This window comes from Microbacterium sp. MDV22-iso44 (assembly GCF_058629135.1).
Genome location: NZ_JBZVWS010000002.1, coordinates 223,793 through 279,895, shown reverse-complemented (window position 1 = coordinate 279,895; position 56,103 = coordinate 223,793). Strand labels below are relative to the sequence as shown.

Here is a 56,103-nt window from a genome sequence, read left to right as displayed (position 1 = left end):
CCGGAATCGCATCGGCGGCTCCTTCTCACCAGCGCTCGTCGGCGGGCGCTCTAGGTGCTCGGTGGGTGACCAGTCAACCTCGCCATTGTCTCGGCGGTGTTACGTCGGCATCACCGGGGCAAGAAGCCCGGCTCGAGGCCCCCGGCGGCGCCCTAAGAGAGTGATCTGCCGTCGGGCCGTGACCCGGCGACCAGGGCGTGCAGGAGGTGCGCGAGGTTCTCGATGTCCTCGACGCGCCAGTCACTGAGGGCCTCGAGCAGCGCGCCCTCCTGCGGGCCGCGGGCATCCGCGAGACGCTGGTGCCCGTGCGCCGTGGCGGACAGGAGGCTCGAGCGACCGTCGGTCGGGTCGGGGGTGCGCTCGATGAGGTCCAGATCGGCCAGCTCCCGGACGGTGCGACTCAGCTGGCCCTTGTCGACGGCGAGCATCTCGGCGAGAGCGGACTGCGTCACCGGCTCGTGCCGCGCGATCGTCGTGAAGACCTTGTACGCACCCGGCAGCATGCCGGGGCTCACCCGGTTCGCGTTCTCGGTGATCCGGCGGCGGAACAAGGCGATCAGATCACTGAACTCGCCCTCGAGGGCGCGCACCGCCAGGGTGCGCGCCTCTCGATCGGACTGCGTAGACATCTCGGCCATATTATCGGCGGGGCGTCGCCTCGGCCTCGGAGCGAGCATCGGTGTCGACCTCGGAACCGGTGACGGGCACGGTGCCGGTGGCGGTGATGCTGTCCATCGCGGCGGGGACCGAGACGGTCGCGAGGTCCGCCTCCGAGGCGTTGCGACGCTCCGAAGTGGTCATCGTGCTGAGCGACCGGTTCGGCAGGAAGATCACCGCGAGGATGCTCAGGATGCCGAAGGGCACCGCGATCAGGAATGCGGACGAGATCCCCTGGGCGTAGATGTCCTCGACGATGACGCGGAGCTGGTCAGGCATCTCCGAGACACGGGGGAGCGTTCCCGAGCTGAGCTGCTTTCCCCACGTCGCGCCGGCCGGGCCGATCGCGGTGAGCGCCGCGACGACACGCTCGTGAGAGCCCGCGAACAGGTCGGCGACCCGCGAGGCGAGCGCGGCGCCCATGAGCGAGACGCCGATCGTGCCGCCGAGGCTGCGGAAGAAGGTGACTCCCGAGCTCGCGACGCCGATCTCGCTCGGCTTCGCGCTGTTCTGGACGGCCAGGACGAGGTTCTGCATCGTCATGCCGACACCGGCACCGAGAAGGAACATGTACACCGACACGAGGAAGAAGTCCGTGTCGTAGTGGATGGTCGACAGGAGGGCGGCGCCCGCGGTCAGCAGGATGCTGCCCACCACGAGGTACGGCTTCCAGTGTCCGTAGCGGGTGATGAGGGCTCCGACGCCGATGGAGGAGAGCAGCAGCCCTGCGATCATCGGGATCGTCATGAGGCCCGCCTCGGTCGGGGTCGCGCCGCGGGCCATCTGCATGTACTGGCCGAGGAAGACCGATGCGCCGAACATCGCGATGCCGGTGGCGATCGAGGCGACCACAGCGAGGGTGAACGTGCGGTCGCGGAACAGGGTCAGCGGGACGAGGGGCTCCGAGCTGCGGAGCTCGACGATGACGAACAGGATTGCGGCCAGGACGGCGCCGCCGACCATGAGGACCGTCTCCGTGCTCCACCAGTCGTAGCTGCGGCCCGCGTTGGTGACCCAGATGAGAAGGAGCGAGACGGCGGTCGAGAGGAGGACGATGCCGATGTAGTCGATCTTCGGTCGGCGCGTCGACGGGGCGGAGGCGGGGATCGTGCGCTGCACCAAGAGGAGAGCGGCGACGGCGACGGGGAGCGAGACGAAGAAGTTCCAGCGCCAGCCGAAACCATCGGTGATGACACCGCCCAGGAGCGGACCGCCGACCGTGGCGACGGCCATGACGGCTCCGAACAGGCCCATGTAGCGTCCGCGCTCGCGCGGGCTGATGATGTCGGCCATCAGCACCTGGCTGAGGGCGGCGAGGCCACCGGCGCCGACGCCCTGCGCGGCGCGGAAGGCGATGAGCGTGCCGGGGTCCTGCGCGAATCCGGCGGCGGCGGTCGCCAGCACGAAGATCACGAGGGCGATCTGGTAGAGCGTCTTGCGGCCCATGAGGTCGGCGAGCTTGCCCCAGATCGGGGTCGAGATCGCGGTGGTGAGGAGGGTGGCGGTGACGACCCAGGTGTAGGCGCCCTGGTCGCCGTTCAGGTCGTGGATGATCACCGGAAGGGAGGTCGATACGACGGTCGAGGCGATCATCGAGACGAACATGCCGAGAAGAAGGCCCGACAGCGGGACGAGCACCCGACGCCGGGTCGGAGTGGTGGTGGTCATGTACAGCTCCAGATGGTTGACTCACATCAAAGATTGAGAGAAGTCAACTATATGTTGATGCTTGATCCGTGTCAACTATCTGCAGACGGCTAGCGCGCGGGCGCGCCGGGATCACGGGCCGCAGCCCGGATGTGATGCGGCCGTCAGTCCGCGAGGGCGAGCGCGCGGAAGATGTCGCGCTCGCGCAACTGCTCACGACGACTGACCGATGCAGGCTGCTCGCGTCGCGGCGGGGTGTTGCCGGTGGTGCGGCGGTAGAGCTCATCGATGAGCGACGTCGCCAAATGCACGAGCGCGCCGATCTCGGCCTCATCCCGGTCGATCCATGCGCAGCGCGGCTCGTCTCGGAGTGGCACGAAGTCCTGGTGCTCCTCCCACACGACGAGCGTCCGCTCGGCGCCGAGGACGTGCTGCTGCCACCACACCTGACGCATGTAGGTGCGGGGGATCGACTTCCAGGTCTTGTTGGTCGTCTTGATCTCCGCGAGAACGACGCGGCCCCCGGCATCCACCATGATCCCGTCAGGAGTCGCGAGGTGACGCTTCTCGACCTCGGCGTGGAACAGGGCGGACGAGGGCAGGATGCCGTGGGTCGCCGCCACCCACGCGGCGATCTCGGGCTCGCGGCGTCGGCCGTGGTCGGTGTAGGCGTTGCCGCTGAATCCCGACCCGTTGAGCTTGGCCTCGGCCGCCCGGGCGATGGCGCGCTCGCTCGTGAGCGACGCGACGTCCGTGGCGGTGATCCCGCGGGAGCGAGCCCGCATCCACGCGACCCGGTCGCGGGAGTCCGCGACGATCCGGGCAGCGAGTTCGGGAGTCACCCGTCGATCCTAAGTCGCCCCTCCCGCACGCTCGCCCCGACCCGCCGGATGCCGACGGCGAGGATGCTCACGCCCTCAGTGACGTCGAGGCGAGGACGTCGTGCGAGAGCGCGTGCTCGATCGCCAGCATCCCCGCGCCCAGAACGCCGGCGTCGGCGCCCGTAGCGGACTGGACGATCGACAGATGCGCCGTCGCCAGCGGGGCGGATCGGGAGTACACGACCTCGCGGATGCCGGCGATCAGGTGCTCTCCGACGCGGGCCATCGACCCGCCGACGGCGATCACCGAGGGGTTGACCAGGCTGACGCAGGTGGTGAGGACCTCGCCGATGTCACGACCCGCCTGCCGGACGGCCTGGATGGCTTCCACGTTTCCCCGCTTGACGAGTTCGACGACGTCGTTCGAGGTGCGCGCGTCGACGCCGATCGCGCGCAGCCCGCGCGCGATCGCCGGTCCCGAGGCGAGTGCCTCGAGGCAGCCCCGGTTGCCGCAGGTGCACGGCACATCGCCGCCGCGAGCCACATGAACGTGGCCGATGTCGCCGGCTGCGCCCTGGGCGCCTCGCCTGAGCTGCCCATCTGAGATGAGTCCTGCGCCGATCCCCGTCGCGATCTTGACGAAGAGCAGATCCTCGACTGCGGGCCATGCCGCGGCGCGTTCGCCGAGGGCCATCGTGTTGACGTCGTTGTCGACGAGGACGGGTACCGGGAGGTGTTCCTGGAGGCGGCCGGGGATGTCGAACCGGTCCCAGCCGGGCATGATCGGAGGGTTGGACGGCCGGCCGCTCGAGTGCTCCACGGGTCCGGGCACGCCGATGCCGATCGCCGCCACCGAGGCATCGTCGCGACCGACCTGCGCAAGGAGCCGTCGCGCGACGTCGAGCAGCCAGGCGAGCACCGAGTCCGGGCCGTCGGCGATGTCGATGGGCTCCGACGACTGCGCGAGGACCACTCCGGCCAGGTCGCTGACAGCGACCGTCGCGTGGGAGGCCCCCAGATCCGCGGCGATGACGACCTTGGCGGCCGGGTTGAGGGCGAACTGGGACGGAGGGCGACCGCCCGTCGAGACCTTGTCCGCCACCGCCGTCACCAGACCCATCCGCATGAGCTCCTCGACGCGCGCCGCGATCGTGGACCGTGCGAGACCCGTCGACTTGGCGAGTTCGGCACGGGTGCGGGGTGCCCCGTCGCGGAGCAGCTGGAAAAGCTCGCTGGCTCCGGGAGCCAGGGCGGGGGAGTCGGTCATCGGATCATCTCTTCCGGGTCCTGCGATCGGGCGCACGCCTCGACATCCGTCGATTCTCCACCGCCGCGCTATGTCTGACGTGCATGTGACCTCGTCGGCCTGCGGCGCGTGTGGCGTCAGGAGGTCCGGCCGGCCGGTCGCGCGAACCGCTGCTGCAGGAGCACGGCGATGACGATGATGACGCCCTTCGCCACGGCCTGCACCGACGACGACATGTTGTTCTGAACGAAGACGTTGGTCAGGGTGGCGAAGATCAGGACGCCGAAGACGGTCCCCGTCACGGTGCCCCGGCCGCCGATGAGGAGCGTTCCGCCCACCACGACCGCCGCGATCGCATCGAGCTCGAGGAGTTGCCCGTTGACCGACGCTCCCGCGGTCGTGCGTCCGAGGATCATGACGCCGGCGATTCCGGCGCACAGGCCCGAGATCGCGTAGAGGTACATGACGTGGCGCTTGACGTTGATGCCGGCCAGGCGTGCCGCTTCGCGGTTGCCTCCGATGGCGACGGTGCGGCGACCGAAGGTGGTCCGGTTCAGCAGCACCCAGCCGAGGACCGACACGACCAGGAAGATCCAGATGAGCATGTCGACTCCGAGGATGTCGAGGTTCATGAACGTGATGAACTCGCGCTGTCCGCCGACCTGCAGCGTCCTGCGGTTGGCGAGGATCTCGGCGAACCCGCGCGCCCCGACGAGCATGGCCAGAGTGGCCATGAAGGCGACGACGTTGCCGTAGGCGATCACGATCCCGTTCAGGAACCCCGCGAAGACGCCGACCGCGAGGGCGACGATGACCATCACGATCCAGTGGGTCTGGTCGGCGAGGTCCTGGACGGCAGCCAGCGCTCCGACGACCGACGCGAGGCCCAGGACGGACCCGACCGAGAGATCGATTCCGCCGGCGATGATGACGAGCGTCATGCCGATGCTGATCACGCCCACGATCGACGCCTGGCGCAGGATCACCATGATGTTCGACAGGCCGAGGAAGGTGTCGGGGGCGGATGCCGCGCCCACGATCACGAGGACGAGGAGAGCGAGGACCAGGCCCATGTTGCGTCCGACCGACCCCGAGAGGATGCGGCGCCAGAGGGGTGCGTCCTCGACCGTGACGGTCGACGTGGTCGGAGGTGCGTCGGTCGAGGTCAGCGGGGTGTCCGCCCCGGCGGTGGTCTGCTCGCTCACGCGGCGGTTCCTTTCATGACGAGGTCGAGCACGCCGTGCTCGTCGATCTCGGAGGACGGAAGGGTGGAGAGGATGCGGCCCTCCGCGACGACGAGCACGGTGTCGGCGAGGCCGATCACCTCCTCGATCTCGCTGGAGACCACGACGACCGCGTTGCCCTCGGCTGCCAGTCGGCGGATGAGGGCGTAGATCTCGGCGCGCGCGCCGACGTCGACGCCGCGGGTCGGCTCGTCGAGGAGGAGGACCCGCGTTCCGTGCACGAGCCAACGGGCGAGCAGGATCTTCTGCTGGTTGCCGCCCGACAGCGTGCGTGCGGGCCGGTCGGGGTCGGCGGGTCGGAGCTCGAGCGCCTCGATCTGTTCGCGAGCCGCGGCGCGCTCGCCGCGGAAGTCCAGAAAGCCACCGCGCGAGAACCTCGACATCGACGGCAGGGTCACGTTCATCGCGATGGGTTCGTCCAGGACGAGGCCTTGGCTCTTGCGCTCCTCGGGGGAGAGCCCCACCCCCGCCGCGACGGCGTCGACGACCGAGCCCCGGCGCAGGGGCCGGTCCGCGACGGTGACGGTGCCGGAGGTCGCGCGTCGGGCGCCGTAGACGGTCTCGAGGATCTCGGACCGTCCCGATCCGACGAGGCCGGCGAGACCGACGACCTCGCCGGCGCGCACCTGGAAGGACACGTCCTCGAACACGTCGCGCAGCGACAGGTCTCGGACGTCGAGGACCACCGGGGCGTCGGCGGCGGGCGGGGAGGACGGCGGGAAGACGTTCGCGACGTCGCGCCCGGTCATCAGGCGGATCAGATCGGGCGTCGGCGTGTCGGCGACGGGGAGTCCCGTCGCCGTCGTCCGGCCGTCCTTGAGGACCGTGATGCGGTCGCCGATCTGGCGGATCTCCTCGAGGCGGTGGGTGATGTAGACGACGGCGATCCCCGCCGCCGTCAGCTCGCGCACGACACCGAACAGGTTCTGCACCTCGTGGCTGTCGAGGACGGCGGAAGGCTCGTCCATGATGATCAGCTTGACCTCGTGGGAGAGTGCTCGCGCCATCGCGACGATCTGCTTGTTGGCCGCGCTCAGCTGCCCGACCTCGGCGTGGGGCGAGAGGGAACCGTGACCGAGTCGTCGCAGCAGCTCGCGGGTCCGCCGCGCCGCCTCGCCCCGTCGGGTGAATCCGCCCCGGGAGAGTTCGTGGCCGAGGAAGATGTTCTCGGCCACCGTCAGCCCGTCGACGACGTCGAGCTCCTGGTACATCGTCGCGATGCCGAGGGCGAGACCGGCATCCGGGTCGGGGATGTCGACGATCGCGCCGTCCCACCGGATCTCTCCCGCGTCGGGTCTGTGCACGCCGGCGAGGGTCTTGATCAGGGTGGACTTGCCGGCACCGTTCTGTCCGAGGATGCAGTGCACTTCGGCGGGGCGGACGTCGAGGTCCACTCCGCGCAGGGCGCGGACACCGGCGAAGGACTTCGTCACTCCTCGCACCTCGAGTAATGACGGTTCATGGTCATCTTTGATCACGTCGCGAACATAACATGCGCGTCAAGCCTTTGGCGAGGGGCACAGCGCCGAGGTATCAGCAGTCTCTCCGAAGCATCTCGCCCGAGATTCCGCCATTTACGTTCAGGATTCTGGCGCCGGTACTTCTGACGATAGAAAAACAAAAGTTGACGGACACGACATCCGTTCTGTTATGTTCATCCCGTCAGCGCTGACCCTCCTCGTGTGCGTTCTCGAGGCCGAGAGGTGCGCTGGTCGCTTCACACCAGAGCTGCATCACATTCAAGGAGGAAGACATGCGCTCACGCATGACGGCGCGCACGCGCCTCATCCTGACCGGCGTCGCCGCCGCCGCTTCGGTCGGCCTGCTGGTCGGCTGTACGGGGACCGGAGCCGACGAGAACGGTGCCGAGAGGCAGGGCACCACCACGGAGGAGAACGCGGAGAGCGGAGACACCGTCACGATCGGGTTCTCCGGTCCCGCAGCCGACCACGGCTGGCTCGGCGCCATCAACTCCGGTGCCGCAGACGCCGCCGCGAGCTTCGACGACGTCGAGCTGAAGACGGCGGAAGGAACCAACGACCCCATCGCCCAGATCGCCGCCGTCGAGACGTTCGTCAACGACAAGGTGGACGCCATCGTCCTCCTGCCCACCGACGGCGCGGCCCTGACCGAGGCCGCGATCGCCGCCATGAACGCGGGCATCCCCGTCATCAACGTCGACCGTGAGTTCTCGAGCCCCTTCGCGGCCCGGGCCACCGTCCTCGGCGACAACTACGGCATGGGAGTGTCTGCGGGCACGTACATCTGCGAACAGCTCGACGGGAAGACCGACGCCGTCGTGGCCGAGATCGCCGGCATCGATTCGCTTCCCCTCACACAGGACCGGTCGCAGGGCTTCGCCGACGCGCTGAAGGACTGCGGACTCGACGTCTCCGCCCGCGTCGCCGCCGACTTCACCGTCGCCGGCGGCGAGTCCGCGGCATCCCAGCTGCTCTCGGCCAACCCGAAGATCGACGCCATCTGGAACCATGACGACGACCAGGGAATCGGCGTCCTCGCCGCCATCGCCTCCGCGGGCCGCGACGAGTTCTTCATGATGGGCGGCGCGGGCAGCAAGGCGGCCATGGAGGCCATCGAAGCGGACGACAGCGTCCTGAAGGCGACCGTCATCTACCCGTCCACGCAGGCTGCGGACGGCGTGGCGTTGGCCCGTCTCATCGCGCAGAGCAAGACCCTCGGGGACATCGTGACCCCCGGCATCCCGAACCGGATCGTCCTCGACGCGCCGGTCGTCACGAAGGAGAACGTCGACCAGTACATCGACCTCGCCTTCGAGTGATCACCACGGGGGCGCCCGGTGCGTGGGCGCCCCCACCTTCTTCGAGAGGACACCGTCATGACGACAAGGCTCCGGGTCGCGATGATCGGCCACGGCTTCATGGGTGCCGCCCATTCACAGGGCTGGCGGGTCGCGCCGAGGTTCTTCGACCTGCCGCTCGACCCGGTCCTGCACGTCGTGACCGGCCGCGACGCCGGGTCGACGGCGGCGGCGGCGGCCAAATGGGGCTGGGCGGAGTCCTCCACCGACTGGCGCGCGACGATCGCCCGGGACGATGTCGACGTGGTCGACATCGTCACCCCCGGCGACACCCACGCCGAGATCGCGATCGCCGCACTCGCGGCGGGCAAGCACGTGCTCTGCGAGAAGCCGCTGGCCAACTCCGTCGCCGAGGCCGAGGCGATGACGCAGGCCGCGGCTCGCGCCGAGGCGCGCGGCATCCGTTCGATGGTGGGCTTCACCTACCGGCGGGTGCCGGCGGCGACGTTCGCCCGCGACCTGGTCGCCGCGGGTCGACTGGGCGACATCCGCCAGGTGCGCGCCGAGTATCTGCAGGACTGGCTGATGGATGCCGAGGCGCCGATGTCCTGGCGACTCGACAAGCAGAAGGCCGGCTCGGGCTCGCTCGGCGACATCGGCGCGCACGCCGTAGACCTGGCCGAGTTCATCACGGGACAGACGGTCGACAGCGTGTCCGGCATCGTCGAGACGCTCGTCCACGAACGGCCGCTCCTGGGTGAGGGCATCGGGCTGTCGGGGACCGCGAGCGCCGAGCGCGGACGGGTGACCGTCGACGACGTCGCGCTGTTCACCGGCCGGCTCAGCTCCGGCGCCCTCGCCTCTTTCGAGGCGACCCGGTACCGGACCGGGCGCAAGAACGCCCTCCGGGTCGAGGTGTCCGGCACCCGCGGCGCATTGGCCTTCGACCTCGAGCGGCTGAACGAGCTCGAGTTCTACGACGCGACCGCCGCCGAGACCGAGCTCGGCTTCCGCCGCATCCTCGTCACCGAACACGGTCATCCCTACCTCGAGCCGTGGTGGCCAACGGGGCACATCCTCGGATACGAACACGGGTTCTCGCATCAGGTGCGGGACTTCACCACGGCGATCGCCGAGGGGGTCGCGCCTCGACCCTCGTTCGCGGACGGTCTCCATGTGCAGCGCGTCCTCGACGCGGTGGAACGCAGTTCGGCGGCGGGCAGTCGCTGGGTGCCGACGAACGACTGACCCGCGGGGCGACCCGCATCCACGAAAGGATCTGCAATGGCGCGACCGATCACCCTGTTCACCGGCCAGTGGGCCGACCTGCCGTTCGATGAGGTCGCGCGCCTCGCCGGGGAGTGGGGGTACGACGGACTCGAGATCGCCTGCTGGGGTGACCACCTCGACGTCTCCCGCTGGGACGACGCGGAGTACGTCCGGAGTCGTCGGGACATCCTCGAACGCAACGGCCTGCAGGCGCATGCGATCGCGAACCACTTGGGCGGGCAGGCGGTCTGCGACGATCCGATCGACCAGCGGCACCGCGACATCCTCTCCGACCGGGTGTGGGGTGATGGCGAGGCCGAGGGGGTGCGGCAGCGTGCGGCCGAGGGGATGAAGGACACCGCCCGGATGGCGGCGAAGCTCGGCGTGAAGATCGTGACCGGGTTCACGGGGTCGTCGATCTGGAAGTACGTCGCGATGTTCCCGCCGGCATCCCAGGACATGGTGGATGCGGGCTACGAGGACTTCGCCGCGCGTTGGAACCCGATCCTCGACGTCTTCGACGAGGTCGGCGTGAGGTTCGCCCACGAGGTGCACCCATCCGAGATCGCCTACGACTACTGGACGACTCACCGCGCGCTCGAGGCCATCGGGCACCGCGAGGCGTTCGGACTCAACTGGGACCCGAGCCACATGGTGTGGCAGGACCTCGACCCCGTGTCGTTCCTGTGGGACTTCCGCGACCGCATCATCCACGTCCACTGCAAGGACACGAAGAAGCGACTCGGCAACGGTCGGAACGGTCGGCTGTCGTCCCACCTCGCCTGGGCTGATCCGCGGCGCGGGTGGGATTTCATCTCCACGGGCCACGGCGACGTGCCGTGGGAGGACGCCTTCCGCATGCTGAACGCGATCGGGTACACCGGTCCGCTCTCCGTCGAGTGGGAGGACGCGGGCATGGACCGCCTGGTCGGCGCCCCCGAGGCTCTCGCCTTCGTTCGGCGGCTGTCGACCTACGAGCCGTCCGCCGCCGCCTTCGACGCCGCGTTCAGCACGCGCTGAGCGCTCGCGAGCGGGCGCAGCGCCGGGGCCCGAGAGCGCGCGGTCCTGTCGAGCGCGTCGGCTGTGGCGCGGCATCCGCCCTCGCTTTCGGTACGGGGACGCGCTTTCGTGCCTCCTCCACACGGGCGAGGCGACCGGGGCTGTCCGGAAGGGCGACGTGCGCGTGTCGTCCGGGCGGACCGGGCGGCACGCTCGGGGGATGCGAGAACTGGACCTGGCTGCCGCCGCGTCGGCGCTGCGGCGTCGAGACGACCTCGTCCTCGATGGGTGGAGCAGACGGGACATCGACGACGCGCTCCGGGGCGGCGACCTCGTGCGGGTGCGCAGGGGGTGGTACTGCGACGGCGGGACCTGGCGGGACCTGTGGCCCGAATCGCAGCACCGCCTCCACATCGCCGCGGTGTCATCGGATGCCGGGGCACCGCCGGTGTTCTCGTTCACCTCGGCCGCGGTCCTCCACGGATTGCCTCTCTACCGGCTGTTCGTCCAGCGCGTGCACGCGGTCGACGCCGGGGTGGGTCGGCACAGCGGACCCACGGTCGGACGACATCGTGACGCGGTCGACGATGTGGACATCGTCACGGTGGACGGACTCCCGTGCACGAGTCTCGAGCGGACGGTCAGCGATCTACTGCGCGGCGCGAGCCTCGAAGTGGCCGTGGCGGCGGCCGACGCGGCGATGCAACGTGTGGCCGGCCCGCCGCGGCGCTATGACGTGGCGGGCGGAGATGCTTTTCGAGAGCGGTTGCGGGAGCGGCTGCGGCGCAGCTCCGGAAAGCGGGGAGTGCGGGCGGCGCGCGACGTTGTCGAGGTGCTCGACGGCAGATCGGAGCTGCCGCTCGAGTCGGTGACGAAGTTGCAGGTGCGGCGGCTGGGCTTCATGCAGCCCGGCCTCCAGGTGAAGGTGCCCGCCGGCACCGGCACATACTGGATGGACCTTGAACTCGTCGAGGCGGACGCGTTCCTCGAGTGCGACGGCGACGGCAAGTACACGGACCCCGCGCTCACCGCCGGGCGCCCGCTCAGCGGCATCCTTCTGGCGGAGAAGGAACGCGAGGACTGGGTGCGTGGCGTCACGGGCCGACGGGTGTTGCGTTGCGCCAGCCGCGACGTCGTCACCCCCGATGCGCTCGCTGACCGCCTGCGGGCCTTCCGCATCACCCTCCCAACCTCGCGAGAGCGTCTCTTCTTGCCGAGAAGGCCCCTTCTTGCCGGGCAATAGCAGGCGCACTCGGCACGAAGCGGCGCTCTCGCGTCCCGGGCGCGCGGCGCACACACGGGCGCGGGCGCCGGGATTTGGCGCGCCGGGCGGCGGCACGTACACTGGGGGACAAGCCAAAGACCGTCGGTCATCGTCGTGCGTCCGCGCATGCGATCGAAGCTCTGCATCGCAGGGGCCCACGCAGGTGTACGACAGACTTCCGGGAAACCGGGCCCAAAGCTCCGTGCGCTTGCGCCGGAGCTTTTCTCATGCAGCCCGACCGTCGAGGTCGATGTCCCGCTGCCGCGGGACGTCTCGTACACATCAAGGAGTGACCATGGCGCAGAAGGATGCATCGGTCGCCGAGCTCACGAAGAACTTCGAGAACTCGAACGCCGTCTTGCTGACCGAGTACCGCGGTCTGACGGTTGCCCAGCTCAAGGAGCTGCGCAACAACATCCGTCAGGACGCGCAGTACGCCGTGGTGAAGAACACGCTGACCAAGATCGCCGCGAACAGCGCGGGGATCACGGCTCTGGACGAGGACCTCAAGGGCCCCTCGGCCGTCGCTTTCGTGCACGGTGACTTCGTCGCCACTGCCAAGGCTCTGCGTGACTTCGCCAAGGCCAACCCGCTTCTGGTGATCAAGGGCGGCATCTTCGAGGGCAACGCCCTCACTGCCGACGAGGTCAACAAGTACGCCTCGCTCGAGAGCCGTGAGGTTCTGCTGGCGAAGGCTGCGGGCATGATGAAGGCGACGATGGGCAAGGCTGCCGCCACCATCGACGCGCTTCGCGAAAAGCTGGAGACCGCTGACGCCGCGTAAGCGACGAGCGAGCTCTTTTACACAAACCCCATCTATCTAGGAGATACATCATGGCGAAGCTTTCCACCGAGGAGCTGCTCGAGCAGTTCGCCGGCCTCACCCTCGTCGAGCTCAGCGAGTTCGTGAAGGCGTTCGAGGAGAAGTTCGACGTCACCGCTGCTGCCCCCGTCGCCGTTGCCGGTGCCGGCGGTGGCGCTGCTGCTGAAGAGGTTGAGGAGAAGGACTCCTTCGACGTCATCCTCGAGGCTGCCGGCGACAAGAAGATCCAGGTCATCAAGGTCGTCCGCGAGCTCACCTCGCTCGGCCTCGGCGAGGCCAAGGCCGTCGTCGACGGTGCTCCCAAGGCCGTGCTCGAGGGCGCGAACAAGGAAGCTGCCGACAAGGCCAAGGAGGCCCTCGAGGCCGCCGGCGCGACGGTTTCCGTCAAGTAAGGCGAATCCCTTCACTGGAAGGCTCCGGATGCCGCGGCATCCGGAGCCTTCCGGCGTTAACCGGCCCGGCGGTGAACCGTCAGGACTCGGCGATGCGGGAGAGCCCTGAGTCGCGGACCGCAGCGGCGGTCGCGCCCGAGCGCGGCGCCGTCGAGTTGCGGACGACGAGGCGCGGCCGGATCATCACGGTGACGGGGTCGAGCGTCGCGTCCTCGATGTGGCGCATGAGCAGTTCCACCGCCGTCGCCCCCTGTTCGCGGGGCACCTGGCGAAGGGTGGTGAGGGCGAACATCTCGGCGTTGACGTGGTCGTCGATGCCGATGACGCTGAGCTCGGACGGGACGAGGATGCCGAGACGTCGCGCCGCGATGATGGCCCCGATCGCCACTTCGTCGCAGGCCCCCACGATGGCTGTCGGGCGCTCCGACGGATCGCTGAGGAGGTCGACGGCTGCTTCGTAGCCGGCCGGCATCGACAGTTCCGCCGGTGTGCGGGTGACCTGCGCGCCGAGATCGGAGTCGTGCATCTCCCGCGCATATCCATCGAAGCGGGCGGACTCGACGTGAGGCCAGTGGCTCGAGGACGTGCCGCCCAGGAAGGCGATGCGCCGGTGTCCCAGCGAGATGAGATGGGATGTCGCGAGGGCGGCGGCGAGCCGATCGTCGAGCGTGACGAGGCTCGTGGTCTGCTCGGTGCCGATCACGCTGACGACGGGTCGGTCGAGGGCCAGCAGCGCCTCGGTCTCGCTCGCGGCGGGTTCGAGGCCGACGGCGATGAGGCCGTCGAACCTCTTGCGGGAGAGGAAGTCGTCGAAGACGCGCCGACGGCCGGCGCTGCCGGGCGTCGCGTCGTAGAGGGTCAGGTCGAGCCCGCGTTCCAACAGGGATGCCTGGATGCCCTCGAGGACCTCGGCGAAGAACCACCGGTTCACGTGGGGGAGCACGACGCCGATGTTGCGGGTTCGCCCCGTGGCGAGGCTGACGGCGCTGGTCGAGGGGACGTAACCGAGGCGCTGTGCGGCCTCGTGGACCCGCTGTCGTGTGGCCGGGGACACCTGTGCGCTGCCGGTCAGGGCGCGACTGGCCGTCGCCTTGGAGACGCCGGCTTCGCGTGCAACGTCGGCGATGGTGCTCATCGGTCCTCCTCGACCCCGTCATGACCTGTCCCCGTGGTCGAGGACTCAGCGTAGTCGGTGGCGGCCGCGAAGGGAACCGGTTCCATCCTCAGTTCATGGGAGCGATCCCATGCGGATCATAACCGAAAGCACAATGGTTGCAGAACCTTGATATTTCGCAGTTGTGCGGAGAGTGTTCGGCCAAGTAGGTTGTCCTGGAATCGGTTCCCCAAGGATGCGGCCAAGGCTCCTCTGGGCGGACGATGATCCCGAAAGAGGAGAAGTACATGGCATTGTCACAGCGATACCGTCTTCTTGCCCCCGTCGCCCTTCTCGGCGCGGCAGCGTTGATGCTGGCAGGGTGTGCGGAAGGTGGCAGCGGAAACGGCGGCGGCGAGGCGAAGAAGACCGTCCGCATCTCCGGCGGCATCACGGGCGGCGAGGCAGACGCCCTCAACAAGTCCTTCGACCAGTTCACCAAGGACACCGGCATCACCGTCGAGTACGTCGGCGACAAGTCGTTCGAGGGCAACATCGTCACCAAGGTGACCGGTGGCGACGCCCCCGACATCGCGGTCGTCCCGCAGCCGGGTCTGTTGAAGACCCTGGTCGACACCGGGAAGGTGCTCAAGGCTCCCGAAGCGGTCGAGAAGGCCGTCGACGAGAACTGGTCGCCCGACTGGAAGAAGTACGGCACCTTCGACGACACCTTCTACGCGGCACCGATGCTCGCGAACCTGAAGGGGTACGTCTGGTACTCGCCGAAGCAGTTCGCGGAGTGGGGTGTCGAGGTCCCCAAGACGTGGGACGACATGATCGCCCTCTCCGACAAGATCGTCGAGACCACCGGCAAGCCCGCGTGGTGCGCCGGCTTCTCGTCCGAGGCGGCGTCCGGATGGCCGGGCACCGACTGGGTCGAGGACCTCGTCCTGCGCCAGTCCGGTGCCGACGTCTACGACCAGTGGGTCGCCGGTGACGTGAAGTTCACCGACCCGCAGATCAAGAAGGCGTTCGACGCGGTCGGCGAGATCCTCCTCAACCCCGACTACGTCAACGCCGGCTACGGCGACGTGAAGAGCATCAACTCGACGGCGTTCGGCGATGTCGCGGCGGCCGTGGCGAGCGGCGACTGCGCCCTCACCCACCAGGCCTCGTTCCTGTCGGCGAACTTCCTCGACGTGAAGACCGCGGACGGCAAGACCCCCGAGGTCGCGCCCGACGGTGACGTCTACGCGTTCATCATGCCCGGCTACACCGAGGGTGAGCTCCAGATCGAGGGCGGCGGCGAGTTCGTCGCCGGCTTCTCGGACGACGAGTCGACGCAGAAGGTCCTGGAATTCATGGCATCGCCCGAGTTCGCTGACGCTCGCGTCGAGCTCGGTGGCGTCATCTCGGCCAACAAGAAGGCCGACCCCAGCCTCGCCTCGAGCGAGTTCCTCAAGGAAGCGATGACGACGCTGCAGGACGACTCCACGGTCCTCCGCTTCGACGCATCCGACCTGATGCCCGCCACGGTGGGTCAGGGCTCGTTCTGGAAGGGCATGGTCGACTGGATCGACGGCAAGGACACCGACACGGTGCTCTCCGACATCCAGGCCGGTTACGAGAACTGATCGTCGCCTGACGATCGGCTGAGCCGAGCGGGGTCGGGCTTCCAAAGCCCGGCCCCGCTTCTCCCGTCCGTACCGCACGGGTACGCCGCTGTACCCAGAAGGGAACCCGCATGTCGCAGACGACCGTCGACAGGCCCGTCGACACCGAACCTGCCGTCACCACCCACGCTCAAGACCCGAGGGGTCGATCGATCACGAAGATCGTCGTCGCCGCAGGCTTCATCCTCATCGCTCTGGTCGCTTTCCTGCTCGCCTTCACCGGTTCGACCGAGGAATCGGCGCGCATCACGATCGGCTTCTCGCTCAACAGCTTCTTCCTGTGGCTCGGCGCGCTGAACCCGCTCATCCAGATCCCCGTCATCCTGCTGGTCTTCGGCCTCGTGGTGGCGATCATCCTGGTGCTCATCGAGTTCGCGCCGCGCCCCGGGCGCGGCTACTTCATCATGCGGCTGGTCGCCTGTCTCGTGATCCCGGTGCTCGCCTTCCTGCTGCTGCGTCCGTACGCCAACGCCGTCGTCTACGTGGTGGCCATCGCGCTCCTCGTCGGGGCGCTGCTCTTCTTCGCGGACTTCCGCTCCCGTCAGGGCGCGGGATACCTGTTCCAGCTCATCCTCTTCATGGCCCCGGCGAGCATCATGCTGATCCTCGGCCTCGTCTACCCGGCGATCGCGACGATCTTCAAATCGTTCTTCGACAAGACGGGCGATGAGTTCGTGGGCCTCGAGAACTACATCTGGGTCTTCACGAACCCCACCGGCACGGCCTCGATCGTCAACACGATCCTGTGGGCGCTGCTGGCGCCGACGATCTCGGTCGTCATCGGTCTCGCCTACGCGGTCTTCATCGACCGGGCCCGGGGCGAGAAGCTGCTGAAGGTCCTCGTGTTCATGCCCGTCGCGATCTCGTTCGTCGGCGCCGGCATCATCTGGAAGTTCATGTACGACGCCCGCCAGGGCGACCAGATCGGCCTCCTCAACGCGATCGTCACCGCTTTCGGCGGCGATCCGGTGCAGTGGCTCGCCATCAAGCCGGTCATCAACACGCTCATGCTGCTGGTCGTCTTCATCTGGACGCAGACCGGTTTCGCGATGGTGATCCTCTCGGCCGCGATCAAGGCTGTCCCGGTCGAGCAGATGGAGGCCGCCGAGCTCGACGGCACCAACGCGTGGCAGCGCTTCCGCAACGTCACGGTGCCCGGCATCCGCTCGTCGCTGATCGTCGTGCTGACCACCGTGACGATCGCCTCGCTGAAGGTCTACGACATCGTCGCCGTCATGACCGGTGGTCGCGACGACACGACCGTCCTCGGGTTCGAGATGGTCAACCAGCAGCAGCGGTTCCAGAGCTTCGGACACTCGTCCGCGCTGGCCGTTGTGCTGTTCCTGTTCGTCTTGCCGCTGATCGTCTACAACGCCCGATCGATGGCCAAGCAGAAGGAAATCCGCTGATGACCGTGGCAGCCCCGACCACGCCGGTCGACAACCGCACCGCGCGCCAGGTCGCGCGCGACACCCGCCGCAACGAGGCGATCGCCCACAAGAAGCTCACGTCGAAGGGCGCCACGATCGCGGCGGCCATCATCGCGATCTTCTGGACGATCCCGACCTTCGGTCTGTTCGTCACCTCGTTCCGCCCCGGAAGCGACACGCAGACGAGCGGATGGTGGACGGCGTTCACCGATCCGAAGTTCACGCTCGACAACTACATGCAGGCGCTGAACTCGGGCGGGACGTCCACGACGCTCGCCTCGGCCTTCGTGAACTCGCTCGCGATCACGATCCCCGCGACGGTGTTCCCGATCGTCATGGCGGCCCTCGCGGCCTACGCGTTCGCGTGGATCGACTTCAAGGGGCGCAGCGCGCTGTTCGTGTTCGTCTTCGCGCTCCAGATCGTGCCGCTGCAGATGGCCCTCGTGCCCCTGCTCAGCCTGTTCTCGGACGGCCTGAGCATCAATGACGTGCCGATCTTCCCCGGCTTCGGTCTGAACGAGGTCGATTACAGCTTCGCCCGCGTGTGGATCGCGCACGCGATCTTCGCGCTGCCGCTGGCGACGTTCATGCTGCACAACTTCATCGCCGAGATCCCGGGCGAGATCATCGAAGCCGCGCGCGTCGACGGTGCCGGACATGGCCAGGTGTTCTTCCGGATCATCCTGCCGCTGGCTGCTCCCGCGATCGCGTCGTTCGGCATCTTCCAGTTCCTCTGGGTCTGGAACGACCTGCTCGTCGCGACGATCTTCGCCTCGCCGGGTGCGCTGCCGATCACGCAGGCCCTCAACTCGCTGTCGGGGACCTGGGGCAACAAGTGGTTCCTGCAGTCGGCGGGTACGTTCATCTCGATCCTCATCCCGCTGATCGTGTTCTTCGCGCTGCAGCGCTTCTTCGTCCGCGGCCTCCTGGCCGGGGCGACGAAGGGCTGATCGCCGAAACGACAGAAGAGGGGGATGCCGGTGGCCACCGGCATCCCCCTCTTCTCGTTCGTGACTGTCAGCTGCAGCCGAGGCGCTGCTGCATCGAGGTCATGGCCTCGATCTCGAAGGTCTGACCCTTCTTCATGTTCTCGGCGACCGTCTTCACGCGCGCGTCGGTGCCGAGCTCGAGGACGGCCTCGGCCATCGGGATCGCGCCCTCGTGGTGGCGGATCATGAGCGAGAGGAACATGCAGTCCGCGGTCTTGCCCGTCGCGCTGTGCAGGGCGGCCAGCTCGTCGTCCGAGGCCATGCCCATCGCCTCGCGGACCTGCTCGTCGGTCTGCGGCGCGTCCGAGGCCGTTCCATGGGCGTGACCGGAACCGGATGCCGACATCCACGCCATCGGTGCGTCACCGTACTGCGGGAGCCCCCACTGGACGAGCCAGTCGAGCATCTCGCCGCGCTGGGACGACTGTCCCGTCGCGATGTCGTACGAGAGGGCCCGGAGCTCCTCGTCGTCCGTCTCCGCGTAGATCGTCATCGCCATGTCGACCGCCTGCGCGTGGTGCACCTGCATGTCACGGGCGAAGCCGGCGTCCGCGGAGCCTTCGGCGGGCGTGGATCCGGCGATGCCGAAGGTCGAGAAGCGGCCGATCGAGAACGCGACCGCGGCGACGGCGAGTCCGACCAGCAGCACCACCCACCACGGCGGGAGGGTGCGCGGGGTGCCCGGCTCGTCGCCGACGGTCTCGGTCGTCACTGCTTGCCGGGGGCGTCCAGGGCACCCGTGCACGCCGCGCCGGGCTCGGGACCGTTGGTGTTGCGCCAGTAGGCCTTGACGAACTCGCCGATGCGCTCGTCGTCGGGGGAGTCGACTTTCAGCTGCGCGTTCCACGCGCTGACGGCGATCGGGGTGTCCATGCCCTCGTAGGGGGAGAGGACCGTGTAGTCCTTGGGCAGCTGCGCATCGAGCGCCGCGACGCCCGCCTCGTCGACCCGGGCCGGGTCGTAGGTGACCCAGATGGCGCCGTGCTCGAGGGCGTGGACCGCGTTCTCGTTCGGCACCGGCTGCGTGTACACGCCGCAGTTGAGCCAGACGGCGTTGTGGTCGCCGCCGGCCGGCGGGGTCTGCTCGTAATCGACGGCGCCCTCGACGTGGGTGGCCGTGTGGTCGAAGGTCTGCACGCCGCGGATGCCGCTGCCGTCCCCGTCTCCACGGGCGATCGACACGGGGCGCGGCGTCAGGAGGAACGAGGCCACGACGAGACCCACCACGAGGACCGCGGCGGTGGACCCGACGATCCACAAGGTGGCCTTGGTGCGGCGGCGCTTGGCGAGCTGACGCTGGTACTCGGCGAGCTTCTGCTGCTTCTGCTGCTCGCGCTGCTGCTTGACGGTCAGGTTCAGCTGGGCCTGCGTCGCGGGGTTGCCGCTCGTCCGCTTTCCGGCAGGGTCGTTCGGGGTCATGGGAGTGGCCTCGTCGGTCGGGATGGGAGGGCGCGGGCGCGCCGGTTCGAGTTTATTCGTCTGCATCTGCGGGGGCCCTGGATGGGCGTCGTTCATAGGTTCCCGTGACCCTGCGACATTCCACGGCCGCGAGCGCAAGGGGCAGGTTCGTCGGCGGGATGTCGGCCAGGATGAGCGCATGACGAGAGTGCCCACGCATGAACACGAGATCGGCATCGGCCTGCGCCTGGCCGTCATCGGCGCGATCCTCCTCGTGGTCGCCGTCGCGACCGGCATCGCGGTCGAATCAACCGATTCGGAGCTGATCGACCTGGATGCGTGGTGGAACACGTACGTGACGACGTTCCTGCCCGGCATCCGTCCGATCTCCTTCCTCATGAACATCCTCGGAGCAGGAGTCGTCGGGACCTACGTCGTCCCCCTCGTCGGCGCCGCTCTGCTCGCGCTGGCACGCCGGCCATGGGGTGCCGTGTTCTTCCTCGCGGCATCGATCGTCGGCGCCCTCGTCGTGCAGCTGCTGAAGGGGCTGTTCGGGCGGGTGCGCCCCGAGGAGATGCTCGTCATCTCGGATCATGGGTCGTTCCCGTCGGGGCATACGGCGAATGCCGCCGTGATCGCGACGGTCGCCGTCATCCTCTTCCCCCGCGTGTGGGTCGCGGTCGTGGGCCTCGCCTGGGCGTTGCTGATGGCTTTCAGTCGGACCCAGGTGCACGCGCACTGGCTCACGGACACACTCGGCGGGACCGTGCTCGGAGTCGCCACGACGATGCTCGTCGCCGCCGCCCTGACGATTCCCATCGTCAGGGAGCGCGAGCGACGCCTCTCGCTAGGCTGACGACATGAGCGCCGATGAAGCCGCCGCCGAACTCGCCCGCCTCGAAGCGGAAGCCGCTGCCGCCGCGGCGGAACTGAAACTCGCCCGCGCGCAGGCCGCCCTCGCGGCCGCGCGTGCAGCGGCGGTGACGACGGATGCCGCTCCCGCCGAGCCCGCGTCTGCCGAGCCCGCTGCGGCGGAGCCACCCGCCGAGGCTCCGGCCGCGGAATCCGCTCAGCCCGCTGCGGCCCCTCCCGCCGGGGGCCCGCTGGACGACGGCGAGGTCGCCCGCATCGCCCAGGGGTACACCTTCGACGAGGCGACCCTCGACCTCGGGGCCCTCATGAACGGTGCCCCCCTCCCGGACGCGCAGATCCGCATCCCGCTCGCCATGACCAACCGGCACGGCCTCGTCGCGGGTGCCACCGGCACGGGTAAGACCCGCACGCTCCAGGGGTTGGCCGAGCAGCTCGCGGCGAAGGGGGTGCCCGTCTTCGCCGCCGACATCAAGGGCGACCTCACCGGCGTGGCGACGGCGGGGGAGCCGAACCCCAAGCTGCTGGCCCGCACGGAGGCGATCGGGCAGGCGTGGGAACCGGCGGCATCCGTCACGGAGTACTTCGCCCTCGGCGGCATCGGCACCGGGGTCCCCGTGCGGGCGACCGTCACCGGGTTCGGTCCGCTCCTGCTCAGCCGGGTCCTGGGGCTCAACGAGACGCAGGAGTCGAGTCTCGGCCTCGTCTTCCACTACGCCGACGCCCACGGCCTGCCGCTCGTCGACCTCTCGGACCTCCGGGCGGTGCTCACCTACCTGACGAGCGACGAGGGCAAGCCCGAGCTGAAGGACCTCGGCGGCCTGTCGCCCGCGACAGCGGGCGTGATCCTCCGCGAACTCATCACCTTCGCCGACGGCGGCGCGGACGTCTTCTTCGGCGAACCGGAGTTCGATGTCCACGACTTCCTGCGGACGGCACCCGACGGGCGGGGTGTCATCTCTCTCCTCGAGGTGCCGGGGATCGCCGACAAGCCCGAACTGTTCTCGACCTTCCTCATGTACCTGCTGGCAGAGCTCTTCGAGATCCTCCCCGAGGTGGGGGATGCCGACAAGCCCAAGCTGGTGTTCTTCTTCGACGAGGCGCACCTGCTCTTCCGCGACGCCTCGAAGGCGTTCACCGCCGCCATCGTGCAGACCGTGCGGCTCATCCGTTCGAAGGGCGTCGGCGTCTTCTTCGTGACGCAGACCCCCAAGGATGTGCCGGCGGACGTGCTCGGTCAGCTCGGCTCGCGCATCCAGCACGCGCTCCGTGCCTTCACGCCCGATGATGCGAAGGCCCTCCGCGCGACGGTGAGCACGTACCCGACCTCGGGATACGACCTCGAACGCGTCCTCCAGGAGCTCGGAACGGGCGAAGCGATCGTCACGGTCATGAACGAGAAGGGCGCCCCCACCCCGGTCGCGTGGACGCGCCTGCGCGCCCCCCAGGGCCTCATGTCCCCGACGCCCGCGGCGGCCGTGCAGGCCGTCGTCGCCGCGTCTCCGCTCCTCGCGACCTACGGGACTCCCGTCGACCGCGAATCCGCGCGCGAGATCCTCGGCGCCAAGATGGCCGCCGCCGATGCCGCGGCGGATGCGGCGAAGGCGGCGACCGAGAAGGCCAAGGCCGACGCGGAGTACGCGAAGCAGAAGGCCGCTGCAGACAAGGCGCAGCAGAAGGCCGAGCGCGATGCCCAGCGGGAGTACGAGCGGATCCTCCGGACCACCGGCGGCAGCACCCGGACGAGCCGCACGCGCGCGGCATCCCCTCTCGAGGAGATCCTCGGGTCGAAGACGACCCAGTCGATCATCGGCAGCGTCATCCGCGGGGTGTTCGGGAACGGACGCCGGCGATGACCGCGGCGGGAGGCATCCGTCCGTTCCGTCCCGGCGATGAGCCGGCGCTCTCGGAGATCTGCCTGCGGACCGCGGATGCCGGGAGCGATGCGACCGGGATCTTCGAGGACGACGCGATCTGGGGCCACATCTGGGCGCTGCCCTATGTGGAACGCCACCCGGACCTCGCCTTCGTGGTCGAGGACGAGAACGGGACGCCGATGGGATACGTCGTGGCGACCGACGATACGGACGGGTTCGAGGAGTGGTTCCGGACCGAGTGGTGGCCGCGGTTCGCGAACCGCTGGCCGAAGCCCGAGGCCGAGGTCACGCGTCAGGACGGCACGCTGCTCTACGCGTACGGCCGCGGCGAGAAGCCCGAGCGGTACGCGGCCGACTTCCCCGCCCACCTGCACATCGACCTGCTGCCGCAGGCGCAGGGGCAGGGGGCAGGGCGCCGACTCATCGAGACACTCTTCGCCGCCTTGCAGGAACGGGGCGTCGCCGGTCTCCACCTCGTCGCCTCGGCGGAGAACACCGGCGCGATGGCGTTCTACACCCGTCTGGGCTTCGCGGCGCTGCCGTCATCGCCGGGGTCGAGCGCGTACGGCATGCGGCTATGACCGGTGGACGGGGATCGGCATCGTCGACGTGTCGATGAGCGGGTCCTCGTCCTGACGAGCGACGACCTCGATGGCCTCTTCGCGGGTCTCGACGGTCGGCACCGAGCCGAGCAACGGACGCTTGGCGGTCTCCTTCATCGACAGCAGGGCGACACCGCCGAGCGCGGCGAAGAACATGATGTAGAACGCCGGCATGAAGGTGTTGCCGGTCAGATCGATGAGCGCCTGGCTGAACAGCGGTGTCGTGCCGCCGAACAGGGAGACCGAGACGTTGTAGGCGATCGCCATGGCGCCGAAGCGCGACGCCGTCGGGAAGAGTGCGGGCAGTGTCGACGCCGAGACGGCCACATAGAAGGCCACAGGGATGGCGACCATTCCGAGGGCGATGAACACGGCCCATTCCTGACCGATCTGCATGACCGCGAAGGCCGGGATCATGAGGACGATCGTCGAGCCGGCGGCGATCATGTACACCGGTCGACGCCCGATGCGGTCGCTGAGCCGGCCGATGAACGGCAGGCACGCCGACATGACCAGGAGCACGGGCACCGTGGCGACAGCAGCGCCCAGGTTGGAGATCCCCACCTCCTTCTCGAGGTAGGTCGGCATGTAGCTGGTGAGCGCGTAGCCTGCGGTGTTCGTCGCTGCCACGATCGCGATGCCGATGAGCACCTCACGCCAGTGGTGACGAAGGATGCCGACGATGCCATGGCGTGCCAGAGGATCATCGCGATCCGGCTCCTCGTCGGTTCCGGCGGTGTTCTCGTAGGCGGGGGTCTCGGGGATCTTGAGGCGGAACCAGATCGCCACGATGCCGAGCGGGATTGCGACGAGGAACGGGATGCGCCACCCGAAGTCCGTCATCGCGGTCTCGCCCCAGACCGACTCGGTGATGATCGTCGTGAGAGCGACGACGGAGGCACCGGCGGCGAAGCCGACGTACGAGCCGAGATCGAGCCACGACGACCAGAAACCTCGCCGCTTGTCGGGCGAGAACTCCGCGACGTAGGTGGTCGCGCCCGCGTATTCGCCACCGGTGGAGAAGCCCTGGATCATCTTCAAGACATAGAGCGGGATGATCGCCCAGAGCCCGATCTGAGCGCTCGTGGGCAGCACGCCGATGAGAGCGGTTGCCAGAGCCATCATCGCCATGGTGAAGAACAGGACCTTCTGGCGTCCGATGCGATCGCCGAGCGGACCGAGAACGAGCCCGCCGATAGGGCGGACCAGGAACGAGATCGCGAACCCGAAGAGGGTGGCCAGCAGACCCCATGGTTCGGGGAGGTCTGCCGTGAACACCGCGGTGATCGTCACGGCGAGGTAGCCGTAGATCCCGAAGTCGAACCACTCCATGAAGTTGCCGACGACGGTGCCGCCGATCGCTGTCCGGACGCGCTTGGTGTCGACCACGACGACGTCGTCCACGCCCAGCCGCGGAGGTGGCGCGGAGCGGGTCAGTGCTTCGGAGGACGGGGGTACCGAGGGGCGAGATGACCTGGCCATCTCTCCACGGTACGTAGTCGATCGGACCCTCGCATCCCGGGGCGTGTCTCTTGACAAACACGACGGGCTGAGCAGGGCCCGACCCCCGTCGGGACCGGTCTATCGTGGCGACATGAGCGAGCTCTCCGCCCCCACCGGCCGCGAACCGGCCCTCGTCGCACGGCCTCGACCGGATGGTTCCGCGCCGCGCGCACTCGTCCTCGGAGCCACCGGATACCTCGGCGGGCGGCTCGTCCCGCGACTCCTGTCGGCGGGGTACCGGGTGCGCGTCCTCGTCCGCACCCCGGCGCGACTCGCGGCGTTCGTGTGGGGGAGCGAGGTCGAGGTCGTGGAAGGTGCTGCCGAGGACGCGGATGCCGTGACCCGGGCGGTCGACGACGTCGACGTGCTCTACTACCTCGTCCACTCGATGGGCGGGGGCGACGACTTCGAGAGGAAGGACCTGCGCGCGGCGGAGACGGTCGCCGACGCGGCGGCCGAGGCATCCGTCGGTCGGATCGTGTACCTCGGCGGGCTGCACCCGGCGGGTGTGACGCTGAGTCCTCACCTGCGTTCGCGGGTCGAGGTGGGCGAGACGCTGCTGCACAGCGGGGCGCCGACGCTCGTCCTCCAGGCCGGTGTCGTCATCGGATCGGGGTCGGCCTCGTTCGAGATGGTCCGTCACCTGACCGACGTGCTGCCGTACATGCCGGCGCCGAAGTGGGTGCGCAACCGCATCCAGCCGATCGCCGTCCGCGACGTCCTGCACTACCTGCTCGCTGCGGCCCACGTGGATCCGGAGGTCAATCGGGCGGTCGACATCGGCGGCCCCGACGTACTGCGCTACGGCCAGATGATGAACGGGTACGCGGTCGAAGCCGGGCTCCGCCAACGCGCGATCGCGGCGCTGCCGGTGCTGACTCCCGGACTCGCCTCGCACTGGGTGAACCTCGTGACGCCCGTGCCGCGGGCGATCGCCCGCCCGCTGATCGCCTCGTTGCAGAACGAGTGCATCATGGACGACCACTCCGTCGACGACCTGCTGCCGCGTCCCGAGGGCGGCTTGACGCCGTACCGCGAGTCCGTGCGGCTGGCCCTCCGCAAGGTCGAAGCCGACGCCGTCGAGACCAGCTGGCAGGACGCCGAGGTCTCCTCCGTGCCGAGCGACCCGCTGCCCAGCGACCCCGAGTGGGCGGGCCGGCTCGTCTTCACCGACGAGCAGTCCGCGACGACGTCGGCGAGCCCCGAGCAGCTGTGGCGCGTCATCGTCGGGATCGGCGGGGAGAACGGCTGGTACTCGTCGCCGTTCCTCTGGGCCGTCCGCGGCTGGATGGATCGCCTCGTCGGCGGTGTCGGCCTGCAGCGCGGTCGCCGCAGCCGCGGCAAGGTCGCCGCCGGCGACGCGATCGACTTCTGGCGCGTCGAAGCCGTCGAGGAGGGCCGCCTGCTGCGCCTGCGCGCCGAGATGAAGGTGCCCGGGCTCGCCTGGCTCGAGCTGCGCGCGAAGCCCGAGGGCTCCGGATCGCGGTACGAGCAGCGGGCCGTCTTCTTCCCGACCGGGCTCGCCGGCCGGCTGTACTGGTTCGCCGTCCTGCCCTTCCACGGGTTCATCTTCAAGGGCATGGCGAACCGCATCGCGGCGGCGGCGGAGCGCGAGGCCCCCACGACCTGAACCGCGGCGCGCTGAGGTTCAGGCGGGCGTCAGCCGTCCGCCCGCGACGCGCACCGTGCGATCGACGAGGGATGCCGGGACCCCGGCGTGTGAGATCAGCACGACCGCGTGCGACCCGTCGACGGCGCCCAGCAGGTCGGTCAGGAGCGCATCGGCGGCGGCCGGATCGACACCTGCCGTCGGCTCGTCGAGGATGAGCACGGGGAACCCGCGCAGAAGCGCCCGCGCCAGGGAGATGCGCTGCGCCTGCCCGCCCGAGACGAGGGCGCCGCGCTCGCCGACCCGCGCGCCCAGCCCCCCGCGGGCGCGGAGCCAGTCGCCGAGCCCGACCCGTTCCAGCACGGCTTCGAGCTCCCCGTCGGTCGCGGTGTCGCGAGCGAAGAGGAGGTTCTGCCGGATGTCCTCGTCGAAGAGCATCGGATGCTGCTCGCACAGTCCTACGGTCAGGCGCAGGTCGTCGGGCGCGATCTCGTCGACCGAGCGTCCGCCGATGGAGTACTCGCCGGTGACGGCGAGGAACCTCACGAGGGCGTGAGCGAGCGTCGACTTGCCGGCGCCGCTCGCACCCACGATGTGCAGGCGCTCGCCGGGGTGCACGTCGAGGTCGACGCCGGTCAGCGCAGGCGCCGCGGCGCCCGGCCAGCGCACGTCGACGCCGCGCAGCCGGAGCCCGTCGCCGAGTGATGGAGCCTCGCCGGTCGGAGTCCCTTCTGCCGGGATCTCGCTCGGGACTTCTTCGGGCACGACGCCGGCGACACGGGATGCCGCGGCCCGCACCTGCCGCCAGGCGGACGCGGCGAGGGGGACGCCCGTGAAGACCTCGAACACCGCCATCGGCACGAGGACGGCGACGCCGAGCGCGGGGCCCGAGAGACCACCGGGCGCGGCGGCCGGGGCGGCCACGAGGAGGGCGGCGACCGTCGCGGCGCCCGCGGCGAGGGAGACGAGGGCGGCCGTCCCCGCCTGTGCGCCCGCCCGACGGAGAACGGCACGGCGGAGGGCGGCATCCGCGTCCTGAACGGCGGCGCGCGAGGCGGACTCCGCACCGAAGGCGACGAGGACGTCGAGCCGCGAGAGGTGATCGAGGACCGCGTCGCGCAGTCGCGCACGGAGCGGGGCGATCGATCGCTCCGCCCGCGCCCCCGCCACCCAGCCCCACGCGAGGGCGGCGACCGCGGCGCCGAGGAGGCAGGCGAGCAGGGTGAGGGCGGCCGGCCACCACACGAGTGCGACCAGGAGCACCGATCCGATCGCCACCGTGGCCGACGAGACGAGCGGGAGGATCACGCGGAGCGACAGGTTCTGCAGTTCGTCGACGTCGTCGACGAGGGCCGCGGAGGCGTCGCCGCGCGATGACGAGGCGAGTCCCGCGGGGGCGTGGGGGAGCAGCCGCCGCACCAGATCGGTCCGCGTCCGGGCGAGCTGCCGGAGGACGGCGTCGTGACTGGACAGGCGCTCGGTGTAGCGGAAGAACGCGCGGGAGAGGGCGAAAGCGCGGACACCGACGACGGCCATCGTGACGTACATGACGAGCGGTTGCTCCGAGGCCCGGACGATGAGCCACGCGCTGACGGCGAGGAGCGCGACGGCCGACGCTTCGGACAGGAACCCGGATGCGAGTGCGGGCCAGAATCTCCGCGGTGTCGGGACCGCGTCGCGGAGGACGTCACGCATGGTCGTCATGCGGTGACCTCCGCACCGCTCAGGCGCACGACGCGATCGGCGATGCCCCGGGCGCTCTCACGGTGCGAGACCAGGACGATCAGGGCCCCGGCATCCGCCACCTGACGCAGGGAACGCCACAGGTGGGCCTCGGCGTCGGCATCGAGGGCCGCGGACGGCTCGTCGAGGGCGAGCACGGGAGCGTGGCCGCGGAGGTGCCGGGCGAGGGCGCGGGCGACGGCGACGCGCTGCGCCTGCCCGCCCGACAGCCCCGCGCCCTGCACGCCGAGCATCCGGGCGGGGTCGAGGGCGCCGAGGCCCACGAGCGCCAGGGCTTCGCGGACCGTCCGTTCCGGCATGTCGTCGTCGCCGAGGCGGATGTTCTGCGCGACCGTGCCCGCGGCGAGACCGGCGCGCTGTCCCGCCCATCCGAGCCAGGCCGACGGCGCGAGCGAGCTCGCCGCGACGCCGTCGAACTCGATGCGTCCGGTCGCGGGGGCGAAGCCGAGGAGCGCGTGGAGCAGGCTCGATTTGCCGGCACCGCTCGGCCCTTCGATCAGGACGATCTCGCCCGAGCGCGCGTCCAGGGTCACGGGCGGCAGATCGCGCACACGCACGTCCCGCACGCGCAGCACGTGGTCCGTCCCGGTCGGCGCGGGTGCCGGCGCGATGTCTGCGGATGCCGCGGCGGCATCATCGAGCACAGCGAAGACGTCCCGCGTGGCCGCTACCCCCTCGCTCGCGGCGTGGAACTGCACGCCGACCTGACGGAGGGGCAGGAACGCCTCCGGTGCGAGAAGGAGGACGAACAGGCCGACGCTCAGGGTGAGGGAGCCGTCGATCAGGCGGAACCCGATCGCGACCGCGACGATCGCAACGGAGATCGAGGCGAGGAACTCCAGTGCGAAGCCCGAGAGGAACGAGACCCGGAGCACCGTCATCGTCTCGCGGCGGTAGTCGTCCGTCACTCGCTCGATCGCGTCGGCGGCGCGACGCTGACGGCCGAAGACGGTGAGCGTCGACAGTCCTTGCACCGTCTCGGAGAACCGGGTCGCGAGCCGGGTCAGAGTCTCCCACTGGCGGCGCTGCACGGAGCGCGTCGCCAGGCCGATCAGGATCATGAAGATCGGGATGAGGGGAAGGGTGAGGAGGACCGTGAGGCCCGAGATCGCGTCGGCCGACCACATCGCCGCGACGAGGATCGGCGTCGCGATCACGGTCTGCACGAGCTGGGGCAGATAGCGCCCGACGTACGGTTCGAGGGCGTCGAGTCCGCGCCCCGCCACGAGGGCGAGGTGCGACGTGCTGCGCGACGCCGTCCACTCCGGGCCGAGCTGCGCGACGCCGTCGAGCACGGCCGCGCGCAGCTGCGACTCGACGCGCGCCGACGTGCGCGCGGCGACGCGTTCACGGATCAGCGCGAGCACCGAGCGGGCGACGACGATGCCCGCGAGGGCGAGAAGGGTCCCGGCCAGGTCGGCCCCGGCGATCGCATCGACGATCGCTCGGGTCGTGAAGAAGGCGAAGCCGACGATGACCGCCGTCTGCAGGAGGGACAGCAGGGCGATGACGACGAAGAACGATCGGGATGCCGCGGCGTACCGCCACAGGCGGGGGTCCACCGGCGGCTGCCGCGGCTCGGTCTCGTCAGGCATGGCTCGATCCTCCCGCGGGCTCAGTGAGCAGCCGCGGCATCCGCCTTCTCGATCTGCACCCGCGAGATGCGCTTGCGGAACACCCAGTAGGTCCAGGCCTGGTAGGCGAGGATGCCGGGCAGGAAGATGACCGCCGCCCAGGTCATGACGCCGAGCGTGTAGTCGGTGCTCGAGGCGTTCTCGATCGTGAGCGAGTTCGCCGGATCGGTGGAGGACGGCATGACGTAGGGGAACAGGGCGAACCACAGCATCAGGACGGCGCCGACGATCGTGACCGCTCCGAGGGCGAACGCCCACCCGTCGCGGCGACGGAGGTTCGCGACGGCCGACCCGAGCAGCGCGAGCGCGGCGGCGACGCCGCATCCGATCACCGCCGCCAGTGCCGGTGCCTCGCGATCCATCGCGATGACCGTGGTCCAGACGACGGTCGCGGCGGCGAACGCGATCGTCGGGAGAGCGACGCGACGTGCCAGGCGGTGCGCTTCCTCCTTGACCGTGCCGTCGGCCTTCAGTCCCACGAAGTACAGCCCGTGGAGGAAGAAGAGGAGGAGCGTGGTCGCCCCGACGCACAGTGCGTAGGGGTTCAGGAGCGTCAGAAGCGAGCCCGTGACGTTCTTGTCGGCGTCGATCGGGACGCCCTGCACGATGTTGCCGAACGCGACGCCCCACAGAAGCGCCGGGATCACGGAGCCGATCACGATCATCCGGTCGAAGCCGCGCTTCCACGCGAGTCCTTCGCGCTGGTGTCGGTACTCGAACGAGACGCCGCGCAGGATGAGGGCGAGCAGGATGAGCAGCAGCGGCAGGTAGAACCCGCTGAACAGGGTGGCGTACCACTCCGGGAACGCGGCGAACAGGCAGGCTCCGGCGACGATGACCCAGGTCTCGTTGAGGTCCCACACGGGACCGATCGTGTTGATGACCTGGCGCCGCGACACCTCGTCTCGGCCGAGGAACGGCAGGCTCATCCCGACGCCGAAGTCGAACCCGTCGAGGACGAAGTAGCCGACGAAGAAGACACCGACGATGAAGAACCAGAGGTAGGCGAGATCCATGGCGTGCTCCTAGTAGACCGTCGAGGGGGTCTGGTCGACCGGCAGGTCCCGCGGGTCGGGGTCATCGGGTCCGGGCAGCGGGTCGGGACCCTGCTGCGCGGCTTTGAGGATGAGGCGGAACTCGACGACCGCGAGCGACGCGTAGATCGCGGTGAAGGCGACCAGCGATATGAGCACGGTCCAGGCGGGGACGTTGGGGGAGACCCCGTCCGCGGTGTGCATGAGACCGAAGACGATCCAGGGCTGGCGACCCATCTCGGTGAAGATCCAGCCCACGAGGCTGCCGAACAGCGGGAGCGGGGCGGACCAGATGGCGATGCGCCACATCCAGCCGGCGACGGGACGCGTGGCCTTCTTGCGGGTGACCCAGAGACCTGCGACCGAGATGAGGGTGGCGATGCCGCCGAAGCCCATCATCCAGCGGAACGACCAGTAGGTGACCCAGATCTCGGGCATGTAGTCGATGCCGGAGCCGAAGCGCGCCGTGTAATCGGCCTGCAGGTTGTTGAGGCCTTCGACGCAGCCGTCGAGTGTGTGCGTCGAGAGGAACGACAGCAGGTACGGGACGCGCAGCGACCAGACCTCGGCCGTGCCGTCGGGGGTGCCGATGGAGAAGATCGAGAAGGATGCGTCCGCCCCGCACGCGGTCTTCCAGAGCGCCTCGGCGGCCGCCATCTTCATCGGTTGCGTCTGCACCATCACGAGGCCGAGCTGATCGCCGCTGATCGCCGTGCCGACGAACGAGATGATCATGAACCACATCCCGTACCGGAGCACCGGACGCATCGTCTCGAGATGCTGGCCGCGGCGCAGGTGGTAGGCGGCGACGGCGATGATGACGGCCGCGGTGAACATGAACGCCGCGAAGATCGTGTGCGGGAAGGCGGCGAGGGCGACCGGGTTGGTCAGCAGCGCGAAGAAGTTCGTCAGTTCGGCTCGACCGGTCTCGGGGTTCAGCGTGTAGCCCACCGGGTTCTGCATGAACGCGTTCGCGGTGAGGATGAAGTAGGCCGACAGGATCGAGCCGAATGCGGTCGCCCAGATGGTGAGGAGGTGGATGCGGCGCGGCAGCTTGTCCCATCCGAAGATCCAGAGGCCGATGAAGGTCGCCTCGAAGAAGAACGCCATGAGGCCCTCGAAGGCGAGCGGAGCGCCGAACACGTCGCCGACGAAGCGCGAGTAGTCCGACCAGTTCATGCCGAACTGGAACTCCTGCACGATGCCGGTGACCACGCCCATCGCGAAGTTGATCAGGAAGATCTTGCCGAACAGGCGCGTGATGTGCAGCCACTTCACGTCGCCCGTGCGGTGCCAGATCGTCTGGAAGATCGCGACGGTGAGCGCCATGCCGAGCGTGAGCGGCACGAACAGGTAGTGGTAGAGCGTCGTCAGTCCGAACTGCAGGCGAGCCAGGATGAGCGGGTCCAGAAAGTCCACGGGCTTGGTCCTTCCACGGGTATGTTCCGACGGTACGACGCGGTCCCGATCGCGGGATCGGATCGGGCCGTGCAAAACACCCGGATGCCGCCGCGCCGCACCACCCCCATGGTGGGAGCGGTCTCCGCCCCCTACGGTGGGCCACATGACTCGTGGCGAATCCTCCCGTGTTCCCGCGATGATGCGGCGGATGACAGCGCTCACGGCGGTCTGGGTGACCGCGGTGCTGATCCTCACCGCGGGACCGGCCGCGGCCGGGACCGTCCCCACCCCGTCGCCGACCCCCACTCCCACCGCGAGCCCGACTCCGACGCCGACGCCAACGCCAACGCCGACGCCGACCCCGAAGCCGACGGTCGCTCCGACCCCGAAGCCGTCGCCGTCGCCCACGCCGACGCCGACCCCCGCACCTTCGCCGGATGCCGGTGCACGCCTGGCAGCGCCCCCGGCCCCGCGCATGCCCTCGATCACGCGGATCAGCGCGCCGACGGCCGCTGACCAGACGATCACAGCGAGCCGCACGCTCTTCCCCGACGGCAGCACGGAGGTCGTCGTCTCGGCCGCCAAGCGTCATGACGCGCAGACCGCGGCCTACCTCGCCGGCGCCCGCCGCGCACCCCTCCTCTACGTCGCGCCCGATGCGATCCCCGCCGCGATCACGGCCGAACTGAAGCGGCTGCGGCCCACCCGCATCCTCGTCGTCGGGTCGACGGCCTCCGTCGGGACGAAGGTGGCGGGCCTGCTCGGCGCCATCGCTCCGGTCGAGCGGATCGCCGGCGGTGACACCTACGCGCTGTCGCGAGCGGTCCTCCGATTCCAGGGCCCGGTGAAGCGGGTGTACATGGCCGACGGTCGCACGATGGGTACCGCTCCGATCGCCGCTGCGGCCGCGAACGCCACCGGCGCGGGCTTCATGGCGGTCGACGGCCGCGGGACGGCGTCGACCGCGACGATGGACGCGCTCCGGGCGGTGGGGGCGAAGGAGGTCGTCCTCACGAACGTGATGTCGATGATGGGTCGGAACTTCGTCGACAAGATCAGGGCCGCAGGCATCAGCGTCCGGCGCCTTCCCGGCGGGACGAACGAGGCGATGGCCGTCTCGGCCGCCGGAGAGTACCCCGCCACGACCGCCCGCGCCGTCGTCGTCTCGGGCGCGGACGCGCCCAATCATGAGACCGGCACGGCGGCGGCGGTCGCCGGTGCGCTCCGCCAGCCCTTCCTCTACGCGCGCACCGAGTGCGTATCGGATGCCGCCGCAGCGATGCTCGACCGGCGCAAGGATTCCGTCCTCGCGATCGGCTCGACGAGCCGGCTCAACGCTACGGTCATCTCCGGCGACGGGTGCACGGCCGTCCGGACCGCTGCCGCCGACACGCTGCGCGCGAAGATCACGGCGGCGACCAAGCGGCATCCGTCATCGTCGTACGCCGTGACCGTGCGGCAGATCGGCGGGCTGGAGGTCGTGTCGGGAGTGACCGGTGCCACCCGCCGCGAGCCGGCCAGCATGATGAAGCTGTTCGTCGCCTGGGCGGCGCTGACCCGGGTGGACAAGAAGCAGGCGTCGCTGTCGACGAAGCTGTCCTCGGGGCTGACCGTGAAGGAGTGCCTGCGAGAGCTCATCTGGATGTCGGACAACTACTGCCACACCGACCTCGTCCACTGGATCGGGATCTCCAACCTGAACAAGCAGATCGCCGCCGGCGGGTACAGCCAGACCTCCTACGGGCGCGTCCTCAAGGGGCAGGACGTCCTCTACGGCGGCAACCGCACGACGTCCAACGACCTCAGCCTGCTGCTGTCGCGGATCGAGAAGAAGCAGCTCCTGAGCGCGTCGAGCAGGGCGCTCATGCTCGACCTCATGCACACGCAGCTGTTCCGCTCCCGCATCCCGAACGGCATACCCGCCTCCGCATGGCAGGCGTCCAAGCCCGGCTCCCTTTGGGTGAAGGGCGGCTTGCTCCAGGCGGACACGGCGATCATCCGGGGCCCGAAGGGGACCTTCGTGCTCACGGTCATCGGTGACGCCGGATCGTCGAAGGCCGGCATCCGCGACATCGCGCGCACCGTCTACTCGCACGTCAACGGCTCCTTCGGCGCGGCCGCGAACCATTCGGACCTGCACGTGCGGACCACGAAGAACGCGACGTGGCGGAAGAGCGCGGGCGGCGCGGTCGGCGGAACGGTGCCCGTCGGCACACCGCTGCAGGTCTCGGACTCGAAGCGGCACTGGTACAAGATGCACTACCGCGGCGGCTACGCGTGGATCTGGTACTCGTCCGTGCGCAGCAACCTCGCTTACTGACTCACGCGTCGGGGCGCCGGCGAAGCAGCTGGATGACGCACTGCTGCGGGTCGCAGGACGAACGCATGCCGTCCACGGCGAGCGGTCCGCCCGCCTCGCGGAGCGCCCCCTGCATCAGCCCGAGGTGGACCTCGCACAGGGTCTCGCGGTGATCTGCCTGGTCGGCGGCGTGGGCGCACGGAGTGAGATCGATCGTGAGGCCGTCCTCGTCGATCTCCGGATCGAACCCGCCGTCGAGGAGCTGCTCGACGAGCGCATCGAGCTGATGCTGCTCCTCGCCCGTGAGGGTCCCCGCGGTCTCGGGCATGACGCGGCGCATGAGGTCGCCGCGCTCGACCGCGGCCTGCACCTTGCGACGGTGCTCGGGGCTCGACACGCTCGCACCGTCGACCGCGCGGTAGAACACGCGGGGGCGTCCGCGGATGGTGCGATTCTCGACCTCGGTGGCCACGAAGCCGCGCTCGATCAAGCGCTGCAGGTGCTCGCGCACGGTGTTGGGGTGCAGTCCGGTGGCTTTCACGAGCTCGCCGACGGTCTGCTGCGGAGTCGTCTGCAGCAGATGGAGGATCGCCACGCGCGAGGACGTGGAGATCGCGTTGTAGGCCGTCGGGCGCCGGGCCGTCATGGCTCCATTATCGCGGGATGCCCGGTGCTCGGAGGCGGCCCCAGGATGAGATTCCGCCCTTAATCTGGAGGGCATGCGGCACCCCACTCCAGACCCCGTCGGCCCGGGACAGGAGAGCGTCTGGGACTATCCCCGACCCCCTCGCGTCGAGCCGGTCCGCGGGACCGTGACGATCACCCTCGGCGGCGAACGCATCGTCGCCACGAAGGGAGCGCTGCGGGTTCTCGAGACGAGTCATCCGCCCGTCTACTACCTGCCCATCGCCGACTTCGTCCCGGGCGCGTTGACGCGGGCGCCGGGAGCGTCGTTCTGCGAGTTCAAGGGCGCCGCGCGCTACCTCGACGTCCACGGGGGCGGGCGGACCGTGCCCGGCGCGGCGTGGAACTATCCGAACCCCGAGCCCGGCTACGAAGAACTCGCCGATCGCGTGGCGGTGTACGCGCAGGAGATGGACGAGTGCACGGTCGCCGGCGAGGTCGTCACTCCGCAGCCGGGGCGGTTCTACGGCGGGTGGATCACCGCTCGTGTGGTGGGACCCTTCAAGGGCATCGCGGGGTCTATGGGGTGGTGACCCCTCCCTGAGCGACCCCGGCGGTCAGAGCCCGAGCGACGGCTGCGCGTCGGGGGAGTCGCTCTCGCGCGGCTCCTGCCGGACGAGATCGGCCACGGAGCCCAGGATCTCGTCGGGACGGAACGGATAGCGCTCGATCTCGGCGCTGTCGCTGATGCCGGTGAGGACGAGCACCGTATGGAGTCCCGCCTCGATTCCCGCGACGACGTCGGTGTCCATGCGGTCGCCGATCATGCCGGTGTTCTCGGAGTGAGCGCCGATGCGGTTGAGCGCCGAACGGAACATCATCGGGTTCGGCTTGCCGACGACGTAGGGCTCTTTGCCGGTCGCCTTGGTGATCAGCGCCGAGATCGCGCCGGTCGCGGGCAGGACCCCCTGGGTCGAGGGCCCGGTCGCGTCGGGGTTGGTGGCGATGAACCGCGACCCGGCGCCGATGAACCTGATCGCCTTGGTGATCGCCTCGAACGAGTAGTTCCGCGTCTCGCCGACGACGACGTAGTCGGGGCTCGTCTCGGTCATGATGAAGCCCGCCTCGTGGAGCGCGGTCGTGAGACCTGCTTCGCCGATGACGAAAGCCGTGCCGCCGGGCTTCTGCGAGGCGAGGAAGTCCGCGGTGGCGAGGGCCGACGTCCAGATCGACTCCTCCGGGACCACGAGGCCCGAGGCGCGGAGCCGTGCGCTGAGGTCGCGCGGCGTGAAGATCGAGTTGTTGGTGAGGACGAGGAACGGGGTGCCGTCGTCACGCCACTGCTCGAGGAGCTCCGCGGCGCCCGGGATCGGCGTGTTCTCGTGGACGAGGACGCCGTCCATGTCGGTCAGCCAGCACTCGATGTCCGCCCGGGTCCGCATGCCTTCACCCTACGCCCGCGGCTCGTTCGGCCCGGGTAGGGGGATGGCGGTCCGGTCCATGGCTCGACTTTGGTTAGGCTCTCCTTACTTAGCTCCAAGGAAAGGTCCTGCTCACCATGTCCCCACGCTCACGACTGGTCCTCGCCTCCGCGGCCGGGATGATCGCTCTCGCCCTGGCCGGATGCACCGCCGCCGCCGCGCCCGAATCGGCGAGCGGATCCGCGGCCCCGGGAACGCGATCCGTCGAGCACGCCCGCGGCACGGCCGACGTGCCCGACCAGCCGGAGCGCGTCGTGACGCTCGAGCCGCTCGAGCTCGACACGGCGGTGGCCATCGGCATCACGCCCGTGGGTGCGGCCGTCGCGGGGAACGTGACGGAACTGCCCTCGTACCTCGGGGTCTCGGACGTCGCTCCCGTCGGGACCGTCCCCGAGCCCGACCTCGAGGCGATCGCGGCGCTGAAGCCCGATCTGATCCTGGGCACCGAGTCGCGGCATTCAGAACTCTACGAGCAGCTGAGCGCCATCGCCCCGACGGTCTTCATCGCCTCGCAGGCCGACCCGTGGCGCGAGAACGCCACGCTCATCGGCGAGGCGCTGGGCCGTGAGGACGAGGTCGCCGGTCTCCTCACCGGTGTCGACGATGAATGCGCGCGCCTGAAGAGCGAGTACGCGCTCGACGGTCAGACGGTGCAGCTCATCCGCCCGCGCGACGAGACGACGCTCAGCCTCTACGGCCCGGTCTCGTTCGCCGGCAGCCTGCTCGAATGCGTAGGCTTCACCATCCCCGACCGGGAATGGGAGGACGGCCTGCAGGCGGACCTGTCGCCAGAGAACATCGCGTCGGCGACGGCGGATCACGTCTTCGTGACGGCCGCGGACGTCGACGACCGTTCCGCGATCCCCGCTGCGGTCGCCAGCGCGTTCCCCGATGCGACGCTGGTCGACACCAGCACGTGGGTGTCCGGCGTCGGCCCAAAGGGGGCCGAGGCCGTCCTCGGCGACATCGAGCGGTACCTCTCCGCGAACCGGTGACCGTCACCACGCGCCCGGGTCGAGGCATCCTCAGCGTCGGTGTCGTCGCGGCGATCCTCGCCGTCGCCGTGATCGCGTCGCTCGCGCTCGGCGCCAACCCGCTCGCCCCGCCGGCGGTGATCGACGCGCTCGCCGGCAGGGGGACGAGGGAGACGTCTTTCGTCGTCTGGGACCTGCGGGTGCCGCGCACGGTCGTCGGCCTCATCGCCGGCGCGGCGCTCGGCGCGGCCGGAGCGCTCATGCAGGCGTTCACGCGCAACCCCCTCGCCGATCCCGGGCTCCTCGGGGTCGGTGCGGGGGCGGCGTTCGCCGTCGCGCTCGGCGTGTCCCTGTTCGGATTGTCCGACCCGGGAGAGGTCGTCTGGCCCGCCTTCGCCGGCGCGCTGCTGGTGACCATGGCGGTCTCCGTGATCGGTGCGAGCGGGCCGGGCGGACCGGTTCGCCTCATCCTCGCGGGTGTCGCGCTCGGCGCCGTTCTGTCGGGCATCACGACCGCCATCACGCTGACGGACCCGGAAGCCTTCGACCGGATGCGCGGATGGAACGCGGGGTCCCTGCTCGGAGCAGGGCTGGACGACCTCGGCGCCATCGCCCCTTTCGTCGCCGCGGGTGCCGTCCTCGCGTTCGCGCTCGCCCCCGGACTCAACGCGATGGCGCTCGGCGACGACGTCGCGCGCTCGCAGGGAGTGAACGTCGGCCGCATCCGGATCGGAGTGATCGTGGCGGTCACCCTCCTCGCCGGGGCTGCCACCGCGATCGCGGGGCCGATCTCGTTCGTCGGCCTCATGATCCCGCACGTCGTGCGGTGGATCGTCGGACCCGATCAGCGTGCAGTTCTGCCGCTGTCGCTGCTGGCCGGCCCTGTCGTCGTGCTCGCCGCCGACATCCTCGGCCGCGTCGTGATCGCCCCCGCCGAGGTCCCGGTCGGAGTCGTCGTCGCCTTCGTCGGAGCCCCGCTCCTCATCGCGCTCGCGCGTCGACGGACGGCGAGGGCCCTGTGATGGTCGCGACCGTCGTGGACCGTGCGGGCCGAGTGGGGCGACCGGCTCGGTCCGTCGCCGCCGGGCGGCGGCGCGTGCTCGCGGTGGGGGTCGCGGCATCCGTCGTGCTGGTCGTGCTGGTCACCCTGGGTCTGATCCTCGGGGACTTCCCCGTCCCGCTCGAGCGGATCCCGACGATCCTGGCGGGCGGCGGCGAAGGGATCGAACACACCGTGGTCGTCGACTGGAGGCTGACGCGCGTGATCGCCGCGGTCGGGGTGGGGGCGCTCCTGGGCATCGCGGGTGCGCTGTTCCAGACCGTCACCCGCAATCCGCTCGCGAGTCCCGACATCCTGGGACTTTCGAGCGGTGCCTTCAGCGGCATGCTCCTGACGCTCGTGCTCGTGTCCGCGAGCTGGCAGGCTCTCGTCGCCGGATCGCTGGTCGGCGGGCTCGTGACGGCACTCGTCATCCAGATGCTGGCCTCGCGCGACGGACTGCAGGGCTTTCGGATCGTCGTGGTCGGCATCGGGGTCTCGGCGATGCTGGCGTCGCTGAACACCTGGCTGTTGCTGCAGGTCGAACTCGAGACCGCGATGTTCGCATCGGCGTGGGGTGCCGGATCGCTCAACGGCGTCTCCGCAGGCCCCGTCACCGGGGCGCTCGTGGCCGCTGTGCCGATCGTCGTGGGGGCGTTCTGCCTCGTCCCACGGATGCGACAGCTCGAGTTGGGGGACGATCTCGCCGCGGCCACGGGGGCGCGTCCGCACGCCGTCCGGGCCCTGGCGTTGCTCGCGGGGGTGGGCCTCGTGTCGGCGGCGACCACCGTCGCAGGCCCCGTGGCCTTCGTCGCCCTGGCGGCTCCGCAGATCGCCCGCCGCCTCGCGCGCACGCCGTCGCTGCCGCTCGGACTGTCGGCCCTCCTCGGAGCCGCGGTCCTGCTCGCCTCCGACCTCGTCGCGCAGCACGCGCTGCCCGCGCCCCTCCCCGTCGGCGTCGTCACCGTCTCGGTCGGCGGCCTCTACCTTCTGTCCGTCATCGTCCTGGAGCTCCGTCGCCGTGCCTGATCGCCCACCCGCTTCCCTCACCGTCGAGCAGGCCTCCTTCGCCTATGCCGACACCCGCATCGTCGACCAGCTCTCGCTGCAGATCGAACCGGGCTCGTTCACCGTCGTCATCGGCCCGAACGCGTGCGGCAAGTCGACGCTTCTGCGCGGTCTCGCGCGCCTGCTCGCACCAGAGGAAGGGCAGGTCGTCCTCGACGGCCGGTCGATCGCCGGGATCCCCGCCAAGACGCTCGCGCGGCGGATGGGGCTTCTGCCGCAGACCGCCGTCGCGCCCGATGGGATCACGGTGCGCGACCTCGTCTCGCGGGGTCGGTATCCGCATCGGGGGATGCTGCGACCCTGGTCGCCGACCGATGAGTCGGCCGTCGTCGAGGCGCTCGCCGCGACCGGGACGACCGAGTTGGCGGACCGGCCGGTCGACGCACTGTCGGGCGGGCAGTGCCAGCGGGTGTGGATCGCGATGGTCCTCGCGCAGCAGACCGAGGTGCTGCTTCTCGACGAACCGACCACGTACCTCGACGTCGCGCATCAGGTCGAACTGCTCGAACTCCTTGCGGCCCTCCACGAGCAGGGCCGGACGATCGTCGCCGTCCTGCACGACCTCAACCAGGCGGCGCGCTACGCGACGACCGTCGTCGCCATGCGCGACGGGCGGGTGATCGCCGAAGGGCCGCCTGCCGAGGTCGTCACGAGCGAGAACGTGTCGGCCGTCTTCGGCCTCGCCAACACCGTCATCCCTGATCCCGTCACGGGAGGGCCGCTCGTCGTCCCGCTCCGTGCGCCCCACGTCACGGAGGTCCGACCATGACCGCAGTCCTCGAGCGCCCTTGGGCGTACAGCGCCTTCGAGGTGGAGGTCGCCGCGACCGTGCGGCTGAGCATGAGGTTCATCCGGATCACGCTGCGCGGCGACGCACTGCGGAACTTCGCGGAGTGGGGTCTCGATCAGCGCATCAAGCTCGTCCTGCCGCTCCCCGGTGGCGGCCTCGCCGACTTCGGCCTGCTCGACGAGCCGACGCCCCACCCCTCCGATTGGTACACGCGGTGGAAGGAGCTCGACGAGACCGAGCGGAACGTGCTCCGGACGTACACCCCCGCCGCGATCCGAGCAGACGACGGCGAGATCGACGTCGACGTCTACCTGCACACCCCGGCAGGGCCGGCGTCTGCGTGGGCTGCGTCTGCTCGCCCCGGCGACCGCCTCGTCGTGACCGGACCCGACCGCCGCATGGGGTGGACGGGGTACGGCCTGCACTGGCATCCGGGTTCGGCACGTCGGGTGCTGCTCGTCGCGGACGAGACCGCGTACCCCGCGGCGCGCAACATCGTGTCGGCGTTGCCCGACGGTGTCGTCGCCGACGTGATGGTGGATGCCGCGGCTCCGGCGGACGACCTGCTGTCACCGCACGTCGCCGCGCCTCACCGCGCTCAGCGCATCGACCGCGACGATGCCGGGGGTCTCGAGCGTGCCGTCGCGGCGTGGGCGGGTGCCACGGTGGATCTGCCGAGCGGCGAGGTCTACGTCTGGCTGGCCGGCGAGTCCGGCACGGTCACCTCGCTCCGGCGCCTGCTCACCGGCCGCCTCGGTGTGCCGAAGGATCGGGTGTCGTTCCTCGGCTACTGGCGCGAGGGCGGCCCGCTCGTCGGCTGAGCGGGGGAGGGGTGGACGCCTACGAGGTGCCGGCGAAGGGCGGCGATCCACTCGTCCGTCGCATCGAGGTGCGCGTCATGACTTCCCCGTGTGAGGTCGGCACGACGTGTCTGCGGGCGGCGGGCGATCAGCTCGTCGCGCTGCGCCGCGCTGAACATGCCGTCCCTCCCGAACACGACGAGGGTCGGCACGGTCAGGCTCTCCCACGCCGTCCACTGAGGTCGATGGACGTCCTCGAGGGTGGTCGCCATGACGTCCGCGTCGAATCGCGGAGAAAGGCCACCGTCCGCATCCACGAGGTCGGCGATCCAGGCGCAGGAAAGGGGTGAGTCGCCGAGGAACGCGAGCGCGGCGGCGGGGTCGGCGAACGGTGTCGGCCAGGAGGCGAAGAAGGTGCCGACGGCCGCAGCGTCGCCGGGGCGTCCTCCCTGCGCATGACCTTCGAGCATGACGAGGTCCGAGACGCGATCGGGGTGGGCCGAAGCGGTCAGGAACGCGGTGTGCGCGCCCATCGACTGACCGACGAGCGTCGCCGGCTCCGCGGCCGAGAACAGGTCGATCACTGCAACGACGTCATCGACGAACGCGGAGCGCGAGAGGTCCGCCGGTCGTCGCGTGCTCCGTCCGTGCCCGCGCTGGTCGAGGGCGACGACGTGGAAGGAATCCGTGAGTGCGTCGGCTGTCGCGATCATTTCGGTCGCACTCCCGGCCAGGCCGTGGAGAAGGATGAGAAGTCGACCCTCTCCGCCCGCGTCGAGGACGGACAGATCGACGTCGCCGCGAGACACGGTCCGCCGGGTGATCGCCACGGGGTCACGCTAGCCGATGCGGTCCTGCACGGGGTTCGGCGTCAGGCGGTGGCGACCGCGTTCGTCGGAACCCAGCCCAGCGACGGAGCCACGTGGCGTGCGAACGACTCGACGAGGCGCAGGTTGAAGGCGACACCCAACTGGCTGGGGATGGTCAGCATGAGGGTGTCGGCCTCTCGCACTGCGGCGTCGTGCTGCAGTTGCTCGACGAGTTCGTCGGGCGTGCCGGCGTACGTCTTGCCGAACGTCGAGCGCATCCCATCGATGATGCCGATCTGGTCACCGTCCGAGCGTCCGCCGAAGTACATGGCGTCCTCCGCCGTGGTGATCGGGAAGATGCTGCGGCTCACCGAGACCCGAGGCGTACCGGCGTGACCGGCCTCGCGCCACGACGTGCGGAAGGCGTCGATCTGCTCTGCCTGCAGGATGTCGAACGGTCGCCCGTCCGCCGACGTGAGGAGAGTCGAGGACATCAGATTGACGCCCATCCGACCCGCCCACTCGGCCGAGTCGCGGTTGCCCGCTCCCCACCACACCCGCGAGCGCAGCCCGGGGGAGTGCGGCTCGATCCGCTGCAGCCCCTGTCCGCCGCCGAACGGGCTGTGCGGGTCGCTCTCGGCGAGACCCTCCCCGTCGATCGCGCGCAGGAACAGGTCGAAGTGCTCACGAGCGAGGTCGGCACCGCGGGGGTCTTCCGAACCGGTGTAGCCGAACGTCTCGTAACCGCGGACGACGCTCTCGGGTGAGCCACGGCTCACGCCGAGGGCCAGGCGCCCATCGCTGATGAGGTCGAGGGCCGCCGCCTCTTCGGCGAGGTACAGCGGGTTCTCGTAGCGCATGTCGATGACGCCGGTCCCGACCTCGATGTGCGAGGTCCGTGCGGCGATCGCGGCGAGCAGCGGCATGGGCGACGCCTGCTGGCGCGCGAAGTGGTGGACGCGGAAGTAGGCGCCGTTGACACCCAGCTCGTCCATGCCCTGCGCGAGGTCGATCGCCTGCTTCAGCGAATCGCCGGCGGTGAGCTCGCGGCCCCCGCCGAGGGGACCGTAATGGCCGAAGGACAGCGTTCCGAAACTCTGCATACCGGTGACAACGCCGCGGCCGCGGCATCCATTCCTTTGAATATGGATGCCGCGGCCGCGGAACGTGTGGAGCGCGTCAGTTCGCGGGAGCGACCGCGCGCAGGGCGTCGACCCACGACGTGGTGGGGCGTCCGATGAGGTCCGTCAGGTCCGTCTCGGACACGTCGAGGGCGCCACCGGCGATCCCGGCGTCGAGGGCGACGACGAAGCCGACCGTGCCCTCGTCGAGCCCGAACGAGGCCAAGCGGGCTGACAGCTCCTCGGGCGTCGCCGGCACATAGGCGACCTCGCGACCGAGGACCTCGCCCATCGCGGCTGCGATGTCGGCGTAGGTCGCGCGGGGGCCGGCGAGCTCGTAGGTCCGCCCGGTGTGGCCGTCCTCGAGCAGGACGACCGCGGCCGCCTCGGCGAAATCGACACGGGCGGCGGCAGCGACCGCGGCGTCGCCGACGGCAGCCGAGAGCACGCCGGTCTGGGCGGCACCGGCGAGGTCGCCGGCGTAGTTCTCGATGTACCAGTTGTTGCGGAGGAGAACGGCGGGGATGCCGCTGGCCGCGATGGCCTCTTCGGTCGCCTTGTGGTCGGGGGCGAGGACGAGCTCGACGGTGTCGGCGTGCGAGACGCTCGTGTAGACCAGCTTCTTCACGCCGGCGCGGACCGCGGCGTCGATCACGTTGGTATGCCCGGCCAGGCGGCTGCCCGGCTCCGAGCCCGAGATCAGCAGGACGCTGTCGACGCCCTCGAGTGCGGCGTCGATCGACTCCGGTGCGCTGTAGTCGAGGGGGACGACGCGGACGCCCTTGTCGGCGAGGTCGGCGGCCTTCGCCACGGTGCGGGCACCAGCGACGATGCTGTCGGGAGAGGCGCCGCGGGCGAGGAGGGCGTCGACGACGAGGTGGCCGAGCTGTCCGCTGGCGGCGGTGACGAGGATGGTCATGGCGAGTCCTTTCGGTGATCGAGCGAGATGCGCGACACGAGAGGGAACCCGCATCGGGACCCGAAACATTCCTGAAGGGGGGTACCCACTTTCAGGTAAGCTGCTGACATGTCCGTCAGTTACGCGCAGATGCAGCAGGAGTCTCCGGGGGTCTTCACGGAGGCCTGCCCCACCCGCACTGTGCTCGACCACATCACGAGCAAATGGGGCATCCTCGTCCTCCTCTCGCTCACCGACGGCACGCTCCGCTGGGGTGAACTGCGACGCAGCGTCGACGGCATCAGCGAGAAGATGCTCGCCACGACCCTCCGCACCCTCGCCGCCGACGGCCTGGTCGCGCGCACGTCGTACCCCGAGGTCCCGCCGCGGGTCGAGTACTCCCTGACCCCCCGAGGCGTCGAGCTGATGGAGCGCGTCATGCCGCTCATGACGTGGATCCAGGTGAACGCAGACGACATCGTCCGTCGCTGAGGTCGGGCCCCGGGCATCCGTCATCGTGTCAGGATCGTGACCATGACTGTTCTCGGTACGAGCGACCTGACCGTGTTCCCCCTGTCCTTCGGCGGCAACGTCTTCGGATGGACGGCGGACCGCGACACCTCCTTCGCCGTCCTCGACGCCTTCGCCGCTGCCGGCGGCGACTTCGTCGACACGGCGGACGTCTACAGCGCCTGGGCGCCGGGCAACTCCGGCGGCGAGAGCGAGACGATCCTCGGCGAGTGGATCGCCGCGCGACGACCGTCCGGCGTCGTGATCGCCACGAAGGTCTCGAAGCACCCCGAGTTCCCCGGTCTGTCGGCGGCCAACGTGCGGGCCGGAGCCGAGGCGTCGCTCACGCGGCTCGGCGTCGACACGATCGACGTCTACTATGCCCACGCAGAGGACGACGAGACCCCGCTGGAGGAGACCGTGGCCGCGTTCGGTGCGCTCGCCTCCGACGGCCTCATCCGCTACCCGGCGATCTCGAACTTCTCCGCCGAGAACACCCGTGAGTGGGTGCGCCTGGCCCGCGAACAGGGCGTCGCGGAGCCGATCGTCACCCAGCCCCGGTACAACCTCGTCGACCGTGCGATCGAGCGCGACGTGAAGCCCGTCGCCGAGGAGCTCGGCCTCACGGTCGTCCCGTACTCGGCCCTGGCCAGCGGGTTCCTCACGGGCAAGTACCGCTCCACCGACGCGTCGGGTCAGTCCTCGCCGCGTGCCGGATCGGCCGCGGCCTACGCGACCCCCGAGGGACTCGCCGTGCTCTCGGCGCTCGACGACGTCGCAGCGGCGCACGATGTGGCCCCGGCATCCGTCGCCCTCGCCTGGCTGCGCGCCAAGGGCACCGTCCCCATCGCGTCGGCGTCGCGGGTCGAGCAGGTCGACGCTCTCATCGCCGGCGCGACGATCGACCTCGCCGCCGACGAGGTCGCCGCGCTCGACGCGGCTTCCGCCCCGTTCGTCGGCTGAGTTCAGAAGGACGGATGCCGCCCCGCGATTACCCTGGTGGGGTGGCATCCGTCCTGAACATCTCCGCCTACCTCTTCACGCACATCGCCGACCCCGCATCGCTGCGTCCTGTGCTGAAGGAGCGCACGGAGGCTCGGGGACTCCGCGGCACGATCCTCCTCGCGGAGGAGGGCATCAACCTCTTCCTGGCAGGACCGGCCGAGGACGTCCGCGGATTCGTCGACGAGCTCCGAGAGGACGAGCGCTTCGCCGCGCTCACGACGAAGGAGAGCTGGTCGGACGAGCAGCCGTTCCGCAAGATGCTCGTCAAGCACAAGCGCGAGATCATCCGGATGGATCGTCCCGCGATCCGACCCGAAGCCGGTCGAGCCCCCGCCGTGGACCCGACGACGCTCCGACGCTGGCTCGACGCGGGTGTCGACGACGACGGGCGCGAGGTCGTTCTGCTCGATACCCGGAATGCGTTCGAGGTCGACCACGGCACCTTCTCGGGCGCGCTCGACTGGCGGATCGAGAAGTTCACCGAGTTCCCCGAAGCCGCCTCGGCCCACCGCGACGAGCTCGTCGGCAAGACCGTCGTCAGCTTCTGCACCGGCGGCATCCGGTGCGAGAAGGCTGCGCTCGTCCTCCGTGAGGACGGGATCGACGCCCGCCAGCTCGAGGGCGGCATCCTCGGCTACTTCGAGCATGTCGGCGCCGACGGGTTCGAGGGCGGCTGCTTCGTCTTCGACGAGCGCCGCACCGTCGACGCGTCGCTGCAGCCCACGGGCTGACCCGCGTCGGAGGTCGGGGCTAGCCTCATCCCATGCACCGGCTCACGAGGGACGAGGCCCGCCGCATCGCGGTGCGCGCGCAGCTGCTCGACGCCGACCGGCCCGGCGACGTCGTCGAGGTCGCCGAGCAGATCGCCGCGATCAAGATCGACCCGACGGCCGTCATCGCCCCCAGCGAGCAGTCGATCTGCTGGTCGCGCATCGGCTGGGCGTACGAGCCGGGACAGCTGTCCAAAGCCGTGGAGACGGACCGTCTGCTGTTCGAGTACGACGGGCACTTCCGCCCGGCATCCCTCCTCCCCGCGCTCCGGGCGATCATGCCGACACGCAGGCTGGGCGGCGCGACGCGACAGTACCTCGATGCGAACGCCGACTTCCGTGCCGAGATCCTGCGGCGCCTCGACCGCGACGGCCCGCTGCAGGCGTCGGAGATCCCCGACACGAGCGCGGTCCAGGCGAAGAACGAGAGCGGCTGGTACGGGGCGAACCAGGTGCCGCGGATGCTGCAACTCCTGTCGTACCTCGGCGACGTCGCGATCAGCGGGCGAGTCGGACGCCAGCGGGTGTGGGACCTGCCCGAGCGGGTCTATGCGGGGACGGATGCCGCGATGAGCCCCACCGATGCCGAAGAGGTGCTCATGGGCCGCCGCCTGCAGGCGCTCGGCATCGCACGGCAGAAATCGTCCTGGTCGGGCGTCGGCACGGCCGGCGACGAGGCCGAGGTGGAGGGGAGCTCATGGCGCTGGCGCGTCGACCCCGAAGCGATCGCGGCGCTCGACGACGATCCCGGAGGCCGTGCGGCGATCCTCAACCCGTACGACCGGATGCTCTTCGACCGGCCGCGGCTGACCGAACTGTTCGACTTCACCTTCGTCCTCGAGCAGTTCAAGCCGAAGCACCAGCGGGTCTACGGCTACTTCGCGCATCCGATCCTCGTCGGCGATCGTTTCGTCGGCCTCCTCGACGCGGCGCTCGACAAGAAGAAGGAGACCCTCGTGGTCGCCGCCGTCCACGAGCTCGCCCCGATCGATGAGGACGAGCGCGAGATGGTGCACGCCGAGATCCGGGACCTCGGCGAGTGGCTCGGGGTCCCGGTCCGCGGGCTGGAGTGATCCGGGTCAGCGCGCCAGACGCAGCGTGACGAGCTGGAACGGCGACAGGTCGAGCCGGACCGTCCCCGATGACGCGCGGAGCGCGGTCGGTTCGATCTCGCGCTCGAGCAGGTCGGTCTGCGAGACCGCAGACGTCTCGAAGCCCGCCGTGAGCTGCGCCGACCGTGCCGAGCCGAGCGCCTCGTAGAGACGCACGATGACGTCTCCGGAGCCGTCGTCCGCCAGCTTGACCGCCTCGACGATCACACCGGGGTCGTCGACCGTGAGCAGCGGCGCGACCTCGCCCGCACCCTGCACCGCGGAGGGAGGCAGGTTGAGGCGGAGGCCCTCGCCGATCGCACCCGCAACGGTCGCGGCGGGCAGGACGGAGAGTCGGAACTCGTGCGCGCCCTGGTCTGCCTCGGGGTCGGGGAACAGGGGCGCGCGCACGAGTGTCACGCGCGCGACCGTCCGGGCTCCGCCGTCGGGGCCGGGTGCGCGCTGCACGTCGTGGCCGTACGAGGAGTCGTTCGCCACCGCGACGCCGTAGTCGCCCTCGACGACGCGGATCCACCGGTGCGCCACGGTCTCGAACTTCGCGGCATCCCACGTCGTGTTCGCGTGGACGGGGCGCGAGAGGTGACCGAACTGGATCTCGGACTCCGTGCGTTCGCCGCGCACCCGCAGCGGGAAGGCGATCTTGAGCATCTTCTGCCGCTCCCGCCACTCGAGGCGCAGGGCGATCTCGAGGGCGCCCGAGAACGGGTCGACGCGGTAGCGCTGCTCGAGTTCCGACGCGCCGAAGCGCCGCCGCACGACGAGGTCCGCACCGTCCACGACGATCTCGTCCGCGTCCGTGAGGGTCGTCCCGAGGGCGCCGTCCTCGGCGTCGATGTTCCAGGCGTCCCATTCGCGAGGGGTGTCGCGGAACAGCTGCAGCACGCCGCCCGGGAAGGCCGGGTCGATGAGCTCGCGGCCCGTCGTGAGGTCGACCGCGCCCACGACGAGCCCCCGCGCGTCGATCGCCCAGTGGAACCGCTCGTGCCGGAACGCCCACCCGTCACCGTCAGGCTCCGGGACCACGGGCAGGACGGATGCCTCGTCCGCGACCGCGAGCGCCGGCGCGCCCGCCAGCGACATCGGCGCCGCGTTCGCGGTCAGCTGCCGATCGCCCTCGCCGGTCAGCGAGCGCAGGGCGGTGTCGATGATCTCCTGCAGCTCCGCCGCGACGCGTGCGTAGGTCGCCTCGGCCTCCTGGTGCACCCAGGCGATCGACGTGCCGGGCAGGATGTCGTGGAACTGGTGCAGGAGGACCGTCTGCCACAGCGAGCGCAGGCGCTCGGCGGGGTAGGCGGCTCCGGTGCGGACGGTGTCGAGTGTCGCCCACAGCTCTGCCGCGCGGAGCAGGTGCTCGCTGCGGCGGTTGCCCCGCTTGGTGCGCGCCTGGGCGCTGTAGGTGCCCCGGTGGTATTCGAGGTACAGCTCGCCCGACCACACCGGCGGGTCGCTGTACTCGGCCTCGGCCTCGGAGAAGAACTGCGACGGTGATCCGAGGTGCACGCGCGGCGACCCCTCGAGGTCGGCCGTACGGCGCGCGGCGGCGATCATCTCGCGGGTGGGCCCGCCACCGCCGTCGCCCCACCCGAACGGGACGAGGGAGTGCGAGGCATCCGCCTTCTCGGCGAACTGGCGTTCGGCGAGGGCGAGTTCCGCGGCCGACAGCTCGGAGTTGTACGTGTCGACCGGAGGGAAATGTGTGAACACGCGGGTCCCGTCGATGCCTTCCCAGAGGAAGGTGTGGTGCGGCATCCGGTTGGTCTCGTTCCACGAGATCTTCTGCGTGAGGAACCACCGCGACCCGGCGGCCCGGATGATCTGGGGGAGTGCCGCGGAGTAGCCGAACGAGTCCGGCAGCCACACCTCGAGCGGCTCGACGCCGAACTCCTCGAGGAAGAACCGCTTGCCTTCGACGAACTGGCGGGCGAGGGCTTCGGAGCCCGGCATGTTCGTGTCGGATTCGACCCACATGCCCCCGACCGGGGCGAAGCGTCCGGCGGCGACGGCATCCTTCATCCGTCCGAACAGCTCGGGGTAGTGCTCCTTCATCCAGGCGTACTGCTGGGCGGACGACGCGGCGAAGACGAAGTCGTCCTCGGTGCGGATGAGGTCGAGGACGTTCGAGAAGGTGCGGGCGACCTTGCGCACCGTCTCGCGGATGGGCCAGAGCCAGGCCGAGTCGATGTGCGCGTGACCGACCGCGGTCAGCTGATGCGACGAGGCGGATGCCGGGGCCGCGAGCACCGCGCGCAGCTCGGCCCGCCCCGCCTCGGCGGTGCCCGTGACGTCGTCGGGGTCGACGGCGTCGACGGCGCGGCCGAGGGCGGCGAGGACACGGGCGTGACGCGTGCGGTTCGGCTCGAGCTGGTCGACGAGACCGCGGAGCGTCCAGATGTCCTGCTGCAGCTCCCACACGGTCTCATCGAGAAGGCCGAGCTCCAGCCGACGCAGCCGGTAGATGGGCTCGTCTCCCGCGGTCCGCCGGTCGCCGAGCGGGGTGGCCGCGAACGTGAAGGTGCCGGCGACGCTGGGGTTGCCGGCGGCCTCGATCCAGAGGTCGATCTCGTCGCCCTCGACGGGGACCGAGGCGTTCCGCGGCTCGATGGCCTTGACGATCGAGCCGTCCGGGCGGAAGACGAGCGCCTCGGCCTGGAAGCCGGGACCGGACGCGTCGAAGCCGAGGTCGACGACGAGTTCGGGACGCGTCCCGCTCGTCCCCCGCCAGGACGCCGGGACGCTCCCGGTGACGTGGAACCACACCGTGCCCCACGGACGTCCCCACGCCACGCCCACCGACACCGGATCGTAGGTCTGCCGGATCGCCTCGGCGAACGGGACGGGCTCGCCCGGCACCTCCCACGCGGTGATCGTGAGCGGAGCGGTCTCGCGGTAGAGGGCGGGCGGCAGGCGGTCGCCGGCGAGTCGGTCGATGCGCTGCAGGGCCAGGCGGTCGTTGCGGTGCATGGGGTTCCTTCGGGAGAGAGGCGGCGGGAGGAGGGGCTGTGCTGGTCAGCCCTTGACGGCACCCGAGAGCGCGAACGACCCCCCGAGACCGCGGGTGACGATCAGGTAGAGGCCGAGGACGGGGACCGAGTACAGAAGCGAGTAGGCGGCCAGACGGCCGTAGGCGACGGCGCCGTACTGCCCGAAGAAGGCGTAGATCGACACGGCGGCGGGTTGCCAGTCGGGGGTCAGGAGCAGCACGAAGGGGACGAAGAAGTTGCCCCACGCCTGCAGGAAGACGAACACGAAGACGACGCTGAGAGCGGGCCGCATGAGGGGGACGACGACCGTGAACAGGGCCCGCATCGCGCTGGCGCCGTCGACCCAGGCGGCCTCCTCCAAGCTGACCGGGACGGAGTCCATGAAGTTCTTCGTCATCCACAGCGCCATCGGCAGTGCGCTGGCCGCGAGGAAGAGCGTCACCGCCCACGGTTGGTTGATCAGGCGCAGCTGCACGAACAGGCTGTAGACCGGCACCATGATCGCCGTGATCGGCAGGCAGCTCGCGAAGAGCACCGAGTAGAGGAACGGCCCGTTGAAGCGGGACCGGTAGCGCGACAGCGGATAGGCGGCGAGGACGGCCGTCACGACGGTCACGACGGCTGCTCCCGTGGACAGCAGCAGGCTGTTGACGAGAGGGCGCAGCGTGAGTTCCGGCGTCAGGACGTCGGTGAAGTTGTCGAGCGTCGGTTGTGCCGGCCAGGCGACCCGGTAGGTCGCCGCGGAGTCGATCGAAGCCAGGATGACCCACGCGAGAGGCGCGGCGAACAGCAGGCCGATGACGATGAGGACGAGGTTCGCCCAGAACCGGGTGGCACGACGGCGCGGCGAGGCCACGCTCGGCGCCCGCCGCGGTCGGCGCGTCGCGGTCGCGGCGCTCACCCGACGCCGCCCCGTCGACGGAGCGAGACGACGTACGCGAGCGAGAACACCGCGCCGAGGGCCAGCATGACGATCGCGATCGCATTGCCGTAGCCGATGTCGCCGAACGAGAACGCCTGGGAGTAGGCGAACACCGGCAGCGTAGACGACAGGTCGCCGGGGCCGCCCTTGGTCATCACCCAGATGAGGGTGAACACCGACAGGGTCTGCAGGGTCGTCAGGAGCAGGTTCGTGAAGATCGTGCCCGAGATCATGGGGAGGGTGATGAACCGGAGTCGCTTCCAGGTGCCGGCGCCGTCGATCATGGCCGACTCGGTCACCTCGGGCGGCACGTCGTCGAGGGCCGCGCGGTAGATCATCATCGAGAACGCCGTGCCGCGCCAGGTGTTGGCCAGGATGATGGCGAGCAGCGGCAGCGAGTACAGCCAGTTCGGGCCCTGGATGCCGACGAGCGACAGCACTCCGTTGAGCGTGCCGTCGGCCGAGAGGAACGCGTAGCTGACGAACGCCGCGACGATCTCGGGCAGGACCCAGGCGGTCACGACGACCACACCGACGGTGCCGGCGACGGCCCGGCTCCCGGCGCGGAAGAGGACGGCGAGCAGCATCCCGAGGACGTTCTGTCCGATGATCGCCGACCCCACGACGAACACGACGGTCAGCAGGACCGACAAGGGCAGGACCGGATCGGCGAACAGCCGCGTGAAGTTGTCGAGGCCGACGAACTCCGGTTTCGCCGCGCTCACCCCGGTGAGGGCGCGATCGGTCAGAGAGCCCGCCACGGCCCACACGATCGGTCCGGCCAGGAAGACCAGGAGCAGGCCGACGGCGGGCAGCAGGGGAACGGCTCGTGCCGGTGTCGCGCGCGACCCGACCCGCGTGTGAGCGCGCCGGCGGGCGGGCACGGCCGGGTCGGGGGGCGGTGCGAGGGTCGTCGTCATACGCTCACCCGGTGACGACTCCGTCGTCGCCGGCGATCTTGCGGACGGCGTCGTCGTAGGCGGCGGCCGCCTCGGCGGGGGACTGCTGCCCGGTGATGACGGCTTCCGTGGCCTCCTGGGCCGCGACGGAGATCTGCGGGTAGTCGCTGTTGGCGGGGCGGAAGTGGGTGACCGAGACGGCATCCGTCACCGCCTTCACGAACGGATTCGCCTCGAGGTACTCCGGGTCCGCGGCAACGTCCTTTCGGACGGCGATCTGGGAGTTGTTGACGGCGTACCAGAGCGCGTTCTTCTTGTTGACGACCGTCGTCATGAACTCGAACGCGAGGTCGGGGACGTCGGTCTGGGCCGAGGCCGCGAGCGTCCACCCGCCCGACATGCTCACGCCTCCCGGCTCCTGACCGTCCTGTGTCGGGAACAGCGCGACGCCCATCTTGTCGGCGTATTCGGGCCACGCGAAGTCGCCGCCCTCCGCCCAGAACGACGGCGTGTACGAGCCTTCGACCGTCGCGCCGAGGGTCGCCTTAGGGAACATGTCTCCGAAGACCGACTGCCACACGTTGGGGTCGAGCGCCTTGTCGGGGCTGACGGCGTAGCCCTCGTCGTAGAGGGTCTGCAGGAAGGTCAGCGAGTCGACGAAGCCCTGCGAGCCGACGACCCACTTGCCGGACTCGTCATCGTAGAGGCCGGTCCCGTCGCCAGTGCCGTAGAGCAGCTCGTAGAAGCTCTGCATGACGGTGCCTTCGCCCGTGCCGGTTCCGGCGTACATGTTGAAGGGCACCGCGTCGGGCTGGCTCTTCTTGATCTGCGCCGCGGCGGCGAGGATGTCGTCCCAGCTCTCGGGCTGCCATGGCAACGCGATGCCGGCCTTCGAGAGGACGTCCTTGTTGTACCAGATCACGCGGGTGTCGGTGCCCAGGGGCAGCGCGTAGACCTTGCCGTCGGCGCCCTCGCCGGCAGTGCGGGCGTTCTCGTCGAACTGCTCCCAGTCCTTCCACGCGCCGACCTTGTCGTCGAGGTCCAGCAGGTAGCCCGCTTCGATGTCGCTGCGGACCGAGAAGGAGTCCTCGTAGAACACATCCGGTGCCGTGTCGGGGGAGGCGAGCGAGAGCTGCAGACGTGTCTTGTAGTCGTCGTCGCTCGCGGTGATCGGCTCGAGGTCGACGGTGATCCCGTCGTGGGATGCCTCGAACTCCTTCTTCGCCGTCTTCATGAGGGTGTCCATCGCGGTGAACGCGTTCGTCTTCACGTACACGACCGTCACGGTGTCGCCCTCGGATCCGCCGGGATCCGCGGAACACCCCCCGAGAACGAGGACGGCAGCGGCTGCCGCAGCGATGGACGTGATGGCGGTGCGAATTCTCACGGGGCCCCCTTGCTGACCATGACGCCCGTACCCGATGTCCGGACCCCGTAAGTCAAATGGGTGGAATTACGTGAGTCAAGGCGCACCGGAGACCGTGACGTGATTGGGATCACGCCGACGGAACCAGCAGCGACGTCGTCCGCGGGGTGAGCGCCTCGTCGAGGATCAGGCAGGCCGCTCCGATCGCTCCGACGTCCGATCCCAGGACGGTTCCGGACACCGTCACGGGGTGCACGCCCCGGGCCGCACGCAGCTCGTCGAGCCGGGCCGGGATCGTGTCGGTGAACATCTGGCCGACGCGGTCCCAGAGCGGTCCGCCCATCACGATCCGGTCGACGTCGAGCAGGTTCGACACCACGGCCAATGCCCGCGCCACATGCTCGCTGCACCGGCGCAAGAGCTCGTCGGCACCCTGGTCGCCCGCCTCTGCCAGCGCCACGAGTCGGGTCATCGCGGCGTCCACCCCGGTCGGGTGGTCGTCGGGGCGCTCGGCGGGGATGACTCCGCGTCGCTCGGCCTCTTCGATCAGGGGAAGCGGTGCGCAGCTGACGGCGATGCAGCCGCGCAGTCCGCACGCGCACGGAAGGCCGTCCGGGTCGACGACGATGTGGCCGATCTCGCCCGCGTTGCCCGACCCGCCGCGGACGACCTCGTCGCCGATGACGAGGCCGACGCCGAGACCGGTGCCGAGGTAGAGGAACGCGAAGTTCTGCGCGCCGTCGGCCTCGTCCGTCCACTTCTCGGCCACCGCGGCGGCGGTGACGTCCTTCTCGAGCACGACGGGAAGGCCCGTCGCCTCGGCGATCGCGTCGCGCAGGGGCACGCGGTGCCACCCCGCCAGGTTGGGCGGATCCAGCACGATGCCGCGGTGCACGTCGATGGGACCGGGGGCGGCGATGCCGAGGCCGACGATGCGAGTGCGGTCGATGCCCGATTCGGTGAGGACCATCTCGATGTCCTGGATGAGCACGTCGACGGTGTCGGAGGGGTCCTGCGCCGTCGGGGTCGCTCGCGCGTGGCGGCTGACGACGTCGCCGTCGATGCCGAGGACGACGACGGTGATGAGACCGGGATCGAGGTGCACGCCGATCGCGTAGCGGCTGCTGCCGACCAGGCGCAGGGTCGTGCGCGGCTTGCCCCGGCCGGAGCTGGTGCGCCCCGCCTCTTCCACGATCCCCGCGTCGAGGAGTCGCTGCACGATGTTCGAGACGGTCTGCGCGGACAGGCCGGTGGTGTCGGCCAGCTCGACACGGCTGTGGCCGTGCGAACGACGGATCTGGTCCAGCACGACCGCTTCGTTGTAACCACCGACGCTGGGTTGATTTGCGCCGCGTCTGGCCATGGGTGAACCTGCTTTGCTCCGAGGGGCGGTTGATCGAGCGTAGCGCGCCCCGCGGCGACCGGCGATCCCCTGCCGGGCCCGCTACATTCGTGGCATGTCCTCGCCCTCACCTCTGGCCGCCCGCACCCTCGAAGACGGCGCTGTGCTGCGCGTCGCGCGGCCCGGCGACGAGGCCGGCATCCTGGCCGCGATCCACGCCCTCGCGGCCTATGAGCGGGAGCCGGATGCCGTCCGCACGACGGTCGGCGACCTCACCGCCGCGCTGTTCGGCGACGACCCGAAGGTGTTCGCCCACGTGATCGAGCGGGACGGCGGCATCCGGGCGATCGCGGTGTGGTTCCTCACCTTCTCGACCTGGACGGGACGCCACGGGATCTGGCTCGAGGACCTGTTCGTCGACGAGACCGATCGCGGGCGCGGGTACGGCACGGCGCTCCTGGGTTCGCTGGCGGCCGTCGCCCTCGAGCGCGGCTACCCGCGGCTCGAATGGACGGTGCTCGACTGGAACGCGCCGGCCGTCGGCTTCTATCGCTCGATCGGTGCCGAGGGCATGGAGGAGTGGACGACGCAGCGGATGGCCGGCGACGCGCTCGCCGCGCTCGCGCGGCGCTGACGGGTCAGGACAGCGGCGAGATCGTCACCGGGTCGCCCAGCCCTGACAGCTTCTGCGTGATCGTCGCGGTGCGTCCGAGGAACCCTGTGGTGGATTCGGCGGCCACGGGCAGTCCTTCGGTCGTGATCCAGAGGGTGTAGGACTCGACCGGGATGTCGTACCACGTGTACGGTGCCGCGCTCACGAGCCGGTAGGCCTCGACGGTGCCGTCGGGCGTCTCGACGTCCTCGGGCTCGGGGGAGACCTGCCACGTCTCGCCGGCGCCGATCAGATCGCCCATGAAGCCGGGGTCGGAGAATACGCGGTAGATCTCCGCCGTCGACCCGGCCTCCTGCTGCGACGCATCCGCCGAGTCCACGTCGGCGACGACCGGTCCGTCCCCGTCGTCGAGGAGCATCGCGCCGTCGACGAAGCTGATGGATGCCGGGCCGGCACCGGTCTCCAGCTCGCCCCGGAACTCGAACATCGGGTCGTAGTGGTAGACGATCTTCCCGGCCAGTTCTTCGCCCGAGATCGTCAGCGTGCCGCTGTCGTAGCGGACGAGGACCGCTTGGATGCAGGGGCCGAGGTCTCCGCCGGTGACGGTGGTCGCGGTGAGATCGAGGGTCTCGCATTCGACCGGCTTCTCGACGACCGGCGCAGCCGCCGTGGGGGTCGACGAG

At 69.9% G+C, this 56,103-nt stretch carries 51 protein-coding genes (2 of these 51 only partly in view); 25 read left to right on the top strand and 26 right to left on the bottom strand.

Annotation, left to right across the window (positions count from 1 at the left end):
- The 7 genes from AC4NN1_RS08085 to AC4NN1_RS08055 all read right to left on the bottom strand — a co-directional run.
- Positions 1–12: the 5' portion of an NADP-dependent oxidoreductase gene (locus AC4NN1_RS08085; protein WP_491954988.1), read on the bottom strand. The gene continues 1,020 nt to the left of window position 1, outside the view; the window shows 12 of its 1,032 coding nt (coding positions 1–12); the start codon lies at positions 10–12; its stop codon lies off the left edge, out of view.
- 140 nt (positions 13–152) lie between these two features.
- On the bottom strand, positions 153–638 hold the full coding sequence (locus tag AC4NN1_RS08080) for a MarR family winged helix-turn-helix transcriptional regulator (RefSeq protein WP_336126269.1): 486 nt from the start codon (positions 636–638) through the stop codon (positions 153–155).
- A gap of 1 nt (position 639) precedes the next feature.
- Positions 640–2,325 carry an MDR family MFS transporter gene (locus AC4NN1_RS08075; protein WP_336126270.1) on the bottom strand — a complete coding sequence of 562 codons (1,686 nt, stop codon included), beginning with the start codon at positions 2,323–2,325 and terminating at the stop codon, positions 640–642.
- 143 nt (positions 2,326–2,468) lie between these two features.
- Positions 2,469–3,146: a YqaJ viral recombinase family protein gene (locus AC4NN1_RS08070; RefSeq protein ID WP_336126272.1), complete on the bottom strand. Its 678-nt coding sequence runs from the start codon at positions 3,144–3,146 to the stop codon at positions 2,469–2,471.
- Between the two features lie 67 nt (positions 3,147–3,213).
- Entirely contained in the window at positions 3,214–4,392 is a 1,179-nt protein-coding gene (locus tag AC4NN1_RS08065) for an ROK family transcriptional regulator (protein WP_363457257.1), read from the bottom strand.
- A gap of 116 nt (positions 4,393–4,508) precedes the next feature.
- The gene (locus tag AC4NN1_RS08060) at positions 4,509–5,576 is read right to left on the bottom strand and encodes an ABC transporter permease (RefSeq protein WP_311859168.1); all 1,068 of its coding nucleotides are present in this window, start codon (positions 5,574–5,576) and stop codon (positions 4,509–4,511) included.
- The gene (locus tag AC4NN1_RS08055; RefSeq protein ID WP_020098132.1) at positions 5,573–7,048 is read right to left on the bottom strand and encodes a sugar ABC transporter ATP-binding protein; all 1,476 of its coding nucleotides are present in this window, start codon (positions 7,046–7,048) and stop codon (positions 5,573–5,575) included. Before AC4NN1_RS08055 ends, AC4NN1_RS08060 begins: the two co-directional genes overlap by 4 nt.
- A gap of 320 nt (positions 7,049–7,368) precedes the next feature.
- Between AC4NN1_RS08055 and AC4NN1_RS08050 the strand changes: the two genes are divergently transcribed.
- The 6 genes from AC4NN1_RS08050 to rplL all read left to right on the top strand — a co-directional run bounded on the left by AC4NN1_RS08050 (position 7,369) and on the right by rplL (position 13,141).
- Positions 7,369–8,415: a substrate-binding domain-containing protein gene (locus AC4NN1_RS08050; protein ID WP_336126276.1), complete on the top strand. Its 1,047-nt coding sequence runs from the start codon at positions 7,369–7,371 to the stop codon at positions 8,413–8,415.
- A gap of 81 nt (positions 8,416–8,496) precedes the next feature.
- A complete protein-coding gene (locus AC4NN1_RS08045; protein ID WP_491955209.1) occupies positions 8,497–9,642 on the top strand; it encodes a Gfo/Idh/MocA family protein in 1,146 nt (381 codons plus the stop codon).
- 36 nt (positions 9,643–9,678) lie between these two features.
- A complete protein-coding gene (locus tag AC4NN1_RS08040) occupies positions 9,679–10,683 on the top strand; it encodes a sugar phosphate isomerase/epimerase family protein (RefSeq protein WP_336126280.1) in 1,005 nt (334 codons plus the stop codon).
- 199 nt (positions 10,684–10,882) lie between these two features.
- A complete protein-coding gene (locus AC4NN1_RS08035; RefSeq protein ID WP_336126282.1) occupies positions 10,883–11,905 on the top strand; it encodes a hypothetical protein in 1,023 nt (340 codons plus the stop codon).
- 316 nt (positions 11,906–12,221) lie between these two features.
- Entirely contained in the window at positions 12,222–12,710 is a 489-nt protein-coding gene (gene rplJ / locus AC4NN1_RS08030; RefSeq protein ID WP_018186978.1) for a 50S ribosomal protein L10, read from the top strand.
- Positions 12,711–12,760: 50 nt separating this feature from the next.
- Entirely contained in the window at positions 12,761–13,141 is a 381-nt protein-coding gene (rplL, locus tag AC4NN1_RS08025) for a 50S ribosomal protein L7/L12 (protein WP_018186979.1), read from the top strand.
- 79 nt (positions 13,142–13,220) lie between these two features.
- Here rplL and AC4NN1_RS08020 read toward each other — a convergent pair whose 3' ends face one another.
- Positions 13,221–14,276 (bottom strand): LacI family DNA-binding transcriptional regulator, encoded by a 1,056-nt coding sequence (locus AC4NN1_RS08020; RefSeq protein WP_363457274.1) that lies wholly within the window; start codon positions 14,274–14,276, stop codon positions 13,221–13,223.
- Positions 14,277–14,542: 266 nt separating this feature from the next.
- Here AC4NN1_RS08020 and AC4NN1_RS08015 point away from each other — a divergent pair, with 266 nt between their 5' ends.
- The 3 genes from AC4NN1_RS08015 (at position 14,543) to AC4NN1_RS08005 (ending at position 18,287) form a co-directional block, all read left to right on the top strand.
- A complete protein-coding gene (locus tag AC4NN1_RS08015; RefSeq protein ID WP_026302873.1) occupies positions 14,543–15,868 on the top strand; it encodes an ABC transporter substrate-binding protein in 1,326 nt (441 codons plus the stop codon).
- A gap of 110 nt (positions 15,869–15,978) precedes the next feature.
- Complete coding sequence (locus tag AC4NN1_RS08010; RefSeq protein WP_018186982.1) at positions 15,979–17,316, top strand: carbohydrate ABC transporter permease; 1,338 nt, start codon at positions 15,979–15,981, stop codon at positions 17,314–17,316.
- Positions 17,316–18,287: a carbohydrate ABC transporter permease gene (locus AC4NN1_RS08005; protein ID WP_336126288.1), complete on the top strand. Its 972-nt coding sequence runs from the start codon at positions 17,316–17,318 to the stop codon at positions 18,285–18,287. The genes AC4NN1_RS08010 and AC4NN1_RS08005 overlap by 1 nt, the downstream gene beginning before the upstream one ends.
- Before the next feature lie 67 nt (positions 18,288–18,354).
- Here AC4NN1_RS08005 and AC4NN1_RS08000 read toward each other — a convergent pair whose 3' ends face one another.
- Both AC4NN1_RS08000 and AC4NN1_RS07995 read right to left on the bottom strand, forming a co-directional pair.
- Positions 18,355–19,038 (bottom strand): DUF305 domain-containing protein, encoded by a 684-nt coding sequence (locus AC4NN1_RS08000; protein WP_311859180.1) that lies wholly within the window; start codon positions 19,036–19,038, stop codon positions 18,355–18,357.
- A complete protein-coding gene (locus AC4NN1_RS07995; RefSeq protein ID WP_491954987.1) occupies positions 19,035–19,745 on the bottom strand; it encodes a thioredoxin-like domain-containing protein in 711 nt (236 codons plus the stop codon). Before AC4NN1_RS07995 ends, AC4NN1_RS08000 begins: the two co-directional genes overlap by 4 nt.
- Before the next feature lie 178 nt (positions 19,746–19,923).
- On the opposite strand from AC4NN1_RS07995, the gene AC4NN1_RS07990 reads away from it, so the two are divergent.
- From AC4NN1_RS07990 to AC4NN1_RS07980, 3 genes are read left to right on the top strand one after another with little or no spacing between them, the layout of a single operon-like run.
- The gene (locus AC4NN1_RS07990) at positions 19,924–20,580 is read left to right on the top strand and encodes a phosphatase PAP2 family protein (protein ID WP_018186986.1); all 657 of its coding nucleotides are present in this window, start codon (positions 19,924–19,926) and stop codon (positions 20,578–20,580) included.
- A 4-nt stretch (positions 20,581–20,584) separates the two neighbouring features.
- Positions 20,585–22,450, top strand: a complete 1,866-nt coding sequence (locus AC4NN1_RS07985; RefSeq protein WP_491954986.1) for a helicase HerA-like domain-containing protein — start codon at positions 20,585–20,587, stop codon at positions 22,448–22,450.
- Entirely contained in the window at positions 22,447–23,052 is a 606-nt protein-coding gene (locus tag AC4NN1_RS07980; protein ID WP_491954985.1) for a GNAT family N-acetyltransferase, read from the top strand. Before AC4NN1_RS07985 ends, AC4NN1_RS07980 begins: the two co-directional genes overlap by 4 nt.
- Here AC4NN1_RS07980 and AC4NN1_RS07975 read toward each other — a convergent pair.
- The gene (locus AC4NN1_RS07975; protein WP_018186989.1) at positions 23,047–24,477 is read right to left on the bottom strand and encodes an MFS transporter; all 1,431 of its coding nucleotides are present in this window, start codon (positions 24,475–24,477) and stop codon (positions 23,047–23,049) included. The genes AC4NN1_RS07980 and AC4NN1_RS07975 overlap by 6 nt on opposite strands.
- A gap of 190 nt (positions 24,478–24,667) precedes the next feature.
- Between AC4NN1_RS07975 and AC4NN1_RS07970 the strand changes: the two genes are divergently transcribed.
- Positions 24,668–26,206, top strand: coding sequence for an SDR family oxidoreductase (locus AC4NN1_RS07970; RefSeq protein WP_491954984.1), 1,539 nt, complete (start codon positions 24,668–24,670; stop codon positions 26,204–26,206).
- Positions 26,207–26,224: 18 nt separating this feature from the next.
- Here the strand turns inward: AC4NN1_RS07970 and cydC are convergent, their stop codons facing one another.
- Genes cydC through AC4NN1_RS07950 form a run of 4 tightly spaced genes read right to left on the bottom strand, consistent with a single transcriptional unit; the run spans position 26,225 to position 32,015 of the window.
- The gene (cydC, locus tag AC4NN1_RS07965) at positions 26,225–27,889 is read right to left on the bottom strand and encodes a thiol reductant ABC exporter subunit CydC (RefSeq protein WP_491954983.1); all 1,665 of its coding nucleotides are present in this window, start codon (positions 27,887–27,889) and stop codon (positions 26,225–26,227) included.
- Positions 27,886–29,523, bottom strand: a complete 1,638-nt coding sequence (gene cydD / locus AC4NN1_RS07960) for a thiol reductant ABC exporter subunit CydD (RefSeq protein ID WP_491954982.1) — start codon at positions 29,521–29,523, stop codon at positions 27,886–27,888. Before cydD ends, cydC begins: the two co-directional genes overlap by 4 nt.
- A gap of 20 nt (positions 29,524–29,543) precedes the next feature.
- The gene (cydB, locus tag AC4NN1_RS07955; protein ID WP_020098147.1) at positions 29,544–30,578 is read right to left on the bottom strand and encodes a cytochrome d ubiquinol oxidase subunit II; all 1,035 of its coding nucleotides are present in this window, start codon (positions 30,576–30,578) and stop codon (positions 29,544–29,546) included.
- Between the two features lie 9 nt (positions 30,579–30,587).
- Positions 30,588–32,015 carry a cytochrome ubiquinol oxidase subunit I gene (locus tag AC4NN1_RS07950; protein WP_491954981.1) on the bottom strand — a complete coding sequence of 476 codons (1,428 nt, stop codon included), beginning with the start codon at positions 32,013–32,015 and terminating at the stop codon, positions 30,588–30,590.
- Between the two features lie 190 nt (positions 32,016–32,205).
- On the opposite strand from AC4NN1_RS07950, the gene AC4NN1_RS07945 reads away from it, so the two are divergent.
- Positions 32,206–34,317, top strand: a complete 2,112-nt coding sequence (locus tag AC4NN1_RS07945; RefSeq protein ID WP_491954980.1) for a serine hydrolase — start codon at positions 32,206–32,208, stop codon at positions 34,315–34,317.
- Position 34,318: 1 nt separating this feature from the next.
- Here AC4NN1_RS07945 and AC4NN1_RS07940 read toward each other — a convergent pair whose 3' ends face one another.
- Positions 34,319–34,942, bottom strand: coding sequence for a helix-turn-helix transcriptional regulator (locus AC4NN1_RS07940; protein WP_018186997.1), 624 nt, complete (start codon positions 34,940–34,942; stop codon positions 34,319–34,321).
- Positions 34,943–35,015: 73 nt separating this feature from the next.
- On the opposite strand from AC4NN1_RS07940, the gene AC4NN1_RS07935 reads away from it, so the two are divergent.
- A complete protein-coding gene (locus tag AC4NN1_RS07935) occupies positions 35,016–35,513 on the top strand; it encodes a DUF427 domain-containing protein (protein ID WP_018186998.1) in 498 nt (165 codons plus the stop codon).
- Between the two features lie 24 nt (positions 35,514–35,537).
- On the opposite strand, the gene AC4NN1_RS07930 is transcribed toward AC4NN1_RS07935, so the two are convergent.
- On the bottom strand, positions 35,538–36,362 hold the full coding sequence (locus tag AC4NN1_RS07930; RefSeq protein WP_018186999.1) for an HAD-IIA family hydrolase: 825 nt from the start codon (positions 36,360–36,362) through the stop codon (positions 35,538–35,540).
- Positions 36,363–36,478: 116 nt separating this feature from the next.
- Between AC4NN1_RS07930 and AC4NN1_RS07925 the strand changes: the two genes are divergently transcribed.
- The 5 genes from AC4NN1_RS07925 to AC4NN1_RS07905 are packed head-to-tail and all read left to right on the top strand — an operon-like array spanning position 36,479 to position 41,093.
- Positions 36,479–37,396: an iron-siderophore ABC transporter substrate-binding protein gene (locus AC4NN1_RS07925; RefSeq protein ID WP_336126310.1), complete on the top strand. Its 918-nt coding sequence runs from the start codon at positions 36,479–36,481 to the stop codon at positions 37,394–37,396.
- The gene (locus AC4NN1_RS07920) at positions 37,393–38,397 is read left to right on the top strand and encodes a FecCD family ABC transporter permease (RefSeq protein WP_491954979.1); all 1,005 of its coding nucleotides are present in this window, start codon (positions 37,393–37,395) and stop codon (positions 38,395–38,397) included. The genes AC4NN1_RS07925 and AC4NN1_RS07920 overlap by 4 nt, the downstream gene beginning before the upstream one ends.
- On the top strand, positions 38,397–39,443 hold the full coding sequence (locus AC4NN1_RS07915; RefSeq protein ID WP_018187002.1) for a FecCD family ABC transporter permease: 1,047 nt from the start codon (positions 38,397–38,399) through the stop codon (positions 39,441–39,443). Before AC4NN1_RS07920 ends, AC4NN1_RS07915 begins: the two co-directional genes overlap by 1 nt.
- A complete protein-coding gene (locus AC4NN1_RS07910; protein WP_491954978.1) occupies positions 39,436–40,251 on the top strand; it encodes an ABC transporter ATP-binding protein in 816 nt (271 codons plus the stop codon). Before AC4NN1_RS07915 ends, AC4NN1_RS07910 begins: the two co-directional genes overlap by 8 nt.
- Entirely contained in the window at positions 40,248–41,093 is an 846-nt protein-coding gene (locus tag AC4NN1_RS07905; protein ID WP_491954977.1) for a siderophore-interacting protein, read from the top strand. The genes AC4NN1_RS07910 and AC4NN1_RS07905 overlap by 4 nt, the downstream gene beginning before the upstream one ends.
- Here the strand turns inward: AC4NN1_RS07905 and AC4NN1_RS07900 are convergent.
- The 3 genes from AC4NN1_RS07900 to AC4NN1_RS07890 all read right to left on the bottom strand — a co-directional run bounded on the left by AC4NN1_RS07900 (position 41,060) and on the right by AC4NN1_RS07890 (position 43,921).
- On the bottom strand, positions 41,060–41,902 hold the full coding sequence (locus tag AC4NN1_RS07900) for an alpha/beta fold hydrolase (protein WP_363457328.1): 843 nt from the start codon (positions 41,900–41,902) through the stop codon (positions 41,060–41,062). The two genes, AC4NN1_RS07905 and AC4NN1_RS07900, sit on opposite strands and share 34 nt — an antisense overlap.
- Positions 41,903–41,943: 41 nt before the next feature.
- Positions 41,944–42,984 carry an LLM class flavin-dependent oxidoreductase gene (locus AC4NN1_RS07895; protein ID WP_363457331.1) on the bottom strand — a complete coding sequence of 347 codons (1,041 nt, stop codon included), beginning with the start codon at positions 42,982–42,984 and terminating at the stop codon, positions 41,944–41,946.
- A 76-nt stretch (positions 42,985–43,060) separates the two neighbouring features.
- Positions 43,061–43,921 carry an SDR family oxidoreductase gene (locus tag AC4NN1_RS07890; RefSeq protein WP_491954976.1) on the bottom strand — a complete coding sequence of 287 codons (861 nt, stop codon included), beginning with the start codon at positions 43,919–43,921 and terminating at the stop codon, positions 43,061–43,063.
- A 108-nt stretch (positions 43,922–44,029) separates the two neighbouring features.
- On the opposite strand from AC4NN1_RS07890, the gene AC4NN1_RS07885 reads away from it, so the two are divergent.
- From AC4NN1_RS07885 to AC4NN1_RS07870, 4 genes are read left to right on the top strand one after another with little or no spacing between them, the layout of a single operon-like run.
- Positions 44,030–44,392 (top strand): winged helix-turn-helix transcriptional regulator, encoded by a 363-nt coding sequence (locus AC4NN1_RS07885; protein ID WP_018187008.1) that lies wholly within the window; start codon positions 44,030–44,032, stop codon positions 44,390–44,392.
- Positions 44,393–44,434: 42 nt separating this feature from the next.
- The gene (locus AC4NN1_RS07880; protein WP_491954975.1) at positions 44,435–45,373 is read left to right on the top strand and encodes an aldo/keto reductase; all 939 of its coding nucleotides are present in this window, start codon (positions 44,435–44,437) and stop codon (positions 45,371–45,373) included.
- 41 nt (positions 45,374–45,414) lie between these two features.
- On the top strand, positions 45,415–46,146 hold the full coding sequence (locus AC4NN1_RS07875; RefSeq protein WP_491954974.1) for a sulfurtransferase: 732 nt from the start codon (positions 45,415–45,417) through the stop codon (positions 46,144–46,146).
- 32 nt (positions 46,147–46,178) lie between these two features.
- The gene (locus AC4NN1_RS07870) at positions 46,179–47,258 is read left to right on the top strand and encodes a DNA glycosylase AlkZ-like family protein (RefSeq protein WP_491954973.1); all 1,080 of its coding nucleotides are present in this window, start codon (positions 46,179–46,181) and stop codon (positions 47,256–47,258) included.
- A 6-nt stretch (positions 47,259–47,264) separates the two neighbouring features.
- Here the strand turns inward: AC4NN1_RS07870 and AC4NN1_RS07865 are convergent, their stop codons facing one another.
- The 5 genes from AC4NN1_RS07865 to AC4NN1_RS07845 form a co-directional block, all read right to left on the bottom strand.
- Entirely contained in the window at positions 47,265–50,258 is a 2,994-nt protein-coding gene (locus tag AC4NN1_RS07865) for an alpha-mannosidase (RefSeq protein WP_491954972.1), read from the bottom strand.
- 45 nt (positions 50,259–50,303) lie between these two features.
- Complete coding sequence (locus tag AC4NN1_RS07860) at positions 50,304–51,179, bottom strand: carbohydrate ABC transporter permease (protein ID WP_018187013.1); 876 nt, start codon at positions 51,177–51,179, stop codon at positions 50,304–50,306.
- Positions 51,176–52,120, bottom strand: coding sequence for a carbohydrate ABC transporter permease (locus AC4NN1_RS07855; protein WP_491954971.1), 945 nt, complete (start codon positions 52,118–52,120; stop codon positions 51,176–51,178). Before AC4NN1_RS07855 ends, AC4NN1_RS07860 begins: the two co-directional genes overlap by 4 nt.
- A 4-nt stretch (positions 52,121–52,124) precedes the next feature.
- The gene (locus AC4NN1_RS07850) at positions 52,125–53,486 is read right to left on the bottom strand and encodes an extracellular solute-binding protein (RefSeq protein WP_116228287.1); all 1,362 of its coding nucleotides are present in this window, start codon (positions 53,484–53,486) and stop codon (positions 52,125–52,127) included.
- A 109-nt stretch (positions 53,487–53,595) separates the two neighbouring features.
- Positions 53,596–54,774, bottom strand: coding sequence for an ROK family transcriptional regulator (locus AC4NN1_RS07845; protein WP_020098167.1), 1,179 nt, complete (start codon positions 54,772–54,774; stop codon positions 53,596–53,598).
- 148 nt (positions 54,775–54,922) lie between these two features.
- Here AC4NN1_RS07845 and AC4NN1_RS07840 point away from each other — a divergent pair, with 148 nt between their 5' ends.
- The gene (locus tag AC4NN1_RS07840) at positions 54,923–55,441 is read left to right on the top strand and encodes a GNAT family N-acetyltransferase (protein ID WP_256335364.1); all 519 of its coding nucleotides are present in this window, start codon (positions 54,923–54,925) and stop codon (positions 55,439–55,441) included.
- Positions 55,442–55,445: 4 nt separating this feature from the next.
- On the opposite strand, the gene AC4NN1_RS07835 is transcribed toward AC4NN1_RS07840, so the two are convergent.
- Positions 55,446–56,103, bottom strand: partial view of a hypothetical protein gene (locus AC4NN1_RS07835; protein WP_491954970.1) — the 3' portion only. It continues 140 nt past the right edge of the window; only the last 658 of its 798 coding nucleotides appear in the window; its start codon lies off the right edge, out of view; its stop codon occupies positions 55,446–55,448.

What these genes read in the sequence shown, in the direction of transcription:
- AC4NN1_RS08080 (WP_336126269.1), bottom strand. Translation starts at nt 638, where the DNA reads ATGGCCGAGATGTCTACGCAGTCCGATCGAGAGGCGCGCACCCTGGCG.
- AC4NN1_RS08075 (WP_336126270.1), bottom strand. Translation starts at nt 2,325, where the DNA reads ATGACCACCACCACTCCGACCCGGCGTCGGGTGCTCGTCCCGCTGTCG.
- AC4NN1_RS08065 (WP_363457257.1), bottom strand. Translation starts at nt 4,392, where the DNA reads ATGACCGACTCCCCCGCCCTGGCTCCCGGAGCCAGCGAGCTTTTCCAG.
- AC4NN1_RS08050 (WP_336126276.1), top strand. Translation starts at nt 7,369, where the DNA reads ATGCGCTCACGCATGACGGCGCGCACGCGCCTCATCCTGACCGGCGTC.
- AC4NN1_RS08045 (WP_491955209.1), top strand. Translation starts at nt 8,497, where the DNA reads ATGATCGGCCACGGCTTCATGGGTGCCGCCCATTCACAGGGCTGGCGG.
- AC4NN1_RS08040 (WP_336126280.1), top strand. Translation starts at nt 9,679, where the DNA reads ATGGCGCGACCGATCACCCTGTTCACCGGCCAGTGGGCCGACCTGCCG.
- AC4NN1_RS08035 (WP_336126282.1), top strand. Translation starts at nt 10,883, where the DNA reads ATGCGAGAACTGGACCTGGCTGCCGCCGCGTCGGCGCTGCGGCGTCGA.
- rplJ (WP_018186978.1), top strand. Translation starts at nt 12,222, where the DNA reads ATGGCGCAGAAGGATGCATCGGTCGCCGAGCTCACGAAGAACTTCGAG.
- rplL (WP_018186979.1), top strand. Translation starts at nt 12,761, where the DNA reads ATGGCGAAGCTTTCCACCGAGGAGCTGCTCGAGCAGTTCGCCGGCCTC.
- AC4NN1_RS08020 (WP_363457274.1), bottom strand. Translation starts at nt 14,276, where the DNA reads ATGAGCACCATCGCCGACGTTGCACGCGAAGCCGGCGTCTCCAAGGCG.
- AC4NN1_RS08015 (WP_026302873.1), top strand. Translation starts at nt 14,543, where the DNA reads ATGGCATTGTCACAGCGATACCGTCTTCTTGCCCCCGTCGCCCTTCTC.
- AC4NN1_RS08010 (WP_018186982.1), top strand. Translation starts at nt 15,979, where the DNA reads ATGTCGCAGACGACCGTCGACAGGCCCGTCGACACCGAACCTGCCGTC.
- AC4NN1_RS08005 (WP_336126288.1), top strand. Translation starts at nt 17,316, where the DNA reads ATGACCGTGGCAGCCCCGACCACGCCGGTCGACAACCGCACCGCGCGC.
- AC4NN1_RS07995 (WP_491954987.1), bottom strand. Translation starts at nt 19,745, where the DNA reads ATGACCCCGAACGACCCTGCCGGAAAGCGGACGAGCGGCAACCCCGCG.
- AC4NN1_RS07990 (WP_018186986.1), top strand. Translation starts at nt 19,924, where the DNA reads ATGACGAGAGTGCCCACGCATGAACACGAGATCGGCATCGGCCTGCGC.
- AC4NN1_RS07985 (WP_491954986.1), top strand. Translation starts at nt 20,585, where the DNA reads ATGAGCGCCGATGAAGCCGCCGCCGAACTCGCCCGCCTCGAAGCGGAA.
- AC4NN1_RS07980 (WP_491954985.1), top strand. Translation starts at nt 22,447, where the DNA reads ATGACCGCGGCGGGAGGCATCCGTCCGTTCCGTCCCGGCGATGAGCCG.
- AC4NN1_RS07970 (WP_491954984.1), top strand. Translation starts at nt 24,668, where the DNA reads ATGAGCGAGCTCTCCGCCCCCACCGGCCGCGAACCGGCCCTCGTCGCA.
- cydC (WP_491954983.1), bottom strand. Translation starts at nt 27,889, where the DNA reads ATGACGACCATGCGTGACGTCCTCCGCGACGCGGTCCCGACACCGCGG.
- cydD (WP_491954982.1), bottom strand. Translation starts at nt 29,523, where the DNA reads ATGCCTGACGAGACCGAGCCGCGGCAGCCGCCGGTGGACCCCCGCCTG.
- cydB (WP_020098147.1), bottom strand. Translation starts at nt 30,578, where the DNA reads ATGGATCTCGCCTACCTCTGGTTCTTCATCGTCGGTGTCTTCTTCGTC.
- AC4NN1_RS07945 (WP_491954980.1), top strand. Translation starts at nt 32,206, where the DNA reads ATGACAGCGCTCACGGCGGTCTGGGTGACCGCGGTGCTGATCCTCACC.
- AC4NN1_RS07940 (WP_018186997.1), bottom strand. Translation starts at nt 34,942, where the DNA reads ATGACGGCCCGGCGCCCGACGGCCTACAACGCGATCTCCACGTCCTCG.
- AC4NN1_RS07935 (WP_018186998.1), top strand. Translation starts at nt 35,016, where the DNA reads ATGCGGCACCCCACTCCAGACCCCGTCGGCCCGGGACAGGAGAGCGTC.
- AC4NN1_RS07930 (WP_018186999.1), bottom strand. Translation starts at nt 36,362, where the DNA reads ATGCGGACCCGGGCGGACATCGAGTGCTGGCTGACCGACATGGACGGC.
- AC4NN1_RS07925 (WP_336126310.1), top strand. Translation starts at nt 36,479, where the DNA reads ATGTCCCCACGCTCACGACTGGTCCTCGCCTCCGCGGCCGGGATGATC.
- AC4NN1_RS07915 (WP_018187002.1), top strand. Translation starts at nt 38,397, where the DNA reads ATGGTCGCGACCGTCGTGGACCGTGCGGGCCGAGTGGGGCGACCGGCT.
- AC4NN1_RS07905 (WP_491954977.1), top strand. Translation starts at nt 40,248, where the DNA reads ATGACCGCAGTCCTCGAGCGCCCTTGGGCGTACAGCGCCTTCGAGGTG.
- AC4NN1_RS07895 (WP_363457331.1), bottom strand. Translation starts at nt 42,984, where the DNA reads ATGCAGAGTTTCGGAACGCTGTCCTTCGGCCATTACGGTCCCCTCGGC.
- AC4NN1_RS07890 (WP_491954976.1), bottom strand. Translation starts at nt 43,921, where the DNA reads ATGACCATCCTCGTCACCGCCGCCAGCGGACAGCTCGGCCACCTCGTC.
- AC4NN1_RS07885 (WP_018187008.1), top strand. Translation starts at nt 44,030, where the DNA reads ATGTCCGTCAGTTACGCGCAGATGCAGCAGGAGTCTCCGGGGGTCTTC.
- AC4NN1_RS07880 (WP_491954975.1), top strand. Translation starts at nt 44,435, where the DNA reads ATGACTGTTCTCGGTACGAGCGACCTGACCGTGTTCCCCCTGTCCTTC.
- AC4NN1_RS07870 (WP_491954973.1), top strand. Translation starts at nt 46,179, where the DNA reads ATGCACCGGCTCACGAGGGACGAGGCCCGCCGCATCGCGGTGCGCGCG.
- AC4NN1_RS07865 (WP_491954972.1), bottom strand. Translation starts at nt 50,258, where the DNA reads ATGCACCGCAACGACCGCCTGGCCCTGCAGCGCATCGACCGACTCGCC.
- AC4NN1_RS07855 (WP_491954971.1), bottom strand. Translation starts at nt 52,120, where the DNA reads ATGACGACGACCCTCGCACCGCCCCCCGACCCGGCCGTGCCCGCCCGC.
- AC4NN1_RS07840 (WP_256335364.1), top strand. Translation starts at nt 54,923, where the DNA reads ATGTCCTCGCCCTCACCTCTGGCCGCCCGCACCCTCGAAGACGGCGCT.